Annotated in this window: 53 protein-coding genes and 1 tRNA gene (2 of these 54 cut by a window edge); 29 read left to right on the top strand and 25 right to left on the bottom strand. The window is 61.4% G+C overall.

Going from position 1 to position 55743, the window contains the following annotated elements:
• Nucleotides 1-474, bottom strand: the 5' end (the start) of a protein-coding gene (locus tag AB8A27_RS02430; RefSeq protein WP_441240521.1) for a site-specific DNA-methyltransferase. It extends 660 nt beyond the left edge of the window; 474 of the gene's 1134 nt are visible here — the first part of the coding sequence; the start codon lies at nucleotides 472-474; its stop codon lies off the left edge, out of view.
• A gap of 240 nt (nucleotides 475-714) precedes the next feature.
• Here AB8A27_RS02430 and ypfJ point away from each other — a divergent pair, with 240 nt between their 5' ends.
• Entirely contained in the window at nucleotides 715-1656 is a 942-nt protein-coding gene (gene ypfJ / locus AB8A27_RS02425; RefSeq protein ID WP_441240520.1) for a KPN_02809 family neutral zinc metallopeptidase, read from the top strand.
• 5 nt (nucleotides 1657-1661) lie between these two features.
• Nucleotides 1662-2222 carry a molybdenum cofactor biosynthesis protein B gene (moaB, locus tag AB8A27_RS02420; RefSeq protein WP_441240519.1) on the top strand — a complete coding sequence of 187 codons (561 nt, stop codon included), beginning with the start codon at nucleotides 1662-1664 and terminating at the stop codon, nucleotides 2220-2222.
• Here the strand turns inward: moaB and AB8A27_RS02415 are convergent.
• Together AB8A27_RS02415 and AB8A27_RS02410 are read right to left on the bottom strand one after the other, a co-directional pair.
• A complete protein-coding gene (locus AB8A27_RS02415) occupies nucleotides 2219-2725 on the bottom strand; it encodes a GNAT family N-acetyltransferase (protein ID WP_441240518.1) in 507 nt (168 codons plus the stop codon). The genes moaB and AB8A27_RS02415 overlap by 4 nt on opposite strands.
• 2 nt (nucleotides 2726-2727) lie before the next feature.
• Nucleotides 2728-3297 carry a glycosyl transferase gene (locus AB8A27_RS02410; protein ID WP_441240517.1) on the bottom strand — a complete coding sequence of 190 codons (570 nt, stop codon included), beginning with the start codon at nucleotides 3295-3297 and terminating at the stop codon, nucleotides 2728-2730.
• 161 nt (nucleotides 3298-3458) lie between these two features.
• Between AB8A27_RS02410 and AB8A27_RS02405 the strand changes: the two genes are divergently transcribed.
• The 4 genes from AB8A27_RS02405 to AB8A27_RS02390 all read left to right on the top strand — a co-directional run bounded on the left by AB8A27_RS02405 (nucleotide 3459) and on the right by AB8A27_RS02390 (nucleotide 7593).
• Nucleotides 3459-4619 (top strand): PA0069 family radical SAM protein, encoded by a 1161-nt coding sequence (locus AB8A27_RS02405; RefSeq protein ID WP_441240516.1) that lies wholly within the window; start codon nucleotides 3459-3461, stop codon nucleotides 4617-4619.
• 111 nt (nucleotides 4620-4730) lie between these two features.
• Nucleotides 4731-5189, top strand: coding sequence for a VOC family protein (locus tag AB8A27_RS02400; protein ID WP_441240515.1), 459 nt, complete (start codon nucleotides 4731-4733; stop codon nucleotides 5187-5189).
• Nucleotides 5190-5264: 75 nt separating this feature from the next.
• Nucleotides 5265-6002 carry a ribonuclease HII gene (locus AB8A27_RS02395; protein WP_441240514.1) on the top strand — a complete coding sequence of 246 codons (738 nt, stop codon included), beginning with the start codon at nucleotides 5265-5267 and terminating at the stop codon, nucleotides 6000-6002.
• An 82-nt stretch (nucleotides 6003-6084) separates the two neighbouring features.
• Nucleotides 6085-7593, top strand: a complete 1509-nt coding sequence (locus AB8A27_RS02390) for a glycosyltransferase family 39 protein (protein WP_441240513.1) — start codon at nucleotides 6085-6087, stop codon at nucleotides 7591-7593.
• A gap of 7 nt (nucleotides 7594-7600) precedes the next feature.
• On the opposite strand, the gene AB8A27_RS02385 is transcribed toward AB8A27_RS02390, so the two are convergent.
• On the bottom strand, nucleotides 7601-8428 hold the full coding sequence (locus tag AB8A27_RS02385) for a uracil-DNA glycosylase (protein ID WP_441240512.1): 828 nt from the start codon (nucleotides 8426-8428) through the stop codon (nucleotides 7601-7603).
• A gap of 155 nt (nucleotides 8429-8583) precedes the next feature.
• Here AB8A27_RS02385 and AB8A27_RS02380 point away from each other — a divergent pair, with 155 nt between their 5' ends.
• The 3 genes from AB8A27_RS02380 (at nucleotide 8584) to AB8A27_RS02370 (ending at nucleotide 13257) form a co-directional block, all read left to right on the top strand.
• A complete protein-coding gene (locus AB8A27_RS02380; RefSeq protein ID WP_441240511.1) occupies nucleotides 8584-10242 on the top strand; it encodes an electron transfer flavoprotein-ubiquinone oxidoreductase in 1659 nt (552 codons plus the stop codon).
• 311 nt (nucleotides 10243-10553) lie between these two features.
• Nucleotides 10554-12341: a tetratricopeptide repeat protein gene (locus AB8A27_RS02375; protein WP_441240510.1), complete on the top strand. Its 1788-nt coding sequence runs from the start codon at nucleotides 10554-10556 to the stop codon at nucleotides 12339-12341.
• Nucleotides 12342-12357: 16 nt separating this feature from the next.
• Nucleotides 12358-13257 (top strand): 4-(cytidine 5'-diphospho)-2-C-methyl-D-erythritol kinase, encoded by a 900-nt coding sequence (locus AB8A27_RS02370; RefSeq protein WP_441244806.1) that lies wholly within the window; start codon nucleotides 12358-12360, stop codon nucleotides 13255-13257.
• A gap of 16 nt (nucleotides 13258-13273) precedes the next feature.
• On the opposite strand, the gene AB8A27_RS02365 is transcribed toward AB8A27_RS02370, so the two are convergent.
• Nucleotides 13274-14053 carry an SDR family oxidoreductase gene (locus AB8A27_RS02365; RefSeq protein ID WP_092139520.1) on the bottom strand — a complete coding sequence of 260 codons (780 nt, stop codon included), beginning with the start codon at nucleotides 14051-14053 and terminating at the stop codon, nucleotides 13274-13276.
• Nucleotides 14054-14198: 145 nt separating this feature from the next.
• On the opposite strand from AB8A27_RS02365, the gene AB8A27_RS02360 reads away from it, so the two are divergent.
• On the top strand, nucleotides 14199-15275 hold the full coding sequence (locus AB8A27_RS02360; RefSeq protein WP_441240509.1) for a tartrate dehydrogenase: 1077 nt from the start codon (nucleotides 14199-14201) through the stop codon (nucleotides 15273-15275).
• A 70-nt stretch (nucleotides 15276-15345) separates the two neighbouring features.
• Here AB8A27_RS02360 and AB8A27_RS02355 read toward each other — a convergent pair whose 3' ends face one another.
• From AB8A27_RS02355 to AB8A27_RS02345, 3 genes are read right to left on the bottom strand one after another with little or no spacing between them, the layout of a single operon-like run.
• A complete protein-coding gene (locus tag AB8A27_RS02355; RefSeq protein ID WP_441240508.1) occupies nucleotides 15346-16254 on the bottom strand; it encodes an NAD(P)-dependent oxidoreductase in 909 nt (302 codons plus the stop codon).
• A gap of 19 nt (nucleotides 16255-16273) precedes the next feature.
• Nucleotides 16274-17521 (bottom strand): Zn-dependent hydrolase, encoded by a 1248-nt coding sequence (locus AB8A27_RS02350; protein ID WP_441240507.1) that lies wholly within the window; start codon nucleotides 17519-17521, stop codon nucleotides 16274-16276.
• A gap of 40 nt (nucleotides 17522-17561) precedes the next feature.
• On the bottom strand, nucleotides 17562-18479 hold the full coding sequence (locus AB8A27_RS02345) for a LysR family transcriptional regulator (RefSeq protein ID WP_092139512.1): 918 nt from the start codon (nucleotides 18477-18479) through the stop codon (nucleotides 17562-17564).
• A gap of 119 nt (nucleotides 18480-18598) precedes the next feature.
• Here AB8A27_RS02345 and AB8A27_RS02340 point away from each other — a divergent pair, with 119 nt between their 5' ends.
• From AB8A27_RS02340 to AB8A27_RS02315, 6 genes are all read left to right on the top strand, one after another.
• Complete coding sequence (locus tag AB8A27_RS02340; protein WP_441240506.1) at nucleotides 18599-19417, top strand: putative hydro-lyase; 819 nt, start codon at nucleotides 18599-18601, stop codon at nucleotides 19415-19417.
• Between the two features lie 81 nt (nucleotides 19418-19498).
• The gene (locus AB8A27_RS02335; protein ID WP_092139508.1) at nucleotides 19499-20749 is read left to right on the top strand and encodes an ABC transporter substrate-binding protein; all 1251 of its coding nucleotides are present in this window, start codon (nucleotides 19499-19501) and stop codon (nucleotides 20747-20749) included.
• A gap of 205 nt (nucleotides 20750-20954) precedes the next feature.
• Complete coding sequence (locus AB8A27_RS02330; RefSeq protein ID WP_441244805.1) at nucleotides 20955-21788, top strand: branched-chain amino acid ABC transporter permease; 834 nt, start codon at nucleotides 20955-20957, stop codon at nucleotides 21786-21788.
• Nucleotides 21788-22771: a branched-chain amino acid ABC transporter permease gene (locus tag AB8A27_RS02325; RefSeq protein ID WP_441240505.1), complete on the top strand. Its 984-nt coding sequence runs from the start codon at nucleotides 21788-21790 to the stop codon at nucleotides 22769-22771. The genes AB8A27_RS02330 and AB8A27_RS02325 overlap by 1 nt, the downstream gene beginning before the upstream one ends.
• Nucleotides 22768-23502, top strand: coding sequence for an ABC transporter ATP-binding protein (locus AB8A27_RS02320; protein WP_441240504.1), 735 nt, complete (start codon nucleotides 22768-22770; stop codon nucleotides 23500-23502). Before AB8A27_RS02325 ends, AB8A27_RS02320 begins: the two co-directional genes overlap by 4 nt.
• Complete coding sequence (locus tag AB8A27_RS02315) at nucleotides 23486-24190, top strand: ABC transporter ATP-binding protein (RefSeq protein ID WP_092139499.1); 705 nt, start codon at nucleotides 23486-23488, stop codon at nucleotides 24188-24190. Before AB8A27_RS02320 ends, AB8A27_RS02315 begins: the two co-directional genes overlap by 17 nt.
• A 110-nt stretch (nucleotides 24191-24300) precedes the next feature.
• Here AB8A27_RS02315 and AB8A27_RS02310 read toward each other — a convergent pair whose 3' ends face one another.
• A complete protein-coding gene (locus AB8A27_RS02310; RefSeq protein ID WP_441244804.1) occupies nucleotides 24301-24591 on the bottom strand; it encodes a GIY-YIG nuclease family protein in 291 nt (96 codons plus the stop codon).
• A 138-nt stretch (nucleotides 24592-24729) separates the two neighbouring features.
• A complete protein-coding gene (gene otnC / locus AB8A27_RS02305; protein WP_441240503.1) occupies nucleotides 24730-25395 on the bottom strand; it encodes a 3-oxo-tetronate 4-phosphate decarboxylase in 666 nt (221 codons plus the stop codon).
• A gap of 132 nt (nucleotides 25396-25527) precedes the next feature.
• Here otnC and ltnD point away from each other — a divergent pair, with 132 nt between their 5' ends.
• The 5 genes from ltnD (at nucleotide 25528) to AB8A27_RS02280 (ending at nucleotide 33383) form a co-directional block, all read left to right on the top strand.
• A complete protein-coding gene (gene ltnD, locus AB8A27_RS02300) occupies nucleotides 25528-26460 on the top strand; it encodes an L-threonate dehydrogenase (protein WP_441240502.1) in 933 nt (310 codons plus the stop codon).
• A 15-nt stretch (nucleotides 26461-26475) separates the two neighbouring features.
• Entirely contained in the window at nucleotides 26476-27258 is a 783-nt protein-coding gene (gene otnI / locus AB8A27_RS02295) for a 2-oxo-tetronate isomerase (protein ID WP_441240501.1), read from the top strand.
• Entirely contained in the window at nucleotides 27255-28532 is a 1278-nt protein-coding gene (gene otnK / locus AB8A27_RS02290; RefSeq protein ID WP_441240500.1) for a 3-oxo-tetronate kinase, read from the top strand. Before otnI ends, otnK begins: the two co-directional genes overlap by 4 nt.
• Before the next feature lie 458 nt (nucleotides 28533-28990).
• Entirely contained in the window at nucleotides 28991-32188 is a 3198-nt protein-coding gene (locus AB8A27_RS02285; RefSeq protein ID WP_441240499.1) for an efflux RND transporter permease subunit, read from the top strand.
• Complete coding sequence (locus tag AB8A27_RS02280; RefSeq protein WP_093759531.1) at nucleotides 32178-33383, top strand: efflux RND transporter periplasmic adaptor subunit; 1206 nt, start codon at nucleotides 32178-32180, stop codon at nucleotides 33381-33383. The genes AB8A27_RS02285 and AB8A27_RS02280 overlap by 11 nt, the downstream gene beginning before the upstream one ends.
• A 63-nt stretch (nucleotides 33384-33446) precedes the next feature.
• Here AB8A27_RS02280 and AB8A27_RS02275 read toward each other — a convergent pair whose 3' ends face one another.
• Genes AB8A27_RS02275 through AB8A27_RS02265 form a run of 3 tightly spaced genes read right to left on the bottom strand, consistent with a single transcriptional unit; the run spans nucleotide 33447 to nucleotide 36576 of the window.
• On the bottom strand, nucleotides 33447-33902 hold the full coding sequence (locus AB8A27_RS02275) for a PaaI family thioesterase (RefSeq protein WP_441240498.1): 456 nt from the start codon (nucleotides 33900-33902) through the stop codon (nucleotides 33447-33449).
• A 5-nt stretch (nucleotides 33903-33907) separates the two neighbouring features.
• Nucleotides 33908-35425 (bottom strand): acetyl-CoA acetyltransferase, encoded by a 1518-nt coding sequence (locus AB8A27_RS02270; protein WP_441240497.1) that lies wholly within the window; start codon nucleotides 35423-35425, stop codon nucleotides 33908-33910.
• Nucleotides 35426-35442: 17 nt separating this feature from the next.
• On the bottom strand, nucleotides 35443-36576 hold the full coding sequence (locus AB8A27_RS02265) for a nitronate monooxygenase (RefSeq protein WP_441240496.1): 1134 nt from the start codon (nucleotides 36574-36576) through the stop codon (nucleotides 35443-35445).
• A gap of 209 nt (nucleotides 36577-36785) precedes the next feature.
• Between AB8A27_RS02265 and AB8A27_RS02260 the strand changes: the two genes are divergently transcribed.
• Complete coding sequence (locus AB8A27_RS02260) at nucleotides 36786-38447, top strand: flavin-containing monooxygenase (RefSeq protein ID WP_441240495.1); 1662 nt, start codon at nucleotides 36786-36788, stop codon at nucleotides 38445-38447.
• Nucleotides 38448-38673: 226 nt separating this feature from the next.
• Here the strand turns inward: AB8A27_RS02260 and AB8A27_RS02255 are convergent, their stop codons facing one another.
• Nucleotides 38674-41073 carry a TonB family protein gene (locus AB8A27_RS02255; protein ID WP_441240494.1) on the bottom strand — a complete coding sequence of 800 codons (2400 nt, stop codon included), beginning with the start codon at nucleotides 41071-41073 and terminating at the stop codon, nucleotides 38674-38676.
• 211 nt (nucleotides 41074-41284) lie between these two features.
• Nucleotides 41285-42076 (bottom strand): SDR family NAD(P)-dependent oxidoreductase, encoded by a 792-nt coding sequence (locus AB8A27_RS02250; RefSeq protein ID WP_441240493.1) that lies wholly within the window; start codon nucleotides 42074-42076, stop codon nucleotides 41285-41287.
• A gap of 163 nt (nucleotides 42077-42239) precedes the next feature.
• Between AB8A27_RS02250 and AB8A27_RS02245 the strand changes: the two genes are divergently transcribed.
• Genes AB8A27_RS02245 through AB8A27_RS02235 form a run of 3 tightly spaced genes read left to right on the top strand, consistent with a single transcriptional unit; the run spans nucleotide 42240 to nucleotide 44418 of the window.
• The gene (locus AB8A27_RS02245; RefSeq protein ID WP_092139475.1) at nucleotides 42240-43034 is read left to right on the top strand and encodes an enoyl-CoA hydratase/isomerase; all 795 of its coding nucleotides are present in this window, start codon (nucleotides 42240-42242) and stop codon (nucleotides 43032-43034) included.
• Between the two features lie 3 nt (nucleotides 43035-43037).
• The gene (locus tag AB8A27_RS02240; protein ID WP_441240492.1) at nucleotides 43038-44036 is read left to right on the top strand and encodes a phosphotransferase family protein; all 999 of its coding nucleotides are present in this window, start codon (nucleotides 43038-43040) and stop codon (nucleotides 44034-44036) included.
• Nucleotides 44037-44040: 4 nt separating this feature from the next.
• Nucleotides 44041-44418, top strand: a complete 378-nt coding sequence (locus AB8A27_RS02235; protein WP_441240491.1) for a DUF6285 domain-containing protein — start codon at nucleotides 44041-44043, stop codon at nucleotides 44416-44418.
• A 74-nt stretch (nucleotides 44419-44492) separates the two neighbouring features.
• Here AB8A27_RS02235 and AB8A27_RS02230 read toward each other — a convergent pair whose 3' ends face one another.
• Nucleotides 44493-45272 carry an enoyl-CoA hydratase-related protein gene (locus AB8A27_RS02230; protein ID WP_441240490.1) on the bottom strand — a complete coding sequence of 260 codons (780 nt, stop codon included), beginning with the start codon at nucleotides 45270-45272 and terminating at the stop codon, nucleotides 44493-44495.
• Nucleotides 45273-45420: 148 nt separating this feature from the next.
• Between AB8A27_RS02230 and AB8A27_RS02225 the strand changes: the two genes are divergently transcribed.
• Nucleotides 45421-46695 (top strand): acyl-CoA dehydrogenase family protein, encoded by a 1275-nt coding sequence (locus tag AB8A27_RS02225; protein WP_441240489.1) that lies wholly within the window; start codon nucleotides 45421-45423, stop codon nucleotides 46693-46695.
• Between the two features lie 9 nt (nucleotides 46696-46704).
• Here AB8A27_RS02225 and AB8A27_RS02220 read toward each other — a convergent pair whose 3' ends face one another.
• From AB8A27_RS02220 to AB8A27_RS02205, 4 genes are all read right to left on the bottom strand, one after another.
• On the bottom strand, nucleotides 46705-47340 hold the full coding sequence (locus tag AB8A27_RS02220; protein ID WP_441244803.1) for an HAD family hydrolase: 636 nt from the start codon (nucleotides 47338-47340) through the stop codon (nucleotides 46705-46707).
• Between the two features lie 15 nt (nucleotides 47341-47355).
• The gene (locus AB8A27_RS02215) at nucleotides 47356-47730 is read right to left on the bottom strand and encodes a TIGR02301 family protein (protein WP_441240488.1); all 375 of its coding nucleotides are present in this window, start codon (nucleotides 47728-47730) and stop codon (nucleotides 47356-47358) included.
• 80 nt (nucleotides 47731-47810) lie between these two features.
• The gene (locus AB8A27_RS02210) at nucleotides 47811-48233 is read right to left on the bottom strand and encodes an NUDIX hydrolase (protein ID WP_441240487.1); all 423 of its coding nucleotides are present in this window, start codon (nucleotides 48231-48233) and stop codon (nucleotides 47811-47813) included.
• Between the two features lie 4 nt (nucleotides 48234-48237).
• Entirely contained in the window at nucleotides 48238-48753 is a 516-nt protein-coding gene (locus AB8A27_RS02205; protein ID WP_441240486.1) for a hypothetical protein, read from the bottom strand.
• Between the two features lie 61 nt (nucleotides 48754-48814).
• On the opposite strand from AB8A27_RS02205, the gene AB8A27_RS02200 reads away from it, so the two are divergent.
• The gene (locus AB8A27_RS02200; protein ID WP_441240485.1) at nucleotides 48815-49570 is read left to right on the top strand and encodes an SOS response-associated peptidase; all 756 of its coding nucleotides are present in this window, start codon (nucleotides 48815-48817) and stop codon (nucleotides 49568-49570) included.
• A gap of 134 nt (nucleotides 49571-49704) precedes the next feature.
• On the opposite strand, the gene AB8A27_RS02195 is transcribed toward AB8A27_RS02200, so the two are convergent.
• The 3 genes from AB8A27_RS02195 to AB8A27_RS02185 are packed head-to-tail and all read right to left on the bottom strand — an operon-like array spanning nucleotide 49705 to nucleotide 52621.
• The gene (locus AB8A27_RS02195; RefSeq protein WP_441240484.1) at nucleotides 49705-50133 is read right to left on the bottom strand and encodes a GNAT family acetyltransferase; all 429 of its coding nucleotides are present in this window, start codon (nucleotides 50131-50133) and stop codon (nucleotides 49705-49707) included.
• The gene (locus tag AB8A27_RS02190) at nucleotides 50130-51587 is read right to left on the bottom strand and encodes an FAD-binding oxidoreductase (protein WP_441240483.1); all 1458 of its coding nucleotides are present in this window, start codon (nucleotides 51585-51587) and stop codon (nucleotides 50130-50132) included. The genes AB8A27_RS02195 and AB8A27_RS02190 overlap by 4 nt, the downstream gene beginning before the upstream one ends.
• 50 nt (nucleotides 51588-51637) lie before the next feature.
• On the bottom strand, nucleotides 51638-52621 hold the full coding sequence (locus tag AB8A27_RS02185; RefSeq protein ID WP_441240482.1) for an L-threonylcarbamoyladenylate synthase: 984 nt from the start codon (nucleotides 52619-52621) through the stop codon (nucleotides 51638-51640).
• Nucleotides 52622-52715: 94 nt separating this feature from the next.
• Here AB8A27_RS02185 and AB8A27_RS02180 point away from each other — a divergent pair.
• Both AB8A27_RS02180 and AB8A27_RS02175 read left to right on the top strand, forming a co-directional pair.
• A tRNA-Pro gene (locus tag AB8A27_RS02180) sits at nucleotides 52716-52792 on the top strand.
• Nucleotides 52793-52904: 112 nt separating this feature from the next.
• Nucleotides 52905-54518: an AAA family ATPase gene (locus AB8A27_RS02175; protein WP_441240481.1), complete on the top strand. Its 1614-nt coding sequence runs from the start codon at nucleotides 52905-52907 to the stop codon at nucleotides 54516-54518.
• A gap of 138 nt (nucleotides 54519-54656) precedes the next feature.
• Here AB8A27_RS02175 and AB8A27_RS02170 read toward each other — a convergent pair whose 3' ends face one another.
• Both AB8A27_RS02170 and AB8A27_RS02165 read right to left on the bottom strand, forming a co-directional pair.
• A complete protein-coding gene (locus AB8A27_RS02170) occupies nucleotides 54657-55382 on the bottom strand; it encodes a FadR/GntR family transcriptional regulator (RefSeq protein ID WP_441240480.1) in 726 nt (241 codons plus the stop codon).
• Between the two features lie 134 nt (nucleotides 55383-55516).
• Nucleotides 55517-55743, bottom strand: partial view of a Gfo/Idh/MocA family protein gene (locus tag AB8A27_RS02165; protein ID WP_441240479.1) — the 3' portion only. It continues 784 nt past the right edge of the window; only the last 227 of its 1011 coding nucleotides appear in the window; the start codon falls outside the window, past its right edge; the stop codon is at nucleotides 55517-55519.

Here is a 55743-nt window from a genome sequence, read left to right as displayed (position 1 = left end):
CGCAGCCCAGATCATGGTCTCATGCGCATTGGTGAAACGACGGCCGCGGAAATTCGGCATCGGATTCGATTTGCGCCACACGATATCGTTGAGAACCCAGAAGCCGAGGTCCTGCATGATCGCGCCGACGCGGAAAATGTTGTGATACGAGCCGATAACCCACAGGGTCGCCGACGGCTTCATGATGCGGCGTGCAGCCAGGAGCCACGCGCGCGTGAAGTCGTCATAGGCGGCGAATGACGAGAACTTGTCCCAGTCATCGGTGACCGCATCGACATGGGATTCATCGGGGCGCTTGAGATCGCCCTTCAGCTGCAGATTGTACGGCGGATCTGCGAATACCAGATCGACCGACCCTGCCGGGAGTTTTGACATCTCTGCGACGCAATCGCCAATGACGATGCGGCTCGACGGAGAGGTTTCGAAGTGAGAGCGGGGCGCCCTTGCAGACGCCCCGCGACGCGAAACAACCATGACTCAATTACTCTGACTCAGGCGACGCTGTCGGCGACGCGGGACTAAACAACCGACAGGCAGACATTGACCGGGCAAAGTAAAAATCGACTTAATTGGTAACGAGTTCGAACTAGGCAAGTTTTGCCGGGCAGGTTAATGCTTAATGGAATGGAAATTTTGCGCCGCAATTGCGTTATGATGGGCGGATTGCGCCAAACCCGTCTAAAATACTGCGACTTGAAATGAAGGAATTGCCCCATGCGTTACGATGACTTCCGTCGCAGCGACAATATCGACGACCGTCGTGACGATAGCGGGGGCGGATATGGCGGCGGCGGAGGCGGTGGCTTCGGAATTCCGGGCGGCGGCGGTGGTCTTGGCATCGGCACGGTCATCGTGCTTGGCCTCGTCGGCTGGGCGTTCGGCATCGATCCGCGCATCCTGATCGGCGGCGCAGAAATTCTCACCGGCGGACAGCAGGCGCCGACCTATCAGACCGACCGTCGCTCGACACCGACGAAGTCAGGCGCACCCACCGACGAAATGGGCAGCATGATCTCCGGCGTGCTCGGCGAAATCGATGATCGCTGGGATGAAATCTTCAAGGAGAGCGGACAGAAATATACCGGACCGCAGATCGTCCTCTTCCGTAATGCGACCAATGGTGGACGTTGCGGCAATGCGCAGTCGGCGATGGGGCCGTTCTATTGCCCGCCCGACAAGAAGATCTATCTCGACACCAGTTTCTTCCGTCAGGTCGAAACGCGCTTCCGCGGTTGTTCGGGTAACGCCTGCAAATTTACGGCGGCCTATATCATCGCGCATGAAGCGGGCCATCACATCCAGAATCTGCTCGGCATCATTCCGCGCGTGACACGGCTGCAGCAGCAGGCGGGCAGCAAGGCGGAGGCCAATCTGCTGCAGGTTCGCGTAGAACTGCAGGCTGATTGCCTTTCCGGTGTCTGGGTCAATCGCGAATCGAAGAAGCGGCCCGGTTTCCTTGAGGCCGGCGACATCGATGCCGCGTTGCAGACCGCATCCGCGATCGGTGACGACACGCTGCAGCGTCAGGCGCAGGGCCGCGTGGTGCCGGACTCGTTCACACATGGCTCGGCCGAACAGCGCAAGCGCTGGTTCATGACCGGCTATCAGCAGGGCACCGTGCAGGCCTGCAATACATTTGCGACGGATCGGCTGTAACGACGATGGAGCCGGACACGACCAAGGCCTTCGTGCCGCTCAACATTGCGGTACTGACCATCTCCGATACGCGCTCGCTTGACGACGACAAGTCCGGCGCGACGCTGGCGGACCGGCTGACATCGGCCGGCCACAAGCTGGCGAAGCGAGATATTGTCACTGACGATGTCGAGGCGATCCGCACGATCGTGCGTGCATGGATCGCCGATCCCGGCGTCGACGCGATCATCACGACCGGCGGCACCGGGTTCACCGGCCGCGATGTCACGCCGGAAGCCATCGAGCCGCTGTTCGAGAAGCGGATGGATGGTTTCTCGATTGCGTTTCACATGCTGAGCCACGCCAAGATCGGTGCCTCGACGATCCAGAGCCGCGCGACTGCTGGTACCGCCGGCGCGACGTTTATCTTCTGCCTGCCGGGTTCGCCCGGCGCCTGCCGCGATGGCTGGGATGGCATCCTTGCGGCGCAACTGGATTACCGCACGCGGCCCTGCAATTTCGTGGAGATCATGCCGCGGCTCGATGAGCATCTGCGACGTCCGAAAGCGAAGGGCGCGTCGGCCTAGAGCACGAGCTCCCAGGTTTCGCCGATCAGATCCTGCCCGAAACTGTGATGCGGCTCGGTTGCGACCAGCGCGAAGCCGGCATCCTGATAGATTTTTCGTGCAGCGCCGAGATTGCTCTGGGTCCACAGCGTGATCCTGCGATAACCACATTGTCGCGCAAAGGCGATGGATTCCGTCACCATGCGCTGGCCGAGCTTTTGTCCGCGCGCCTTGGGATCGATCAGCAAGAGGCGAAACTTGGCGACGTCGTCGGATGCCCTCACGAGAAACAGCGAGCCTACGGGCGCGCCATCCATCTCGGCGATCCAGCAGCGTTCGCGCGTGGCATCGCATGACGCGACGAATTCTGCGGCGATGTCGGCTACCAGCGCCTTGAAGGATGCATCGAAGCCGTATTCGGTTGCGTAGAGCTCCCCGTGACTGCGGATCACCCAGTCGATATCGCCGGGCTGGAGATCGCGTAGCACTGCCGGCTGAACGGCATCGGGGGCTCGGGTGGCCATGATCAGGCGACGATGATCCGGCTGCGCAGCAATGTGCGTGAGGAGCGGCCGAGCTGGCGCAGCAGCCGCGCTTCGGAGCGCCGGGCATCGGGTGCGTAGCCTCCGAGGCGGTCGTAGTGCTCGCGTGCGATCAGCAAGCCCTGATCGGCCCGGGGGCCGGTGATCACGCGGACTAGGTGTTTCAGGCCATCGCGGAGGCCCGCTTCGTCATAGGGCGAGCGCGCATAACGGAAGATACCCGCCCGCGCGCGGTCGCTGGTCGAGACGCGCTGGATGAATTGCTGGGTTTCCTCGATCCAGCCGGCATCGAGCACGGCACCCGCATGCAAAAACATCAGCCAGGGCGAGCGTGCCTGTTTTGCGCCGGCAGCCATCGCCGCGGCGCGCGAGCCGGAAGATGTGAGGAAGCTGCAGCCTGCGACATCGGCAACGCGTTCGATGACATCGGTTCCGGCGCGATCGACCAGCAGCACTTCGCGGATCACTCCGGCAGCAGCGCCCGGCACCAGCGCCGCCAGAGTGGCGACCGCTGGCTGTTCGACGCCATCGGTGGGGATGATCACGCTCAGCATGGATGTGGATAATACCTCAAAGAGCAGTGCGGCAGCGTTATCATTTCGTCACACTGAAAGCAGCCGCCAATGCTAAACTCGATGAACGGGCAAATCACAGGTTGATTCATAGGCCTTGCGTTTGTTCTTGATTTGTTCCGTTTTGCTGATACCTTGGCTGCATGAATCGCAGCACAGCAGCCCTCAGGAAGCAGCCGGCCCCGATCCCCAGCCAAGCGGGAGCGCCTCCGTCGCCATTTCCGGAAATCGACGTCGCGATCGATCGCGAGCGTCGCCGGGGACGCGGCGCGCAGTCGAACGACAGCGGCCGATATGAAGCCGAGGCCCGGGTCGCCTTTGATGACGGCTGGCAGAGCCTCGATGAACTGCCGCCGTTCAAGACAACCGTTGCGACGGATACCGCGCGCAAGGTCATCACGCGCAACGAGTCGCCGGATATCGGCTTCGACCGTTCGATCAATCCCTATCGTGGCTGCGAGCATGGCTGCGTCTATTGTTTCGCACGGCCGACCCACGCCTATCTCGGTCTCTCGCCCGGGCTCGATTTCGAATCCAAGCTCTTCGTGAAGCCCGATGCGCCAGCTCTGCTCGAGAAGGAGCTTGCCGCCGCCGAGTACGAGCCGAAGATGATCGCGATCGGCACCAATACCGATCCGTATCAACCGATCGAGCGCGATCGCAAAGTGATGCGCGGCATTCTCGAAGTGCTGGAGAAGACCGGTCATCCCGTCGGCATCGTTACCAAGTCGGCCTTGGTGACGCGCGACATCGATATTCTGGCGCGGATGGCGAAGCGCAACCTCGCCAAGGTCGCACTATCGGTGACGTCGCTCGATCCGAAGCTCGCGCGTACCATGGAGCCGCGCGCCTCGACTCCGCCGAAACGACTGGAAGCGCTGCGGCAGCTATCAGAGGCCGGCATTCCGACCACGGTAATGGTGGCGCCGGTAATCCCTGCGCTGAACGACAGCGAGATCGAACGGATTCTCGATGCCGCCGCCCATGCCGGCGTCAAGGAAGCCAGTTATGTGTTGCTGCGGCTGCCGCTGGAAGTGCGTGATCTGTTTCGCGAATGGCTGATGGCCAATTATCCGGACCGCTATCGCCACGTCTTCACGCTGATCCGTGAAATGCGCGGTGGTCGCGATTACGACTCGCAATGGGGCACGCGCATGAAGGGTACCGGGCCGATGGCCTGGATGATTGGCCGGCGCTTCGAGATAGCCTGCGCCAAGCTCGGTCTCAACAAGCGTCGTTCGAAACTCACCCTTGATCATTTCGAGAAGCCGGCCGGTGCCGGTCAGCAATTGAATCTGTTCTAACTCCGCAGGTCTCGCAGCGTACGGAGTGGTGGAGAGGGGACGTTGGCAGGAAACCAGAGCCTGCCAACGTCCCTCTTTTCGATCTATAGAGTGAGTAAAGGAGTGACGCGCATGACAACGAAGAAGCCACCAGCGCCGATCGCGCGCATGACGGTGATCACGCTGGGTGTCGCTGATATGCGCAGGAGCATTGCCTTCTACGAAGCGTTGGGTTTTACGCGAAAAGCCCGCGCCTCTGGCGATGCCATCGCCTTTTTCGATACTGGCGCCAGCGTCCTCGCGCTCTTTCCGTGGGAGCAACTCGCGCAGGATGCGACATTGCCAGACCATCCAAGGCCGCAGGCGTTTCGCGGCAGCACGCTGGCATGGAATTGCCGCTCCGAAGACGAGGTCGATGCAGTCCTCGCTTTCGCCGTCGATTGCGGCGGATCGCTTTTGAAGCCGGCGCGCAGGACCGACTATGGTGGCTATTCCGGCTACTTTGCGGATCCGGACGGGCACGCCTGGGACGTGGTTACGGCACCGGGGATCGAGGTCGGTGATGACCGGCGGGTGCATCTGGACGATTGAAGGCCTGACCTGAATAGCGGGCATGATCTCGAGTTCCCGGTTGCGCTGCAGGGGCTGCTTCAGCACGATCCCCCGATGATTCGGGATGAGAAGAAGAGAGCGCCGGCAAAGCCGCGCAACACCGTCATCGTGGCCGGCCCGCCGAGCTTTAAGCGCGAGCGCGCGTTGCTGAAGCAGGGCATCTGGCCGGTGGCCGGATGTGACGAAGCGGGCCGTGGACCGCTGGCAGGCCCGGTCGTGGCGGCGGCCGTCGTTCTCGATCCCAAGCGGATTCCTAAAGGCCTCGACGATTCCAAGAAGCTGACCGAGGCGAAGCGCGAGGCGCTGTTCGAGGACATCTGCGCCACGTCGTCCTTTGCCGTCGCCTATGCATCACCGGGTCGCATCGACCGCGACAATATCCTGCGGGCATCGCTCTGGGCACTGGCGCGTGCGGTCGCGTCGCTGCCGGAAGCGCCGAAACATGTGTTTGTCGATGGCCGCGACAAGATCGACACGACGGCGGAATGCCAAGCGGTCATCGGCGGCGACGCGCTGGTGCTGTCCATCGCGGCGGCCTCGATCATCGCCAAGGTCTCACGCGACCGGCTGATGTGCCGCCTCGCCGAGAATTGCCCCGGCTATGGCTTCGAGGTCCATAAGGGCTATGGCGTCCCGCAGCATCTGGCTGCGCTGAATGAATTGGGACCCAGCATTCATCACCGCAGCCTGTTCGCGCCGGTGGCGGCGGCTCGTGCGCGGCACCAGGCAGTCGCTCGGGCGCCAGGCCTGATCGAGACTCAGACTATCCTCGATATCGGGATTTCCGCCTGAGCGCTCAGGCGGTTGCCTCTCCCGGCTCCGCGCCGTATCACCTGAGCACGCTTCATTCCTTGCTGGCCGGTTCAGACGTTCAATGCGTTTCACCTCCCTGATCGTCGAACTGATCCGCGCCCGGCCAAGGCTGGTGTTCTGGATCGTCGTGCTGTGTCAGGCGGCGATCTGGCTGGTTGTGCCGCTGCTGCTCTATCGCGGCCCGCCGGGCGATCTCGCCACTGTGCTGGCCTATGGCCGGGAATATCAGGTCGGTACCCATATGGGTCCGCCGCTCGCGTTCTGGCTCGCGGATATCGCCTTTCGGGCGGTCGGTAATCATGTCTTCGGCGTCTATTTGCTGGCACAAATCTGCGCTGTCCTGACCTTCCGCGCTGTCTATCACCTCGGCCGGACGATCGTCGGGGGGCCGCAGGCGGTCATCGCCGTGCTGCTGACCATGACTGTCACGGCCTTCAGCACGCCCGGCATCGAATTTGGCCCGCTGATCCTGGCGCGTCCGCTCTGGGCGATGTTCCTGCTGCACGCCTGGTTGGCCATCGGGCAGGGCCGTCGCAATGCCTGGTTCGCGCTGTCGATCGAGGCTGGCCTGCTGCTTCTGACGACGCCCCATGCGATGTGGTTGCTGCCACTACCACTCGTCTTCGGTCTCGCGACATCGCGCGGTCGAAGTAATCTTGCTTCGTTCGATCCGCTCTATGCGCTGCTGGTGATCGCCGTGCTGACATTGCCGTGGGCGATGTGGGTCATCCGGGCCGGCGCGCCCGTGCTGCCAGCGCTGCCGCATCTGGATGATCTTGCCGGCAAGGCGCGGCAGTGGGGCATTCTGATAGCCTGGCTGCTTGCGGCCATCACGGGCGTGATCGTGCTCACGGTGATGAATTGGGGCCGCATCGTTCCGAAGACCGAGGAAGCTCCGATCATCTTCCGTCCGCCGGTCGATCCGCTGGCGCGTGGCTATGTGTTTTTCTTCGCGCTCGTGCCGGGGCTGCTCGGCAGCCTGTTCGCTGCGCTCTATGGCCTCGATCGCGTGGTCGGCGGTGCCGGCATTGCTCTGGTCATGTCGGGTCTCGCCGTCGTCGTGGCGTCGGGCGACCTGATCGCGCTACGGCGCCAGCGCGTGCTGCGCAAGGTCTGGGCGTTCGCCATCATTGCGCCTGCGCTGGCAGCTTTCGCCAGTCTCGTGATTCTGCCTTGGGTCGACGGCCCCGAGGATGTCACAGCGCTTCCAGCGCGCGAGATCGGGCGCTTCTTCGGCGAGAGTTTCGAGCGTCGCACCAATCGTCCACTATCGGCGGTCGCAGGCGATGCGCAACTCGCCGCATTGATTGGCATGAGCGCGTCACGGCCGCATCTGCTGAACGACGCAGTGCCGTCGCGCACGCCATGGATCACGCCAGCGAAGTTTGCCGAGACCGGCGGCGTCGTGGTGTGGCGCGCAGCGGACACGGTGGGCACGCCGCCTGCCGAGATCATCCAGCGCTTTCCGGACCTCGTGCCGGAAGTGCCGCGTGCGTTTGAGCGTCTGGTGAACGGCCGGCTGCCGTTGCTGCGGGTCGGCTGGGCGATCGTGCGGCCGAAAGCGCCGTGACCTGACTTTATTTCCCCGATGGCGCTTCCAGCGCCTTCGCGATTGAGCGCAGATCCATCCAGGTCATCCGCTTGTAGGATGGCGAGCGCAGCAGATAGGCCGGGTGGAATGTTGCCAGCGCTTTGATCTTGCGGGTGCCGGTGTCGTAGTCGACCCAGCGGCCGCGCGACTTCATGATGCCGTCGCGGGTCTGCAGCAGCGTCTGCGTCGAGGGATTGCCCAGCGTGACGAGGATGTCCGGATTTACCAGCTCGATCTGGCGCTGGATGAACGGCAGGCAGATCTGCGTCTCCTGCGGCGTCGGCGTGCGGTTGCCCGGCGGCCGCCAGGGAATGACATTGGCGATATAGACCTCGGTGCGCTTCAGGCCGATGGCGCGCATCATCAGGTCGAGCAGTTTGCCGGAGCGGCCAACGAAAGGAAGGCCCTCGATATCCTCGTCGCGGCCGGGCGCCTCGCCGACGAACATGATCCGGGCCTGTGGATTGCCATCGGCGAACACGAGCTGGGTCGCGGTCGTTTTCAGCGCGCAGCCGTCGAATGTATTCAGCATGCCACGCAGCACCTCGAGCGAGGGCGCGGTGCGCGCGGCGTCCCGGGCGGCAGCGATGGCAACATCCGGGGCGACCTCGACGCGGGCAGGTGGGCGCGGGGCGGGTGGCGGCATGCCATTCAGCGGTGGTCGCTTCGGCGCGCTGTCGGACAGCTCCCGGCTAGGCGGCGGGAGGTCGTCCGACAGCCGGTTCACCGGCTCATCCATCAGCGCGCAATCGACCCCGGCCTCCAGGTAAAAGGCGAGCAGTTGCGCAACGGTGGGGTGGGGCTCAGGCGTCATGGCTGGGGGTCACAGGCATGCCAGCAATCTAGGCCGGATCGCCGCCCAGTGAAACGCCCCCTGTGCATTTAGGTGGTTGTTCTTCCGCCAAAAATCGGAAACAACAGCCCTTAGAAGCGTTCTGAACGGGTTGGAAACGGGTCCGAGACGAGATTATGAGCATTGAAGAACTTCCGCCGCGCGAGTCCATGGAATTCGACGTTGTCATCGTCGGTGCCGGGCCCTCCGGTCTGTCGGCCGCGATCCGGCTGAAACAGCTCAATGCGGACCTGTCCATCGTCGTGGTGGAAAAGGGTTCCGAAGTCGGTGCGCACATCCTGTCCGGTGCGGTGATCGATCCCGTCAATCTCGACAGACTGATCCCGGATTGGCGCGAGGATGCGGACTGCCCGCTGAAGACCCAGGTCAAGGACGACCAGTTTTATTTCATGACCAAGACCGGCGGCTTCAAGCTGCCGAACTTCCTGATGCCGCCGTTGATGAACAATCATCACTGCTACATCACCTCGCTCGGCATGGTGTGTCGCTGGCTGGGTGCGAAGGCGGAAGCGCTTGGCGTCGAAATTTATCCCGGCTTCGCGGCTGCCGAGACGCTGTATGACGAGAACGGCGCGGTGCGTGGCATCGCCACTGGTGACATGGGCATCGGCCGTGACGGCAAGCCGAAGGATTCGTTCACCCGCGGCATGGAGCTGCTCGGCAAATACACGCTGTTCGCTGAAGGTGCACGCGGTTCGCTGACCAAGCAGATCATCGCCAAATTCGCCCTCGACAAGGATTGCGAGCCCGGCAAGTTCGGTATCGGCATCAAGGAAGTCTGGCAGATCGATCCGGCCAAGCACAAGAAGGGCACGGTGAAGCACTCGTTCGGCTGGCCGCTCGACAACGACGTGGGCGGCGGCACGTTCCTGTATCACTACGACGACAACCTCGTGGCCGTCGGCTTCGTGCTGCATCTGAACTACGAAAATCCCTATCTCTACCCGTTCGAGGAATTTCAGCGTTTCAAGACCCATCCGCTGATCCGCGACACCTTCGAAGGCGGCAAGCGCCTGGCTTACGGTTCGCGCGCGATCACCGAGGGCGGCTATCAGTCGGTGCCGAAGCTGGTATTCCCGGGCGGCGCGCTGATCGGCTGCGCTGCGGGCTTCGTCAACGTGCCGCGCATCAAGGGCGTTCACAACGCCATGGCCAGCGGTATGCAGGCCGCCGAACATGTCTCCGCCGCGCTGGCCGCAGGCCGCGCCAATGACGAGCTGATGGAGTACGAGACCGGCTGGCGGTCGTCCTCGATCGGCAAGGATCTCTATCCGGTCCGCAACGCCAAGCCGCTTTGGTCGAAATTCGGCACCATCATCGGTAACGCGCTCGGCGGCTTCGACATGTGGTGCAACACGTTCGGCTTCTCGCTGTTCGGCACCCAGAAGCATGAGAAGCCCGACCGCAAGGCGCTCAAGCCCGCCAGGCAGTATCAGCCGATCGTCTATCCGAAGCCGGATGGCAAGATCACCTTCGATCGCCTGTCGTCGGTGTTTCTGTCGAACACCAATCACGAGGAAGACCAGCCGATCCATCTCAAGGTTGCCGACATGGCGCTGCAGAAGTCGTCCGAGCACGACGTCTTTGCCGGCCCGTCGAATCGGTATTGCCCGGCAGGCGTCTATGAGTGGGTGGAAGAGTCGAGCGGTGCGCGATTCCAGATCAATGCGCAGAATTGCGTCCACTGCAAAACCTGCGACGTGAAAGACCCTAACGGCAACATCACCTGGGTTCCGCCGGAAGGTGGCGGCGGCCCGAACTACGAGGCGATGTAACCGGTTCGCTGATTACGATTGTGTGAGCGGCCGCGCCTGTCGGCGGGCCGCTACACCGGCCGGATGTCACGATAACGCCACAGTGCGAGCGTTTTCAGGGACAGTGGCGCAATCCGGCGGCCCAATTGCTGACAGGCTTCAAGGTGCCACTGGTGTGATCGCGCCCCCGATCCTTGCGATTGACCGCCAAACGCGGCATTGTTGGCATGCGCACTATTGCCGGGTCGGCTGCGCATCCGAGCCTGTCTCGCAGTCCTGCTCGCGTTCTTGCTCGATATCCTGCCCGTAAATCCTGGAGCTAGGCGAACCCTATGTTGTCCATCCGTTTCAATCGTTTGACGCTCGCTGCCGCCACGGTCGCTGTCCTCGCGATGCCCGGTCAGCTGCTGGCGCAAACCCCGGATCATACCGGCGATAGCTCCGCTGCCCAGTTTCCCACTTCCCGCGATCTGAAGTCGCTTACCACCGCCGGCAGTTATCTGGCCGCCCGCCATGCCAGCGTCGAGCGCGACGCCAGTTCGGCTGCGGCGTTTTACCGCTCTGCTTTGCGCACCGATCCGAAGAACAATGAACTGCTCGATCGCGCTTTCATCTCCTCGCTCGCCGACGGCGATATCGAAGAGGCCGTGAAGCTCGCCGATCGCATCCTGATCATCGACAAGTCGAACCGCGTCGCCCGTCTCGTTGTGGGTGTGCGCGATCTCAAGCTGAAGAAATACGCTGCCGCGCAGACCAATATCAACCAGTCGGTCCGCGGCCCGATCACCGACCTCGTTGCGACGCTGCTGTCGGCCTGGGCCGGCTACGGCGCGGGCGAGAGCAAGACGGCGATTGCCAATATCGACAAGCTGGCCGGTCCGGAATGGTATCCGATCTTCAAGGATCTGCATGCCGGCCTGATCCTGGATCTCGCCAACAAGCAGAAGGACGCGGGTGCCCGTTTTGAGCGCGCCTACAAGCTCGACGATTCCGCACTGCGCGTGGTCGACGCCTATGGTCGCTGGACGTCGCGTAACAAGGACGACACTGCGGCGCTCGGCATCTATGAGACCTTCAACAAGAAGCTCGCCCGTCACCCGCTGGTGCTGGAAGGCATCCGCGAGACCAAGGCCGGTAAGAAGCTGGCACCGCTGGTCGACAGCCCGCAGGCCGGGGCTGCCGAAGCGCTTTATGGCATCGGCGCGTCGCTGACCCGCCGCGGCGGTGAAGACCTCGCGCTGGTCTATCTGCAGCTTTCGCTCTACCTCAAGCCGGATCACTCGCTGGCGCTGCTGTCGCTCGCCGACCTCTATGAGTCGGTGAAGAAGCCGCAGATGGCCATCAAGGTCTATGAGCGTGTCCCCGCCAATTCGGCGTTGAAGCGCAATGCGCAGATCCAGCAGGCGACCGATCTCGACGCCGCAGACCGCAGCGATGAAGGCATCAAGATCCTCAAGGGCGTCGTCGCTGACGATCCGAAGGATCTCGAAGCCATCATGGCGCTCGGCAATATCGAGCGCGGCCGCAAGAAATTCGCCGATTGCTCCGAGACCTATACCAAGGGCATCGACGTCATCTCCGCCAACCAGGACAAGCCGAACTGGGTGTATTTCTACTTCCGCGGAATCTGCCTTGAGCGTTCGAAGCAGTGGGCCAAGGCCGAAGTCGACATGCGCAAGGCGCTCGAATTGCAGCCCGAACAGCCGCATGTGCTGAACTATCTCGGCTATTCCTGGATCGATCAGGGCATCAACCTCGACGACGCCATGAAGATGATCAAGCGTGCCGTCGATCAGCGCCCGGATGACGGCTACATCGTCGACTCGCTCGGCTGGGCCTATTACCGGATCGGCAATTTCGACGATGCCGTGAAGCAGCTCGAACGCGCCATCGATCTGAAGCCGGAGGATCCGACCATCAACGACCATCTCGGCGATGCCTATTGGCGGGTCGGCCGCAAGCTGGAAGCCAAGTTCCAGTGGCAGCACGCCAAGGATCTGAAGCCGGAAGCCGAAGAGCTTCCGAAGATCGAAGCCAAAATGGAGAACGGTCTGTCGGACGAACCATCGTCGTCGGCTGCATCCAACGACAAGAAAAAAGAAGACGGCAAGGGCGGCTAATCTGATGACGGGGGATATGGCCGGCTCCGTGAAGCCGGTTCTCGAAGAAGAGGCGCGCGCCAAGGTCAATCTGACGCTGCGCGTAATTGGCCGTCGGCCCGATGGCTATCATGATCTTGTAAGCGTCGTGGCCTTTGCCGATTGCGCGGACAGATTGACGCTGGATGCTGGCGGCGACCTGTCGCTGATCGCGACCGGCCCGCGCGCGCAGGAATGCGGCGACACTGCCGACAATCTCGTCATCAAGGCAGCTCGCCTGCTGGGTGAGCGCGTCGAGGGATTGACCTTCGGCACCTTCGCGCTCGACAAGCAGTTGCCCGTGGCTGCGGGCATCGGCGGTGGCTCGGCGGATGCTGCTGCCGCTCTGCGCCTGCTGGTACGCGCCAATAATCTCGAAATGGACGATCCGCGCGTGCTCGAAGTGGCACGCCTGACCGGTGCCGATGTGCCGGTCTGCGTGCAGTCGCGCGCCTGTGTGATGACCGGCGTGGGCGAAAACCTGCTGCCGCTCAGCCTGCCGCGTTTGCCCTGCGTGATGGTCAATCCGCGCGTGCCGGTGGCGACCAAGGACGTCTTCAAGGAACTCGGTCTGAAGAATGGCGAACTGCGCGCCGGTGTGAAAGATGTGCTGAAGGGGCCAACCTGGCCAAACGAGGGGGCTTCTCTCGATGCCTACATCGATGCTCTGCATGCCGGTACCAACGACCTCGAAGCCCCCGCGCTGAAGATCGAGCCGGTCATCGGCGAAGTTCTGTCAGTGCTTGGTGCGGCCGAAGGTGTCAGACTGGCGCGGATGTCCGGTTCCGGCGCGACCTGCTTTGCGCTGTTCGGCAACGACACTGATGCGCAGCGCGCGGCCGGCGTCATCCAGCTCGCCCACCCATTGTGGTGGGTGCATGCCGGCGCGCTGAGCTAGCGCGCCGATCGCGGCACTAGTTGCCCCAGCCGGCGCTGTAACCGCCATCCACCGTATAGATCACGCCGGTCGTATAGCCTGCGCGGTCGGACGCCAGAAACGTCATCATGTCTGCGATCTCGCGGGGCTTGGCGGCGCGGCCGAGTGGCAGGCCCTGCTGCAATTCCCGGAAGCGGTTCTCGTCGCCCAACTGGGTCTTGGCGCGCGTCTTCATCAGCGTGATGTGGCGCTCCGTCTCCACCGGGCCGGGATTGATGCCGACAACGCGGATATTGTCCTTCAGACTCTTGCCGCCCAGCGCACGGGTAAACGCCATCAGCGCGGCGTTGCCGGCGCTGCCGCAGATATAATTGGCATCGAACTTTTCGCCGGCAGCCCCGATGTCGTTGACGATCACGCCATGGCCGCGGGCCTTCATCTGCGCATAGACCAGCCGTGTCAGATTGATGAAGCCGAACACCTTGAGATCCCAGGCATGACGCCATGTCGGCTCGTCGATCTTGTCGAGCGATCCGCCGGGAATATCGCCGGCATTGTTGACGAGAATGTCGATATCGCCGGCGGCCGCCGCCAGTGCGGCGAGGTCATCCGGCTTGCGCAGATCCACGCCATGCACGGCGACGTCGATCTGGTGGCTGGACCGTAGCCGGTCCGCCAGCGCCTGCATCTGCTCCACATTGCGGGCGGCGAGGCGGAGATCGCAGCCTTCTTCCGCAAAGGCTTCCGCGGCCGCCGCGCCGATGCCCTTGGATGCGCCTGTAATCAAGACACGTTTGCCGCGCAGATGAAGATCCATGGAATGCCTCTGGATTGCAGGGAGGAGTGGCTCGGACAGAATTAGGCCCCCGCGGCAAAAGCGGTCAACATTGCAGTGCAGCGTTGATCGCGGGCCTGGATTGGTCCACATCTGCAAGGAGAATTACCGGCGAAGGAAACCTCACGTGAGCGCACAAAAAGAATACCGGATCGCGGTCATCCCCGGCGACGGCATCGGCAAGGAAGTCATGCCGGAAGGCCTGCGCGTCCTTGAAGCGGCAGCGAAAAAGCATCGCGTGAAGGTGCATTTCGATCACTACGACTTCTCGTCCTACGACTATTACGAGAAGCACGGCCAGATGATGCCCGACGACTGGAAGGCGCAGATCGGCAAGCACGACGCGATCTATTTCGGCGCCGTCGGCCTGCCGGCGAAAATTCCAGATCACATTTCGTTGTGGGGCTCGCTGATCAAGTTCCGCCGCGAATTCGATCAATACGTCAATCTGCGCCCGGTGCGCCTGATGCCCGGCGTGCCGTGTCCGCTGGCGGGCCGCAAGCCCGGTGACATCGACTTCTGGGTGGTCCGTGAAAACACCGAGGGTGAATATTCATCCGTGGGCGGCCGCATGTTCCCGGACACCGACCGGGAATTCGTCACCCAGCAGACGGTGATGACCCGCACCGGCGTCGACCGCATCTTGAAATTCGCGTTCGATCTTGCCCAGTCGCGGCCGAAGAAGCACCTGACCTCGGCAACCAAGTCTAACGGCATCTCGATCACGATGCCCTATTGGGACGAACGCGTGAAGGCGATGGGCCAGAACTATCCCGACGTGAAGTGGGATCAGTATCACATCGACATTCTCACCGCGAATTTCGTGATGCATCCGGACTGGTTCGACGTCGTGGTGGCGTCCAATCTGTTCGGCGACATCCTGTCCGATCTAGGCCCGGCCTGCACGGGCACGATCGGCATTGCGCCCTCCGGCAATATCAATCCGACCGGCGATTTCCCGTCGGTGTTCGAGCCCGTGCATGGCTCGGCGCCGGATATCGCGGGGCAGGGCATCGCCAATCCGATCGGCATGATCTGGTCTGGCGCGATGATGCTGGAGCATCTCGGCGAGAAGCAAGCTGCGGATTCCATCGTCAAGGCGATCGAACGCACGCTTGGCGAAAGGACGCTGCGCACGCGTGATCTCGGTGGTCAGGCCGATACGGGCGCGTGCGGCAAGGCCGTCGCGGAGATGATCGAATAAGTTTGCGCCACCGACGCGCAAAAATGCCCGGCTTCATGCCGGGCATTTTCGTTTCAGGACGGCTCGAAGGTTAGGCAGCAATCCGTCGGCAATGCTTCCACGCCGCGGCGATCAGATTGATGCTCGCCTCCGGCGTCCGGAAGGCAGAATGCGCCGATAGCGTCACGTTCGGGATCGTCGTCAGCACATGGCCTGCCGGCAACGGCTCGATATCGAAAACGTCGAGACCGGCATGGCGCAGATGGCCGGAGCGCAGCGCATCGATCATCGCCGCTTCATCGACCACAGCGCCGCGCGCGGTGTTGACGAGGATGGCGCCCTTCTTCATCTGGCCGATGCGCTCGCGGGTGATCATGCCGCGGGTCTCGTCGTTCAGCAACAGATGGATCGAGATGACGTCGCTCTTGGCCAGCACTGTCTCCATGTCTGTGAATTCCACACCAGGATGGGACTTCGGCGAGCGATTCCAGGCCAGCACCTTCATGCCCGAGCCGAGCGTGATGCGTGCGACCTCCGCGGCGATGCCGCCGAAGCCGATCAGGCCGATGGTCTTGCCCGTCAGTTCCATGCTTTCATCGCGCAGCCAGTTGCCGGCCCGCATCTCACGGTCTTGCTGAGCAAGGCCACGCGCTGCAGCCCACATATGTGCGACGGCGCATTCGGCGACGGCGGTGTCGCCGTAGCCGCGGATCAGATGCACCTCGATCCCCAGCGCAGCAAGCTCCTCGATATGCATATAGCTGCGCGCGCCGGTACCGAGAAACACGACATGCTTCAGGCCGATGCACTGTTTGGCCACGTCGGTCGGCAGATAGGTGTGGTCGACGATAGCGATCTCGGCCCCATCCAGCACGCCGGGCAGGTCGGCGGGCTTGATGTCTTCATCGCGATTGATCTTGATCGCGATGTCACCCGGCTGTGTCAGCCGTTCCAGGATCTTCGCTAGTTCTTCACTGGCATCGACGAATACGCCCCGCATTCTTGTCCCCTGTCTCTCGTTACTTCGATGCGACGCCGGCGAGCGCCAGCACCGTATGCATCAATACATTGGCGCCTGCGGCGCAGTCATCCTGCGTCGAGCTCTCGAGCTCGTTATGGCTGATGCCGTCCTTGCTCGGGATAAACACCATCGCGGTCGGCATGATGTTGTTGAGATTGCAGGCATCATGGCCGGCGCCCGAGGTGATGCGGCGATGCGAGTAGCCAAGCGACGTCGCCGCCGTTTCGACCGCACTGACGAAGTCCTTGTTGAAATGCGTCGGCGGCTTGTGCCAGACCTTGTCGAAGGCGACGTCGACCTTGCGATGCGCGGCGATTTCCTTGATGGCATCGCGCACGCCCTTTTCGATGGCCTCGAGCTTGCCGGCATCGGCACTGCGCAGATCCATGGTGAAGGCGATCTCGCCGGGGATCACGTTGCGCGATGGATTGGCGATCACGGCTTCGCCGATGGTGCCAAGCGCACCGATGTTGCTGACGACGCGCTCGGTGGCGAGCACGATTTCGGACAGCGTCGCCAGCGCATCCTTGCGCAGCGGCATCGGGGTTGAGCCGGCATGGCTCTCGAAGCCGGTGATCTTGCCGTCGAACCACAGCACGCCCTGGCCGGAATCAACCACGCCGATGGTCTTGCTTTCAGCTTCGAGTATCGGTCCCTGCTCGATATGCAGTTCGACGAAGCCGGAGAATTTCTGCGTGCCGACAGCGACGTCGCCGCGATAGCCGATGGAGTCGAGCGCTTCGCCGACGGTTACGCCATCATGGTCCCTGCGCGAGAGAATATCGTCGGTGGTGAAGTCGCCGACATAGGCGGCGGAGGCCATCATCGCCGGCGCAAAGCGCGAACCCTCTTCATTGGTCCAGTTGGCGATGCAGATCGGCATCTCGGTTTCAATGCCGGCATCGTTCAGCGTACGCACAACTTCAAGCGCGCCGAGTACGCCGAGAATGCCGTCGAACTTGCCGCCGGTCGGCTGGGTGTCGAGATGAGAGCCGATGCCGATCGGGGCCTTCGACATGTCGCGGCCCTTGCGCAACGCGAACATGGAGCCAAGGGCATCGATTTGCACTTCCAGGCCGGCGTCCTCGCAGGCTTTGCGAAACCAGTTGCGCACCAGCTTGTCTTCCGGCCCGAGTGTGAGACGTCTCACACCACCTTTCGGTGTGCCGCCGAACTCCGCCGTCTCATTGATGGTGTCCCAGAGCCGCGCGGAATCGATTTTGAGGTTGTCACCAAGCTTGGTCATGCGGTCTGTCCCGAAAGTTTGTGTTGAAGAGGTCTGTTTTTCAATGACCCGACGATGCCGGCACGTCAACCAATGGGCTGTTCTGCGCCAGTTGCGCAGCAATGCCTGCGACGAGTTCGATCGCGGCCGTGTCAGGTGAGGCGAGCCAGCTTGCCGAAAACGTCAGCGGCTGGAGCTGCAGGTCGGTATTGAGCAATTGCAGGCGTCCGTCCGCGAGTTCGTTCTCGATGATGGCTGTCGGGATCAGTGCGATGCCTAAGCCATCAATTGCCATGTGCATCACGGTAGACAGGGACGCGCTGGCGTGCAGCCGGATCGGTGGCAGGTCGGGCCGGTTGAACAACGAGCGCGCGATCTCGTAGGGCCGGGTCTTGCGCGAGAAGGTGATGATGGGAAATTTCGCGAGATCGTGGATCGAGAGCAGATCGTTGCCGAGCCCGAGTGAGGGGCTGGCGAGAAAACCGACCGGGTAGTCGCACAGCACGCGGTTGCGAATGTTGGATGTTGAAAGCGGTCCGAGCACGAAAGCGAGATCGATCTCCTGTGCCTGCAGGCGCGCGTTCAGGTTCGGCGTGATATCGACCTCGATTTCGAGCGACAAGTTCGGATACGAGATGTTGACGTGCTTGATCAGCCGCGTCAGCAAAGTGTGGACGATGGTTTCGGCGACGCCGAGCCGCAGCACGCCGCGCATCGCCGAGCGATCGCCAACTGCCGCCATCATCTCCGAGCGCAGGCCGATCAGCTTTTCGGCGTAAACGAGCATCTGCCGTCCGGCCGGCGTCGGCGAGGCGATACGGCGGTCACGCTGCAGAAGCCGGACGCCCATCTCGTGCTCGAGTTGCGCGATGCGTTGGGAGATCGCCGGCTGAGTGGTGTTGAGCTTCTGGGCGGCGCCGCGGAAGCTTCCGAGATTGACCACCCAGAGAAAAGTCTCCAGCGCCTTAAAGTCCGCCATGGATACGACCCGGCTTTCGATAAGTAAGATTTATGTACGGTGATTAAAAACAACGATTAGACATTATACTAGCCCTGAGTTTCAGTGCGTGTCGAGGCAGAATTAGGCAGGACAGCGAGATGGCTATTTCTTCGGCAGCGCAGCAAAGCGGTGATCGTTCCTCGGATTTGCCCAGCGTGGTTGCCCGCCGCGAATATCGCGCGGGCAAATATGGCAGCACCGCCGGCGTCGCTCCCGGATACGTCCAGGGCAATCTGGTGATCCTGCCCCAGGAGCAGGCCGCGGCCTTCCATCGCTTCTGCCAGCTCAATCCGAAGCCGTGCCCGATCATCGGCATGTCGGATGTGGGCAATCCCAGCATTCCCGCCCTCGGTCTCGATCTCGATATCCGGACTGACATTCCGCAATATGTCGTCTGGAAGGACGGCGAGGCGATCGATCGACCTTACGAGGTGACCAAGTACTGGCGCGACGATCTCGTGTCCTTCGTCATCGGATGTTCGTATTCGTTCGAAGAAGCCATGATGGCCGATGACCTGCCAATCCGTCATATCGAGCAGGATGTGCTGGTGCCGATGTATCGCACCAACATCGCCTGCAAATCCGCAGGCCCGTTTGCCGGCCCGATGGTGGTGTCGATGCGACCGCTGAAGCCGGCTGATGCGATCCGCGCCGTCCAGATCACCTCGCGTTTTCCCGCGGTGCATGGTGCGCCGGTACATCTGGGTCTGCCGCAGTCGATCGGCATCAAGGATATCAATAAGCCTGATTACGGCGATGCAGTGCGTATCAACGACGATGAAATCCCGGTGTTCTGGGCCTGTGGCGTGACGCCGCAAGCCGTCATTGCTGCAGCGCGCGTGCCATTTGCGATTACGCATGCGCCGGGTGTCATGCTCGTCACTGACCTGAAGAATAAGCATCTGGCTGTTTTATAAGAAGCAGCTTGCCGATCTTTCGGGCTTTACCGTAACCTTGATTAGTTTCATCGATAGCCGCCGGTCACAAAGGACAAAGACATGACGATTTCTCGCCGAAACGTATTGCTCGGTGGTGCTGCTTCCGCAGCGCTGCTGCCTCTCGCCAAGCCTGCGCGCGCGCAGGTCAAGGAAGTCGTGATCGGCGTGATCTATCCACTGTCGGGCGCCAGTGCGCAAATCGGCGTCGACGCGCAGAAGGCTTTCGAAACGGCTGCCGACATCATCAACAAGGATTATGATTTCGCGCTGCCGATGGCGAAGGGCGAAGGCTTCACCGGTCTCGGCGGCGCCAAGGTGCGTCTCGTATTCGCCGACCATCAGGCTGATCCGCAGAAGGGCCGCGCCGAAGCCGAGCGCCTCATCACCCAGGAGAAGGTTTCGGCCATCGTCGGTACCTATCAGAGCGCCGTTGCCGTCACCGTCAGCCAGATCTGTGAGCGCTACCAGATCCCGTTCCTGTCGGCCGACAATTCGTCGCCGAGCCTGCATCGCCGCGGTTTGAAGTATTACTTCCGCGCTGCGCCGCATGACGAAATGTTCTCGACGGCGATGTTCGACTTCTTTGATGCGATGAAGAAGAAGGGCCAGAAGATCGAGACCCTGGCGCTGTTCCACGAAGACACCATCTTCGGCACTGACTCGGCCAATGCGCAGCTCAAGCTCGCGGCCGATCGCGGTTACAAGATCGTCGCCGACATCAAGTATCGCGCCAATTCGCCGTCGCTCACTGCGGAAGTGCAGCAGCTCAAGGCCGCCAATGCCGACGTGCTGATGCCGTCGAGCTATACCACCGATGGCATCCTGCTCATCAAGACCATGGGTGAACTCGGCTACAAGGCCAAGAACATCGTCGCCCAGGACGCAGGCTTCTCCGAGAAGGCGCTGTATGACGCGGTCGGTGACAAGATCCCGGGCGTCATCTCGCGTGGTTCGTTCTCGCTCGATCTCGCTGCCAAGCGCCCGATGGTCGGAAAGATCAACGAGATGTTCAAGGAGAAGTCCGGCAAGGACTTCAACGACTATTCGTCGCGCCAGTTCATGGGCCTGATCGTGATGGCTGACGCCATCAATCGCGCCAAGTCGACCGATGGCGAGAAGATCCGCGAGGCGTTGGTCGCCACCGACATGCCGGGCGAAAGCACGATCATGCCGTGGGCGAAGGTCAAGTTCGACGAGATGGGCCAGAACAACAACGCCGACCCGGTGCTGCTGCAGTATAATGGTGGCAAATTCGTCACCATCTTCCCGCCGCAGGCTGCGGTGGCGGATGCGATCTGGCCGATGCCGTAAGGCACCTATCGTCACACACGCCATGTCGTCCCCGCGAAGGCGGGGACCCATACGCTCCGACGACATGGTCTGACACCGGCCCCACCGTCTGCACTTTATCGCGACGACGGTGGCTATGGGTCCCCGCCTTCGCGGGGACGACATCCGAAAGGGACAGCCTTTGACCGCCGCGACCATCATCCAGAGCCTTGCCAGCGGATTGCTGATGGGGCTGCTCTACGGCCTGCTTGCGGTCGGCCTCGCGCTGATCTTCGGGCTGATGGACGTCACCAACTTCGCCCATGGCGAATTTCTGATGTTGGCGATGTACCTCACCTTCTTCCTGTTCATGTTCTGGGCGGTCGACCCTCTACTGTCGATCCCGATCGTCGCAGCGGGCATGTTCGTGTTCGGCGCGGTGATCTATCTCGTGATCATACGCTTCGCCATGCGGGCCAAGGCCAATATCGGCATGGTACAGATCTTCGCGACTTTTGGTCTCGCGATCCTGATGCGCGGTCTCGCGCAGTTCTTCTTCACCCCGGATTATCGCAGCATCCCTGCGTCGCTGCTCGGCGGCAAGACCATCTCGATCTTCGGTGTGTTCCTGCCGGTGCCGCAGCTCGTTGGCGCATTGATCTCCATAGCCGCTTTCGGCGCACTGTATTTCTTCATGAAGAAGACCGACTTCGGTCGTGCGCTGGAAGCGACCCGTGAAGATGCCGGTGCCGTGGCGTTGGTCGGCATCGACAAGAATAAGGTGTTCGCGCTCGGCTGGGGCCTTGGCTCGGCGTTGATCGGTCTGGCCGGCGGCGTGATGGCGATCTTCTTCTACATCTATCCCGATGTGGGCGCGTCCTTTGCGCTGATCGCTTACGTCACCGTCGCGCTGGGCGGCTTCGGCAGCGTGTTCGGCGCCTTTGCCGGCGGCATCATCGTCGGCCTGGTCGAGGCGACGACCGCGATGATCCTGCCGCCGTCGCTGAAATCGGTCGGCATCTACGCCGTCTATCTCCTCGTTGTCTTTGTCCGGCCACGCGGCCTGTTCGGATCGATCTGATGGACAGCTTTACCCAGCGTCGCCGCCGCGACCTCATCCTCGCCGCCGTGCTCGCGGTCATCGCCGCCTGCGTGCCGTTCTTCGTCAAGGACGTCTATGTCCAGAACATTATGGTACTAACCCTGATGTATGCGGCGCTGTCGCAAGCCTGGAACATCCTTGGCGGCTATTGCGGCCAGATATCGCTCGGCCACGCGCTCTATTTCGGCCTCGGCGCCTATACAACGGCGCTGCTGTTCACCAAGTTCGGCGTGCTGCCGTGGTTTGGCATGCTCGGCGGCGGTATCATCTCCGCGTTGATCGCGCTAGCGCTGGGCTATCCGACCTTCCGTCTGCGCGGTCATTACTTCGTCATCGCCACCATCGTCATCGCCGAAATTGGCTTCCTGCTGTTCCACAATTGGGACTATGCCGGTGCGGCGCTCGGCATCGACATCCCGGTGCGCGGCGATAGCTGGGCCAAGTTCCAGTTCACGCGCAGCAAGCTGCCCTTCTACTACTTCGCCCTCGTGTTCTGCTGCGTCGCCTGGTTCATCACCTGGTGGCTGGAAGATTCCAAATGGGGTTTCTGGTGGCGTGCGGTGAAGGACAATCCCGATGCGGCCGAGAGCCTCGGCGTCGTGGTGTTCAATTCCAAGATGGGCGCCGCTGCCGTCTCCGCTTTCCTCACTGCGATCGGTGGCGCTTTCTATGCGCAGTTCGTCTCCTATATCGATCCTGAAAGCGTCATGACCTTCCAGTTCTCGTTGCTGATGGCACTGCCCGCGGTGCTGGGCGGCATCGGCACGCTATGGGGACCGGTGCTAGGCGCCGTCATCCTGATCCCGATGACTGAGCTCACGCGTTCCTTCATCGGCGGCTCCGGCCGCGGCGTCGATCTCATCCTCTATGGTGCGGTCATCGTGTTGATCTCGCTGGCGCGACCGGATGGTCTGCTCGGCCTGTTCTCCCGCCGCCCGGCCTCGAAAGGAGTGCCGCAATGAGCGCGCCTTTGCTTGAAACACGCGGCGTCTGGCAGCGCTTCGGCGGTCTGATCGCCAACAGCGACGTCTCGATTTCCGTCGGTGCCGGCGAGATCGTCGGCCTGATCGGCCCGAATGGCGCCGGCAAGTCGACGCTGTTCAACCTGATCGCCGGCGTGCTGCCGCCGACCCAGGGCTCGATCTGGTTCGATGGCAAGGACGTCACCCACATGCCCGCCGCCGAACGCTGCGCGCTCGGCATTGCACGCACGTTCCAGGTCGTGAAGAGCTTCGAGACCATGACTGTCATCGACAATGTCATTGTCGGTGCGCTGATCCGGAACGATAAGATGCGCGACGCCCGGCGCAAGGCGCATGAGGTGCTTGAGTTCTGCGGCCTCGCCCCGCGAGCCGACAAGCTCGCCCGCGATCTCATTCCGTCGGAGAAGCGTCGGCTTGAAGTCGCTCGCGCGCTCGCCACTGAGCCAAAACTGCTGATGCTCGACGAATGCCTCACCGGCCTTACACCGCTAGAAGCGCAGTCCGGCGTGGCATTGGTACGCAAGGTCCGCGAGACCGGTGTTACCGTGCTGATGGTCGAGCACGTCATGGAAATCGTGATGCCGCTGGTCGACCGCGCCATCGTGCTCAATCTCGGCAAGAAGCTTGTCGAGGGCAAACCCGCCGATGTCGTGCGACATCCGGAAGTCATCAGCGCTTATCTCGGGGATCGTCATGCTGTCGGTGCGTGAAGCCACCACCGCCTATCAGGGGCTGGTCGCCATTTCGGACGTCACCATCGACGTCGCCAAGGGCGAGATCGTCGCTGTCTGCGGCGCCAATGGCGCCGGCAAGTCGACGCTGATCAAGACCATCGCCGGCGCAGAGCGTCCGCGTTCGGGCACCGTCACCTTCGACGGCGAGCAGATCAACGGCATCGCGCAGCATCTCATCACGGCGCGGGGCATCGCTTATGTGCCGGAAAACCGTCGGCTGTTTCCACGGCTGTCGGTGCACGACAATCTTCGGCTTGGTAGCTACATGTATCGCGGCAAGGCCGACCGTGACGAGCCGTTGAAGCTGGTGTTCGAACTGTTCCCGCGTCTGTCGGAGCGGCTCGAGCAGCGCGCCGAGACGTTGTCCGGCGGCGAGCAGCAGATGCTGGCCATTGGCCGCGCGCTGATGACCCGGCCGCGGCTGCTGATGCTGGATGAACCCTCTCAGGGCATCATGCCGAAGCTCGTGGATGAGATCTTCCAGGCGGTCGTCAAGATCCGCAACACCGGCATGACCGTGCTGATCGTCGAGCAGCGCATGGCCGAAGTGCTGGAGATCGCTGACCGCGCCTATATCCTGCAGACCGGCCGCGTCCAGATGCAGGGTAAGGCGTCGGAAATCGCGACCAATCCGGATGTGCGCAAGGCGTATCTGGGGCTTTAATTCTCAGCCGTCATTGCGAGGAGCGCAGCGACGAAGCAATCCAGTGTTTTCTTCGCTTGCCGCTTCTGGATTGCTTCGCTGCGCTCGCAATGACGGGGATAGGCCGGTGGTTATTCGAAGAGACTGCCGTAAAGGTCTTTCCATTTCGGATTGACTGCTTCGATCAGCGCCAATTTCTTGGACCGGCTGCCGGCTTTGATCTGCTTTTCGCGCACAATCGCCGATTCCATTGTCTCATGGACCTCAAACCAGACGAGCAGCTTGCACCCGTAGGACTTGGAAAAGCCGGACACCAAGCCTTCGCGATGCTCATAGACTCGCTTCGGCAGGTTGCTGGTGACGCCTGCATAGAGCGTTCCGTTGCGCTTGTTGGCCATCAGGTAAACGCAGGGCTCCTTCATCGTCCCTCCACGTTGGTCAATCACTGTCTTCTTCACGTCATTACGAGGAGCGAAGCGACGCGGCAATCCAGAAGCTACAGGCGATGCAAAGACTGGATTGCTTCGTCGCAAGCGCTCCTCGCAATGACGGCTGAGGAGTCAGTGCCCATGTCCGTCGTGTTCCGGCAGCACCAGCCCGAACGTCGCCACCAGGTCCTTCACTTGCGCTGGTGACAGATGCCGCGGGTTGAGACCGCGCAGCAGCAGATAGAGTTTCGCGGTTTCTTCGAGTTCCTCGATGGCATAGACCGCGGCCTCTAGGCTGCCGCCTGACACCACCGGCCCGTGATTGGCCAGCAGCACCGATGAATATTTACCGGCGAGGCCCTTGATGGCGCCAGCGACGGCAGGATCACCCGGCCGATAATATGGCACCAGAGCCGTCGCGCCGCACTTCATCAGATAATAGGGCGTCATCGGCGGCAGCGCGGCACGCGGATCGATCTCCGGCAACATCGACACCGCCACCGAGTGGGTCGAATGCAGATGCACCACGGCGCGGGCGGCGCTGCGGGTCTCATACAGCGCCGTATGCAGCGGAACCTCTTTGGTCGGCGCGTCGCCGGACATGAGGCGGCCGGTGCTGTCGAGGCGCGACAGCCGGGCCGGATCGAGTGAGCCCAGTGACGCATTGGTTGGGCTCACCAGCCAGCCGCCGTCATCGCAGCGCACACTGATATTGCCGGATGAACCCGGCGTCAGCCCACGGTCGAACAGCGAGCGGCCGAGCCGGCAGATCTCTTCACGCAGCTTTGTGTCAGTCACCGGATGTCCTCGGTCTTTCCTGGCATTTCCTCGTGATGCTTTTTCCCACGCTTTGGCATGATGGCCAAGGCGTGTTACCGAGAGGCAAGGCCGCCTCAAGCTGGCCATCGAGGACTCCTAGGGAATTGCCGCATGTCACCTGCATCTGAAAAACCAAGCTCCGAGAAACCTCGCGTCGCCGTTATTGGTCTGGGGTCGATGGGCTATGGCATGGCCTTGTCGCTGAAGAAGGCCGGCTTCACGGTGACCGGCTGCGACGTTTCGGCGGATGCGGTGAAGCGCTTCGTGACTGACGGAGGGCTGGGTGCGGATACGCCGGCGGGTGCCGCGCAGGGCGCGGATATCGTCGTGAGCGTCGTCGTCAATGCCGCGCAGACGGCGACCATCCTGTTCGGGACGGATGGCGTTGCCGAAACGCTGCCGAAAGGTGCGGTATTCGTATCGTCCGCGACGATGGATCCCGATGTCGCCCGCCGCCTTGCTCGGGATCTCGAAGCCACCGGCCGGCACTATCTCGATGCCCCGATTTCCGGCGGTGCACAGCGCGCAGCGCAGGGCGAACTCACCATTCTTGCATCCGGCGGCGAGGCTGCCTTTGCCAGGGCGCGGCCGGCGCTCGATGCAATGGCCGCCAAGCTCTACGAACTCGGTGATGCCGCCGGGCAGGGCGCTGCTTTCAAGATGATCAACCAGCTCCTCGCAGGCGTACATATCGCCGCCGCCTCGGAAGCCATCGCCTTCGCGGCCAAACAGGGTCTCGATATCCGCAAGGTCTATGAGGTGATCACGGCCTCGGCCGGCAATTCCTGGATGTTCGAGAACCGCATGCCGCATGTGCTCGACGGCGATTACACACCACGCAGCGCGGTCGATATTTTCGTCAAGGATCTTGGCATCATTCAGGACATGGCGCGTACTGCCAAATTCCCTGTGCCGGTCTCCGCGGCTGCGCTGCAGATGTTCCTGATGACGTCGGCCGCCGGCATGGGCCGCGATGATGACGCGTCGGTGGCGCGGATGTATGCGCAGGTCACCGGGACGAAGCTTCCGGGTGAGAAGAAGTAAAAGAGGACGACTGGAATGCCCCGCTTCGCCGCCAATCTCAGCATGATGTTCAACGAACATGCATTCCTTGATCGCTTTGATGCCGCGGCGAAAGCCGGCTTCACGGCGGTGGAATTCCTGTTCCCCTATGAGCATCCGCCTGAGGCGATTGCCGAACGGCTCGAGCGCAACGGCTTGAAACAGGTGCTGTTCAATCTGCCGCCGGGCGACTGGAATGCCGGTGAAAAGGGCTTTGCCGCACGCCCCGACAAGTTCGATGAGCTCAGGCAGAGCATTCACACGGCACTGCCTTATGCCCTGGCCACCAATGTCCGCCGCCTGCACATGATGGCGGGTCTCGCCGACCGCCGCGATCCGACGGCCGTGGCGGCCTTCCGCAAATCCGTTGAATGGGCCGCGAATTTCCTTGGCGAACATGGCATCGACGTGGTGATTGAGCCGATCAACCCGCGCGACGTGCCCGGCTATTTTCTCAACGACTTCACGTTCGCGCGCGACATCATCGCTGACATGAAGATTCCCAATCTCGGGCTGCAATTCGATATCTATCATTGCCAGATCATTCACGGTGACGTCACCATGCGGCTGCGCGAGATGCTGCCGTGGATTGGGCATATCCAGATCGCCAGCGTGCCGTCGCGCAACGAGCCGTCCGGCGAGGAGCTGAACTATCCGTTCCTGTTCGATGAACTCGACCGGATCGGCTACGACAATTATGTCGGCTGCGAATATCGCCCGGCCGGCGACACTGTCGCAGGGCTCGGTTGGTTCAAGCCCTATGCCGGAGTGAAAGCATGACGCTGGCGCTGGGCTGTATCGCTGACGACTACACGGGAGCCTCCGATCTCGCCAATACGCTGACCCGCTGCGGTCTGCGCACGGTGCAGACCATTGGCATTCCCGCCGATGATCTGCAGCTGCCGGATGTCGATGCCGTCGTAGTGTCGTTAAAGAGCCGCTCGATCGCGGCCAGCAAGGCGGTCGAGAAGTCGCGCGCCGCCGAAAAATGGATGCGCAGCCGCGGTGCGGATCATGTGCTGTTCAAGATCTGCTCGACATTCGACTCTACGGATGCCGGCAATATCGGCCCGGTGATGGATGCGCTCCGGATCGATTCCGGTGACAATATCGTGCTGGTGACGCCGGCATTCCCCGAGACCGGCCGTACCGTCTATCAGGGCAACCTGTTCGTTGGCTCCGTGCCGCTGAACGAGAGCCCGTTGAAGGATCACCCGCTCAATCCGATGCACGACTCCAATCTCGTCCGTGTGTTGGCGCGGCAGAGCGCGACAAATATCGGGCTGGTCGATCTCGGCGTGGTCGCCTGCGGCGCCGACGTGGTGCGGACGCATCTCGATGGACTGTCGGAGAGTGGTTTTGGCGCGGCGATCATCGACGCCGTGTTTGCCAGCGATCTGGAAACCATCGGTGCGGTTGCCCTGGGTCATCGCGTCTCTGTCGGTGCATCCGGCATGGGGCTTGGTCTCGCGCGTGCACTGGTCGCGTCCGGCCGCGTCAAGGCGAATGCGGCGACCTCGATCAAGGAGACGCCGGTGGGTGGCGCTGCAGCCTGTCTGGCTGGCAGTTGTTCGCAGGCGACGCTGCAGCAGATCGCGCGGGCCGAACAGATGATGCCGGTGCTACACCTCGATCCCGAGCAGGTGATTGCCGGCGGTGCGGAAGTGCAGCGCGCGCTCGGTTGGGCGAAGGAGCGGTTGGCCAGGGGGCCGGTCCTGATCGCCAGCAGCTCGACGCCGGATCAGGTGACGGCGCTGCAAAAGCGCCATGGCCGCGATGCTGCGGGGCATGCCATCGAGCAGGCGATGGCCGATCTCGCTGAAGGTCTTGTCCGGGCCGGCGTGCAACGGCTCGTCGTGGCTGGCGGCGAAACATCCGGTGCGGTCGTGGATCGTTTGGGCATTCCAGGTTTTCTGGTCGGTGCGGAAATCGCCGCCGGTGTGCCGGTGTTGCGCGCGGTCGGTACGGCAGAGCACCAGATGCTGCTGGCGCTGAAGTCCGGCAATTTCGGTGGGCCGGCTTTTTTTGAAGATGCGCTTGCCCTGATGACGTGATGGGTGTCGCCCAATCCAGGGGCGACAGGCTGCCCGAATGGGCAGGGCGTTGCTCGCGCCGCGCGCATTACAGATAGTTCATCTTGACCGGCCCGTGACATCTTCGGCGTTGTGGGCAGTAACAGCGTCTCTTTAAGCCTAAAACTGTTGTGCAGACGCCACGGCGGCCCGGAAACAATTAACAATACCGGCGAAGTGAATTGCCGTGAGGCTTCGCGCGTTAGCTATTTTGTCGCAGGTCGGGTAAATCTGCTGGCGTGAGCAGGCGCGAGGACCGCCGGTTCGCAGCCCTTCATGCAAAGAGGATTGCCCGTTCATTCATGAACCGAGCCGATAGGCTTATGCCGGCCCGGCTCACTAATCGGATGTGGGCGATCTCTCTAAACAGGTGAATTCGATCGTGGGCGGGCGGGTTTCCGCAGCGCCCCTCTCGTCAATGTATCGAGGACTACCCGTTCATGATCTCGTTGGTGCGCATTGCTCTGACCCGGCCTTACACTTTCGTGGTGTTGGCGTTGCTGCTGCTGATCGTCGGCCCGTTGGCCGCTCTGCGCACACCGACCGACATTTTCCCGGATATTCGAATCCCGGTCATTGGCGTAGTCTGGCAGTATACGGGTCTCCCGCCGGACCAGATGTCCGGTCGTATCACCACGCCGTTCCAGCGCGCACTGACCACCACGGTCAATGACATCGAGCACATCACCGCCAATTCCTATGCCGGTTTCGGCATCATCAAGATCTTCTTCCAGCCCAATGTGGATATCCGCACTGCCAATGCGCAGGTCACCGCGATCTCGCAGACGCTGATCAAGCAGTTGCCGCCGGGCGCCACGCCGCCGCTGATTCTGAATTACTCGGCCTCGACGGTTCCGATCATCAATGTTGCTCTGTCGGGCGATGGTCTCACCGAGCAGAACCTCGCCGACATCGGCATCAACCAGCTTCGTACGCCGCTGGTCACCGTGCCCGGTGCTGCGATTCCGTATCCGTTCGGCGGCAAGCAGCGTCAAATCCAGATCGATCTCAATCCCGGCGCGCTGCAGGCGCGCGGTCTCTCGGGTCAGGACGTCGCCAATGCGCTGGCGGCGCAGAACCTGATCACGCCGGTCGGCACGCAAAAGATCGGTGAGTTCGAATACACGATCAATCTCAACAATTCGCCGCTGAAGATCGAAGAGCTTGGCCGGTTGCCGATCAAGAGTGTCAACGGTGCCATGGTCTATGTGGACGACGTCGCCACCGTGCGCGACGGCAACCCGCCGCAGACCAATATCGTGCATGTGGATGGCAATCGCTCGGTGCTGATGCAGGTGCTGAAGGCCGGCTCGGTTTCGACGCTCGATATCATCTCCGGCATCAAGCAGAAGGTGATCGATTATCGCGCCGCGCTGCCGGACGCATTGAAGATCAGCTATATCGGCGACCAATCCGGCTTCGTGCGCGGCGCCATCGAAGGTGTGGCCGTGGAAGGCGTCATCGCGGCCTTGCTGACCTCGGTGATGATCCTGTTGTTCCTGGGCAGCTGGCGTTCCACCGTCATCATCGCGGTGTCGATCCCGCTGGCGGTGCTCGGTGCCATCATCATGCTGTCCATGATCGGCGAAACGCTGAACATCATGACGCTAGGCGGTCTGGCGCTCGCGGTCGGCATTCTCGTCGACGACGCCACGGTGACTATCGAGAACATCAATTACCATCTGGAGCAGGGCAAGGACGTCGAGACCTCGATCATGGACGGTGCCGCGCAGATTGTGACGCCGGCATTCGTGTCGCTGCTGTGTATCTGTATCGTCTTCGTGCCGATGTTCTTTCTCAACGGCATCGCGCGATTCCTGTTCGTGCCGATGGCCGAAGCGGTGATGTTCGCGATGGTCTGGTCGTTCCTGCTGTCGCGCACGCTGGTGCCGACCATGGCCAAGTATCTGCTGCAGCCGCATGTCCATCATGACGGCGAGAAGCCGCCGACCCGCAATCCGCTGGTCCGTTTTCAGCGTGGCTTCGAAGCCGGCTTCGAGCGTATCCGTGGCGGCTATCATGGCCTTCTGGATATGGCGCTCGCGCGGCGCCCCGCTTTCGTGATCGGCTTCCTCGGCGTCGTCGCCCTGTCGTTTCTGCTAGTGCCGTTCCTTGGTCGTAACTTCTTCCCGTCGGTCGACGGTGGCGCGATCCTGATGCATGTCCGTGCCCAGGTCGGCACCCGTATCGAGGAAACCGCGAACCAGTTCGCGGACATTACCAAGGCGGTACGCAAGATCATTCCGCCGGATCAGATCGAGACCATGACCGACAATATCGGCATGCCCGTCTCCGGTATCAATCTGACCTATAACAACACGGGCGTGATCGGCCCGCAGGATGGCGACTTCCAGATCAAGCTGAAGGAAGGCCACAAACCGACCGAGGAATATGTCCGGCAATTGCGCGAGCAGCTGCCGCGGCAGTTCCCCGGCGTCAGCTTCGCCTTCCTGCCTGCCGACATCGTCAGCCAGATTTTGAACTTCGGCGCGCCGGCTCCGATCGACCTGCAGATCCGCGGCGCTAACCTGGCGGCGAATTTCGAATATGCCAACAAGCTGCTCGGCAAGATCCGCCGCATCCCCGGCATTGCCGATGCGCGCATCCAGCAGTCGCCGAACAATCCCGGCTTCAACATCGACGTGGATCGTACCCGTGCGCAATATGTCGGCCTGACCGAACGCGACGTTACCAATAGCCTTGTGGTCAATCTCGCTGGGTCATCGCAGGTCGCCCCGACCTATTATCTCAATCCCGATAACGGCGTGTCCTATTCGATCGTGATGCAGACGCCGCAATACAAGCTGGATTCGCTGGGTGCGCTGGAAACACTGCCGATCACGGCGGTCAATGCCAGCAACAATACGCCGATGCTCGGCGGTATTGCGAACATCAACCGCTCGGCCTCGAATGCAGTGGTGTCGCAATATGACATCCAGTCCATGGTGCAGATCTATGCCACCACGCAGGGCCGCGATCTTGGTTCCGTATCCAACGATATCTACAAGGCGCTGGAAGAAACCAAAGCGGATGTGCCGAAGGGCAGCAATGTGGCGCTGCTCGGTCAGGTGCAGACGATGAACAGTGCCTTTGCCGGCCTGTTGTTCGGCCTGCTCGGCGCCATCGTGTTGATCTATCTGCTGATCGTGGTGAACTTTCAGTCCTGGTCCGATCCGTTCGTGATCATCACTGCGCTGCCAGCGGCATTGGCCGGCATCGTCTGGATGCTGTTCACGACGCAGACGACGCTGTCGGTTCCGGCACTGACCGGCGCCATCATGTGTATGGGTGTCGCAACGGCCAATTCGGTGCTGGTGATTTCCTTCGCCCGCGAGCGCTACGCCATCCTCGGCGACCCCATCAAGGCCGCGTCCGAAGCCGGTTTCGTCCGGTTCCGCCCGGTGCTGATGACCGCCCTGGCCATGATCATCGGCATGGCGCCGATGGCGCTGGGGCTGGGCGAAGGCGGCGAGCAGAATGCGCCACTTGGCCGCGCTGTGATCGGCGGCCTGATTTTTGCTACCATCGCCACGCTGATGTTCGTGCCGGTGGTGTTCAGCATGGTTCACAAGAAACAGCAGCCGGAAAATCAGCCTGTGGCTGACGTGGCTACCTCGGAGACTTTGCATGCCCACTGAGCAGACCCCCCCGGTATCTCGCCGCAAGCTCGGCCTGGTCGGAGTGATTGGCCTGTGCGCCGCCGGTGCCATCGTCGTCACCGGCATCATGGCTCGGGCCAAGACCGAGACTGAGCTGAAGGCCTGGACCGACGATCAGGCGATCCCGACCGTCGCGGTGGCTCCGCCGGATGCCCGGGTCCTCAACGCGACGCTCGATCTCCCCGGCCGGCTCGAGGCCTATTACCGCGCGCCAATTTTCGCCCGCGTCTCGGGCTATCTGAAGAGCTGGAGCGCCGATATTGGCGCACAGGTCAAATCCGGCCAGGTGATCGCCGAGATCGAAGCCCCGGACCTCGATCAGCAGTTGTTGCAGGCTCGCGCTGACCTCGTCAGCCAGCAGTCCAGCGCCAAACTGTCGGAAGCGACGCTGAACCGCCGCAAGACGCTGGTCGCGTCGAATTTCGTCTCGGCGCAGGAAATCGACGAACGCACCGCCGATCTGAACAACAAACGTGCGGCCGTGAATTCCGGTCAGGCGAATGTCGAACGTCTGGAAGCGCTGGCCGGTTACAAGAAGATCACCGCACCGTTCGATGGCGTCGTGACCCAGCGCAACACCGACGTCGGCGCGCTGATCTCGGGCGGCACCGGCACCGGCGCCGCGATGTTCGTGGTGTCCGATATCAAGAAGCTGCGCGTTTATGTGGACGTGCCGCAGAACTATGTGCCGGCGATCAGGGTTGGTGCCAAGGCGATCATCAGCGTGCCCGATCATCCGAACAAGACATTCCCGGCCACGGTGGAAGCCTCGTCGCAGGCTGTCGACGTGGCGTCGGGTGCCACGCGCATGCAGCTCGTGCTCGACAATCCAAATGGCGAGTTGCTGCCGGGTGGCTATGCGAATGTGAAGATGAGCCTGTCGCGCGACTCCGCGCCGCTCCATGTTCCGGCCTCGGCGTTGATCTTCAACAAGAGCGGCATGCGCGTTGCGACCGTTGGACCGGACGACAAGATCCTGTTCAAGACCGTGACGATCGCCCGCGATCTTGGCCGCGACATCGAACTCGCGTCGGGCATCACCGCAGACGATCGTATTGTCATCGCGCCGCCGGATGGTCTCAGCGACGGCGACAAGGTTCGCATCACCGGCGGCAACGCGCCGAAAGCCGGCAAACCAACGGCAGAGTCCGAGAAGAAGGAAGTGAAGGGCTAGGGCGCAGATGCGTCGCTATGCCGGCTCGCATGGCCGGCATAGCGCTTGCTCATCTACTATCGCCTAGTGCGCGATGCCTTCACGGTCGAACAGCGCCATCAAGGTGCAGCTCATCGTCGCGATCAGCTTCTCCTCGCCTTGATCCACGGCAAAAGCTTGCCCATCGCAAACTGTAATGGTTCTGCCGGGCTTGAGAACATGAGCCCGGAACAGGAAGTGCTCGCCGCGCGCCGGGGCCAGAAAATTGGTCTTGAATTCGACGGTCAGCACGGCGGCGTTGTCAGGCATCAGCGAGAAGGCGGCATATCCGCAGGCCGTATCCAGCGCTGTCGTGATGATGCCGGCGTGAATGAACCCGTGCTGCTGCGTATAAGCAATATTATACGGCATTTTGAGCTCGACTTCGCCGGCTGCCTGGCGCGCAACTTCGATGCCCAGCGTCGCCATTGCGGTCTGGCGTGCGAAACTCGCCTGGACGCGAGCCTCGAAATTTTGATCCTTTGGAATGAATTTGGTCATTCGGCCTATGATGCCTTTCGCCACTCCAGCACGCCGTCAGCCGCCGTGCTGATCGCGCCTGAAGATCCCACGGGCGTCTTGTCCTGATCCATCAGAAACGCCAGCGTTGCCTGGTCTTGCACCGGCACGCGCGCCAGCGCGCGTTCGTTCGCCGCGGTGCGCAGGATTACCACGCCGTGTTCGATCTCGCCGCCACGGCCATAGATCACGGTGAAGCTCTCGACGGCGCCGTTGCCCGAAGCCTCGGTCACATAGGCCGGGACCGGCTTGCGATTGCGGTCGGCTTCCTCCTGCACATTGGTATCCTGTGCGATCGGCGCCGATGGCACATCCTTCGAGACCACTAAAGCGTGGTGCTTGGTAACGAAGCCGCCTTGCGCGTAGAGCAATCCAGTCTTGGTGCCGGCGCGGATTTTGCGGACCATCGCGCAGGCGGCATGCGCCATATAGTCGTTCAGCGGCGCGCCAAAGAAGGTGAGACCGCCGGTCACAGTCGGCTGCACGTCGCTGCCGAGACCGAGGGTGCGGCGGGCCATCTTCGGCACGCAAGGGAAGCAGCTATACAGCTCGATGGCGCCAAAGTTCTTGCCCGAGCCGCCGACCAGATCCATCGCGACTTTCAGCACGGCATTCTGCGCATGGCTTTCGACATACTGGTCACGTTCCAGATAATCGCGTGGCTCTTCGGCCGAGGCGCCGCCCTGAATATGCACAATGCGATCTTCGGGCACGCCGGCCGCGCGTGCTTTCGCAAGGCTGGTGACGAGGATCGCCGCCGATTGGTTGACCATCGGATTGGCGACCATCAGCTTGGTATAGGGCCAGGCGATCAGCCGGTTATCCGGCGTCGGTGTGGTGATCTCATCAGGTGTGAAAGCCTTCTTGTTCCACGCTTCCGGATTGGTCGCAGCGACGCTCGCATAGCGTGACCACAACTCGCCGGATTCGCGATGGGCCTCGCGCGGCGTCTGTCCCCAATGCGCGGCAGAGGCGGCCTCGTAGAACGGATAGACCGTGACGGGCTTGTTCACGCCGAGCTTCACCGCTATCGGCTTCTGATAGGCGGCGCCACGCAGCGGTTCCGGTGCATCCTTGGCAAATGGCGTCCATGGCAGGTCCACTTTCGCGCGTTCGGCCTTGGTGGCCGTGCCCTGCGATTCCGCGCCGGTGATTGCTGAGACCTGAGATTCGCCGCGCGCGATACGCTTGGCTGCTTCATGAATGTAACGGATCGGGCTCTCGCCGCCGACCGGGCCGTAATAGGCGTGCTTCGGATTGATGCCGAGCTGCTCGCTGAGCTGCTTCTCCGGGGCGGTGTAGCGCCAGCTCAGGAAGTTCACGATGTCGAGCGAGTCGATGTCCTTGAGCAGTCTTGCGCCTGAATCCTGCTCCGCGCGCTTCAGCGCCTCGATCATCAGTGCGAGCGGCTCGAGCCCCGCAGTGAGCTCCTTCGGGTGATCCGAGAATTCGCCGACGCCGACGATGACGGGAATGCGGTCTTCAGGTTGGTTCGACACTGCCATTGTTCTTGCTCTTGCCTTTATTCGGAAACCAGCATGGTGAGGTGCTCTGCCGCTTCGGCAAAGTCCTCCTTGAATTCCTGCACAACTGCGCCCGCCGACTTGACGCTGTCAATCAGGCCGACGCCCTGCCCGACGAAATAGCTGACCAGATCCCGCGCCTGCGCATTGCCGGCTGCGGCGGAGCGGTCGATGGAGGCGAAAGCGTCGCGGCTGATCAGGCTCTGCAGCGGCATCGGCAGCGCGCCGGGACTGTCCTCGCCGCGATCCCAGGCGTCGGTCCAGACCGAGCGCAGCTGCCGCGCGGGCTTGCCTGTGCGTCCCTTCGAGCGGATCGCATCCCGCGACGAGGCGGCAATCATCTTCTCGCGAAAGATTTCGGACGTTTCGGATTCCGTTGTCGCTAGCCACACCGAACCGGTCCAGACGCCGGCAGCGCCCATCGCCATGCAGCCGGCCATCTGCCGCCCGGTCATGATGCCGCCGGCGGCCAATACCGGGACCTCGCGCATCGGCTTGATGGCCTTGATCACCTCCGGTACCAGCACCATGGTCGAGACTTCGCCGCAATGGCCGCCGGCTTCGGTGCCCTGCGCCACAAGAATATCGACGCCCGCCGCAACCTGCCGGATTGCATGTTCCTTGGCGCCGACAAGTGCAGCTACCGGCACGCCATGGGCTTTGCCCATCTCGATCATCGCCTTCGGCGGCACGCCGAGGGCATTCGCGATCAGCCGGATCGGATGGTTGAAGGAGACGTCGAGCAGTCGCAGTGCAGTCTCGCCGTCGAAGGGCTGCGGCTGATCGGGGGACACTTCGGTGATCTTGAGATCGACGCCGTATTTCTTCAGCAGGCTCCTGGTGAAGTCGCGATGTTCCGGCGTGATGCGCCGCTCGAGCGACTTCCAGGTGACGTCCCTCTCACCGGCGGTGGAGATATTCTCCGGAATCAGCACGTCGATGCCGTAAGGCTTGCCGTCAACGTGATCGTCGATCCATTTAAGTTCCTGCTCCAGCGTCTGCGGCGAATGCGCGGTGGCACCGAGCACACCGAAGCCGCCGGCTCGGCTGACAGCGGCAACCACGTCGCGGCAATGACTGAAAGCGAGCAGCGGGAAGTCGACACCTAACATGTCGCAGACTGGCGATTTCATCGGCGCATCTCCCCAATGTCTTGTGACCCGCTTCATGTGGCGGGTTCGTGATGAACGCTAGCGCATAGGGAAGGATGATGCCAAGCGGACGAATATCATTCCGTCCGACAAAATACCGCGGCCACGATGCCGGATTCCTGCTTGCGCTTTCGCGCCACGCGGGAAATGCTGTCGGCAACAAGCAAAGCAATAAATACGGGAGGGAACGCATGGCCGCTGCACAGCCGCAATCTGCCTCACATCAAAACGAGCGCATCGATGTCGTGGTCGTCGGCGCCGGATTCTCGGGGCTTTATTTGTTGCACAAATTGCGTGGCCTCGGTCTTGCCGTGAAGGTGTTCGAGCAGGGCGGGGACGTCGGCGGCACCTGGTACTGGAACCGCTATCCCGGTGCGCGCTGCGACGTCGAGAGCATGCAGTACTCCTTTTCGTTCGATGAGAATCTGCAGCAGGAATGGGACTGGAGCGAGCGATATGCACCGCAACCGGAAATCCTGCGCTATGCCGGCCATGTCGCCGATCGTTTCGATCTGCGGAAGGACATCCAGTTTAACACAACGGTTAAATCTGCTGTCTTCGACGAGCGAGCCCATCGATGGACGGTGACAACCTCCGACGGTCAGGCGACCACAGCGCAGTATGTCGTGCTCGCGACAGGTTGCCTTTCCAACGCGCGTACGCCCGAATTCAGGGGCATGAAGGATTTCAGAGGCAAGGTCTATCACACCGGCAACTGGCCGCATGAGAAGGTCGATTTCACCGGCCTGCGCGTCGGCGTCATTGGCACCGGCTCGTCAGCTATCCAGTCGATCCCGCTGATCGCCGAGCAGGCGAGCCAGCTCACGGTGTTCCAGCGCACTGCGAACTTCAGCGTGCCGGCGCGCAACGCCATGCTTACGGATGACGAGCGAAAATCGTTCCGCGACAATTATCCGGAAATCCGCCGGAGCGCGCGTGAGGATTTCAAGAACGGCATCGTGCAGCCCATTCCGGACCGCGGCGCGCTCGACGATCCGGAGCATGAAAGACGTGAGAAGTATCACGCGCGATGGACATCGGGCGGGCTTACCTTCATGGGCGTCTACAATAATCTGGTCCTGGATCAGCGCGCCAACGATACCGCCGCCGATTTTATCCGCGAGAGAATTTCAGAGATCGTCAGAGATCCCGAAACGGCAAGGCTGCTGCAGCCGACCGATCATCCGGTCGGGTCAAAGCGGATCTGCGTCGACACAGATTACTATGCGACCTTCAATCGCTCGAATGTGACGCTGGTGGATATCAAGGCTCACCCGATCGAGCAGATTCTGCCGCATGCCGTGCGCACCGGTGGCAAGGATTACGACGTCGATGCGCTGGTGCTTGCCACCGGCTTCGATGCCATGACCGGCTCGGTCGCCAAGATCGACATTCGTGGCCGCGGCGGCCGGACGCTGAACGACAAGTGGGCAGAAGGCCCGCGAACCTATCTCGGCCTGATGAGTGCGGGCTTCCCGAATTTGTTCATCGTCACCGGTCCCGGCTCGCCCTCGGTGCTGTCCAACATGATCGTGTCCATCGAGCAGCATGTCGACTGGATCACCGACTGCGTCGCTTACATGCGTGACCGTGGCGCAGGGGTGATCGAGGCAACGCGTTCCGCGGAGGACAAGTGGGTCGCGCATGTCAATGAGGTCGCGGCCGGCACGCTCTATCCGCAGGCCAATTCCTGGTACATGGGCGCGAACATTCCCGGCAAGCCGCAGATATTCATGCCCTATATCGGCGGCGTCGGCGTCTACCGGCAGATTTGCAACGATGTGGCCGCGAAGGACTATGAGGGGTTTGCGATGACGGTAGGGGCGGAGGCGGAGGCGGCGGCTAGCGTGTAATCCGGAACTGCATTCTTATCTACCCTCTCCCCTTGTGGAAGAGGGGGATCGACCGCGTAGCGGTCGAGATGAGTGAGGGGAAGCCACAAGCTCGGAGCCATAGTGCCCTTTGTCCGCCTCCGCTGGGCGGACGTGCCTTCTCTTACAAGGGCATGAGGTCCTGGGTCGCTCAGAACGCTGCATATCCGCCATCGAATACAGCTTCGAGTCTAATCACAAGCATGGGTCACTGCGAGCAAGAAAAGCCTGGCTTGGGAACAAAAGTCAGAGGAACGAGCAGTGGTGTATTATCGACTCCCTGTGGGCGTCGAGGATAAGCCTGAGCGTGGTAGATCGCTTGCATGGCAGCCCGATCAACCGATGTGTCTCCGCTCGACTGTCGCACCATTGCCGACGTCACATTCCCGGAATCATTCAACTCAAACTGAACGATTGTCGTCCTCGTCGTGCAATCGTTCGTGTCGCGTTCTGGATAGACCAGGACCGAACTAATCCTCTGCCAGACTTCCTTTTCATAGGAGAACTTGTTAGCCGGAGTTGAATTAATAAGCCGGTGCGTCTGGCTCGAATTGCTCTGCTGCTGCTGCGCAAAAAACGAAACTGCGCCACGAATGATCGCAATCAATACGACTGCAGTCACTATCACTGAGGCCTTGCGGGGTAATAGCCACCAGAGAGAGCTCTTTAACGGCTTGATAACGTCTCGCCGTTCCTTGGCTGCGATCTGGATCACGTTTCGGCCGATCACGTCCGTAAGTTCGCCGTAGTCAGAACATTCGGCCGCAGTGAGCGATGCCGAATCGACGGACAGACTCCGGGAAATGATTAGGCTCCTTCTACCCTCAAGCACCGCTCGCACCGAGTAGGAGAGACAAGAGAGCTCTTTGCTGAATTGAAAGTTGTTCCAGTGCCAGTCCTTTGGAAGTACGATCTCAAATCGTTGTGTTAGCTTTCTCGGACGGCCGAGATAGATGTCGCTCTTGCGGCCGTGTGTGGCCCGCAAGGGCGCAATTTCGTCGAGAAAGCGGAAGTCTGGTACTTTGAGCGAAATATCGCCGCCCTCTCCATTTCGAATCCAGAGATCGTTTACTTTATATAATGCGGTGATCCGCACCGCGTTTCTTTCCGGTTCGTCCTCTAACTGGAGAGGGAGGACCTCCGAGACATTTCCCCAATGCCTCTTGGCATCTTCCAGCATGAACCGAGATAATGCTGCGGAGCCCGAACTTGCCGCCAAGTGTCTGATCCTGTCGGCGAACAAATTGCTGAACTCAATATCGCGCGTCCAGACAGCCGGCGATCCAAACCTGGGTCCGACCTCTAGCTTGTCCTCAGTATGCAAAATATGCGGTGCCGGACGATCGGCGATGCGTTCCAGGCCACGGGCTTCTTTGCTGAGAGGCAGTCCCCAGCCTGTAACGGGGGGATAAGAAGAGGAAAGAGTGCCGCCTTGATCGGGTATCGTTGGGTCCAGCCAATACGAGACGCCGTCCACTCGAAGGCGGACGATGCAGTGGTCGAAGGCGCCGAGCGAGGGAAGGATATCATTCAATCCGAGGCCATTGGTGGTCGAAACAAGTGCGGCGCATACGTCGAGGCCGAGTTCGCGAGCGCCGGCCAAATAGAAGCGGGTCGCATCTTTGCAATCGCCAAAGCGCGACGCTAATATTGTTTGCAGTGGGCGAGGGATTACTCCGCCATTGATCATCGCTGCTGCCGAGTAGCGTAAATTCTTCTGCACAAAGCGCAGCCATGCCGTGGCTTGATCGCCGGGAGTTCTGAAAGTCTCCGCGATCCGACAGACTTCGTCCTTTATTTCGTTCGGAATCTTTGTGTCTTGATAGTAGCCCGAGAGAAATTCAGCAATGTCGCCCCAGCTCGGAATTTCGGATAATTGGACGCAAGGGTGCAGGATTTGCCAGGGGACGCATAGGTCTTCCGGATAGACCCGCGCTCGGGCCGACCACGTCCAGATCCATTCCTTGTTGCTGTCGAGTGTTCTTTCGGTCGGCTGAGGCGCAGCGTTGAACGCGCGCAACTTAATGCCTGTTGTTGGCGGACTCAGAAGTCGGAAATGGGTTGTCGCCCACGGAAAGTATGGATCGAACTCAAACCAACCTGACCATCTGCTGCAGAGTATGGGGTTTTCATTTCGTATTGTGAAACTCACATCGACAATATCGCCTTCCCGAACATCGGGAATTAGAAACGACGCGGTCAGTCGGCCGTCGAAAATCAGACGATCGAAGTTCTTCTCTCTGCGAAGGAGTTGAATCGAGTCCGCGTTGGCGTGCTCGATTTCCTGGCCATCGCGAACGATCTTCAGCGAGTGGATTTGAACCGTTTCAAAGTGAGCATCGAACTCAAGTGTGAAATGAGCGGCGTGTTCAGCGCCAGCCCGGGAGATGATGCGGCTAACTCTGCGGTGGTAATTCTGGGTCTCATCCGCGGTTAAAAGAATCTGGTTGTCCGACAAAATGCGAATGACACCATTCCAGGCATGAATGTCTGCATCTGAAATGATATCCGTCGAATTGACTGTTTCGGTCCAAGATGGGGTAGCGGCGACAGTTGGACGGCGGTCTGCCTCCCCAGTCACCACATTAGACGCAATTGTTTCGGCCATAGCACGCTCGGTGACCCACTATTCCATCCGGTATCATCGTAGCGTGCTGAATGAAAGCCCTTCAAAAGGTTGAGGTAAAATTTCCCTGCGGTCTTCAAGGCTGCGCGGACAGTCGCCGGCTTTTTCGCTGTTGTCTGCCGACAGCTCAAATTAGGAGGGGGCTCTGAGTCAGCGCGGAAGGTTGTTGCGGGACATCGACGGCTCGCGGCAACTAAAACGCCGTATACCCGCCGTCGATCACGAATGTATCCGCCGTGTGATATGATGACGCCTTGCTCATCAGATAGACAGCGATGCCGCCGAAGTCCGACGGTTCGCCGAAGCGGCGCACCGGGATGCGCGGCATGACATTGGCGACGAATTTCTCGTTGCCCATGATCCCTGCCGTCATGTCGCTCTTGATCCAGCCCGGCAGGATTGCATTCGCCGTCACACCCTGCCGCGCCAGTTCGACGGCGAGGGCACGCACCAGCGCGTTGATGGCAGCCTTGGTCGCCGCATAGTGCTCGTTGCGCGCAGTGCCGAAGATCGAGGCGAGGCTCGAAGTCGCGACCAGCCGGCCGAACTTGTCACCGGCTTCGGCGCGTTCGGTCATGTGGCGCGCGGCGACCTGGAAGGCATGGAAGACACCGTCGAGATTGGTGGCGAACATGGAGCGCCACTGCTCTTCGGTGCGGTCGATGAAATTGTGCCGGCCGCCGCCGCCGATGCCGGCATTGGCGAAACAGCCGTCGACGCGGCCGAATTTCTTCAGCGTGGCATCCATCGCCGATTTTACCGAGGCGGTGTCGGTCACGTCGCAGACCAGGGTATCGACCTTGCCACTGCAGTCCGCCATGGTGGCGGCCGCGGCCTTGTTCTTCTCGGCGTTGCGGCCCCAGATCGAGACGTTGCAGCCGGCGGTGGCGAGCGCCTGCGCGATGCCGAGGCCGATACCGCCATTGCCGCCGGTGATGACGGCCACGCGGCCGCTGAGGTCGAATATCTGTGTAGGCGTTGCCATGTCAGCGTTTCCATGTTTGGCGCGCGTTATGCCGTGCGTCCGTTGGTGGGCTGGTGTTCCCCAGGAAGCATGGACAAGCGCGTCTGAAAAATCAAATATGCTGCCTGACATACAATGCTTCCACACCGCGGAATAAACACGCGGACCATCCCGTGAGGAAACCATGCAGTTCAAACACGTCACGCTCGATTTCGACGGTAATGTCGCCATCCTGAAGCTCGATCATCAGGAGGTGATGAATGCGGTATCGGTCGATATGCTTGGCGGCCTCACCGAGGCGCTGGAAGAAATCGATGAGCGCCGCGACAACGTGCGCTGTCTGGTGATCACCGGCGCCGGCCGCGCCTTCTGCACCGGCGCAAATCTTCAGGGCCGCAACAATCAGGTGACCAAGTCGCGCAGCAGCGCTGGCGCGACGCTGGAGACCGCTTTCCATCCGTTCCTGCGCCGGTTGCAGAACCTGCATTGTCCGATCGTCACCGCAGTGAACGGCCCGGCGGCCGGCGCGGGCATGAGCTTCGCGCTGATGGGTGATCTCATTCTCTGCGCGAAGTCGTCCTACTTTCTGCAGGCGTTCCGTCGTATCGGCCTTGTGCCGGATTGTGGTTCGACCTGGATTCTGCCCCGCCTGATCGGCAAGGCGCGCTCGGTGGAGCTGTCGCTGCTCGGCGAAAAGTTGCCGGCCGAGAAGGCGCTGGAATGGGGTCTCGTCAATCGTGTCTATGACGACGCCGCGCTGATGGACGAGGCCATGAAGCTCGCCCACGATCTCGCCAATGGCCCGACTGTGGCGCTGTCGTTGATCCGCAAGCTCTATTGGGACAGCCCGGAAAATTCCTTCGAGGACCAGATCAATCTCGAAGTGCAGTCCCAGCGGATTGCCGGTGCATCGCCGGATTTCAAGGAAGGCGTCGCCGCATTCCTCGAGAAGCGCCCGGCCAAGTTCACGGGCAAGTAAGCCTTGAGCTCAGCTTCCGTCGCGGAGCTGCTCGCACGCAGCGTCACGTCGTGGTGCAATGGCGCCACCGGCGTGACGGATGCAAAGCGTTTGTCCGGTGGCGCCAGCCAGGAGACGTGGTCGTTCGACATCACGCATCCCGATAGTGCCATCGGCGCAATCCTGCGTCGCGCACCGTCGGGCTATGGCGCTGCGCCCGGCCGTGCCGCAGGGCTCGATGCCGAAGCGGTGCTGATGCAGCTGGCCTTTGATGCCGGCGTACCGTCGCCGAAGGTGCTGCATGTTCTCAAACCGGATGATGGATTGGGAACCGGCTTCGTCATGCAGCGCGTCGCTGGCGAAACCATCCCGCGCAAGATCTTGCGCGATGATGAATTCGCCGACGCGCGACCCAAGCTCGCGCGGCAATGCGGTGAGATCCTCGCCGGTATCCATGGGCTGTCCGCTGCAAGCCTGCCGCAACTCCGTTGCATGAATGCCGCAGCGGAAATCGCCGAATTGCAGTGCGAGATCGACGGTTTTGGCTGGCCGCGCCCGGTGTTCCAGCTGGCGCTGCGCTGGTTGCGCGACAATGATCCCGGCCCATCAGAACGCATCACCTTGGTGCATGGTGATTTTCGTCATGGCAATCTGATGATTGGTCCTGATGGCGTGCGCGCCGTGCTGGACTGGGAACTCGCGCATCTCGGCGATCCCATGGAGGATCTCGGCTGGATCTGCGTCAATTCCTGGCGCTTCGGTGTCATCGATAAGCCGGTTGGCGGGTTTGGCGCCTATGAGGAGTTGTTCTCGGGTTATGAGGCGGCCAGCGGCACCGCGGTCGATGTGGCGCGCGTCAAATTCTGGGAAGTGATGGGGACGCTGCGCTGGGGCGTGATGTGCGTCGGCATGATGCAGCGGTTTCGTCTCGGCCCGGATCATTCGATGGAGCGTGCGATGATCGGGCGTCGATCGTCGGAGACCGAGATCGATCTGTTACGATTACTGGCACCGCGAGGTTGAGATCATGCAGGACGAACCGAGGCCCGATGAACTCGTGAAGGCGGTTGCGGATTTCCTGCGCAACGACATCATGCCGCAGATTTCGGGGCACGCCGCTTTCAAACTGCGTGTCGCGATCAACGCGCTCGATCTGGTGACGCGGCAGCTGACGCTCACCGGCGACAGCGATGATGCCGAGCTGCATGGATTGACGATGCTGCTTGGCGTGCACGGTTCGCTGGAGGGACTGAACCAGGATCTCGCCGATTGTATCGCGCAAGGTGATGTCGACCTCACGACGCCCGGTGTGAAGGAGCATCTGTGGCAGACGACACTGGCGAAACTCGCCGTCGATCAGCCAAATTACGCGGCGTATAAGCGGGAGATGGAGCGGAAGTCATAACCGCAAACGCCAATGTCATCCCCGCCGTGGACACCTTCGGCGTGCTAGGAGGGGACGACACGAGTGTAACGCTGCTATTTCCCCTTCCAGTTCGGTTTGCGCTTCTCGGAAAATGCCTTCGGCCCTTCCACATAATCCTCCGACGCCGCCATGGCCTTCACCGCCGGATAGTCGCGCTGTTCGGTGATTGCCTGTTCCAGCGACACCGCCATGCCCTTCTGGATCGCGTGCTTGGACGCGCGGATCGACATCGGCGAGTTCTGGCAGATGGTCTCGGCCCAGCGCAGCGCGGCATTCAGGGCTTCGCCCTGCGGCACCACTTCATTGACGAAGCCGAGCTCATAGCCCTCCTGCGGTTTCACATGACGTGCGGTGAGGATCATGCCCATGGCGCGCTTCATGCCGATCTGGCGCGGCAGCCGCTGCAGGCCGCCGGCGAGTGCGGCGAGGCCGACGCGGGGCTCTGGCAGGGCGAAGGTCGCATTCTCTGCGGCAATGATGAGGTCGCAGGCCAGCGCGATCTCGAAGCCGCCGCCCATGGCGACGCCGTTCACCGCAGCGATGATCGGCTTGTCGCAATCGAAACGCGCGGTGAGGCCGGCGAAGCCCGATGTGTTCCAGCCGCGCTTGCCGCCGGCCGCCTGCCACTTCAGGTCATTACCCGCACAGAACGCCTTGTCGCCGGCGCCGGTGACGATCGCGACCCACTGTTCGGGATCGGCAGCGAACTCGTTGAACACCTCGTGAAGCTCATTGTGCGCATCGGTGTGCAGTGCGTTGTAAACTTCCGGGCGCGACAGCGTCACGATAGTGATCGGTCCCTTGCGGGTCACAGTGGAGAATTGCAGAGCCATCGCGGCCTCCCGTTTTTGCTTTGCAGTGTTTTTCGTTGCGCAGAATAAGCGTGGTGCAGCCGCGCTTGACTTGATCGGACGATGCCATCTTAATCGCCCGATTAACAAGAGCAACAAAGCTCGCACAAAAAACAATCGGGAGAGCGTCTTGGATTTTTCTCTGCCGGCCGATCTGGTCGCCTATCTCGCCGAGCTCGATTCATTCATCCTGCGCGAGATCAAGCCGCTCGAAGACAGGGATGACAATATCCGCTTCTTCGATCACCGCCGCGAATGGGCCCGCACCGATTTCGACAATGGCGGATTGCCGCGGCATGACTGGGAAAAGTTGTTGCGTGAGGCGAAGAACCTCGCCGACAGCGCAGGCCATCTGCGTTTTGCGATCCCGAAACGTTATGGTGGCAAGGATGGCAGTAATCTCTGGATGGCCATCATTCGTGAACATTTCGCGACCAAGGGTCTCGGTCTGCACAACGATCTGCAGAACGAACATTCCATCGTCGGCAATCTGCCGCTGGTGACCATGCTGGATCGTTACGGCCGCGACGACCAGAAGGAGATGATCGAGGGATCAATCACCGGAAAATATCGCATCACCTTTGGTCTGACCGAACCCGAGCATGGTTCCGACGCCACGCATATGGAGACGACCGCAATCGAGGCGACGCGCGATGGCGTCAAGGGCTGGGTGATCAACGGCGAGAAAATGTGGACCACCGGCATGCATGTGGCCACGCATTGTGCGCTGTTCGCACGCACGTCGGGGAATGACGGCGATGCCCGCGGCATCACCTGTTTCCTCGTGCCGGCCAAGGCTGATGGGGTGAAGGTCGAGGAGTATATGTGGACCTTCAACATGCCGACCGATCATCCGCGCGTGTCGTTCACCGACGTGTTCGTGCCGGACGATGCGCTGTTCGGCGAGATCGGCCGCGGCCTGTCGCTGGCGCAGTGCTTCGTGCACGAGAACCGCATCCGTCAGGCGGCCAGTTCGCTGGGGGCTGCGGTCTATTGCATCAACGAAAGCGTGAAATATGCGCGCGAGCGCAAGCCGTTCGGCGAGGAATTGGCGCGCAACCAGGGCATCCAGTTTCCATTGGTCGAACTCGCCACGCAGGCCGAGATGCTGCGGCTTCTGATCCGCAAGACCGCGTGGGAGATGGATCAGCTCACCCAGGCGCAGGTCGAGCACACGCTGTCCGACAAGGTCTCGATGTGTAACTACTGGGCCAACCGCCTGTGTTGTGAAGCCGCCGATCGTGCGATGCAGGTGCATGGCGGCATGGGCTATTCACGCCACAAACCGTTCGAGCACATCTATCGCCACCACCGCCGCTATCGCATCACCGAGGGCAGCGAGGAAATCCAGAAGCGCAAGGTCGCTGGCTTCCTGTTCGGCTATATGGGCGCCAACAAGCACTGACGTGCTGCGTCAGTCGATGTAGCTCGGAATTTCTGCGGGCGAAGCCACCAGATGCTTCGCCCCGGCGCTCGTCAGTTCCTCGCGGCCGCCATAACCATAGAGCACGCCGATCGCCGGAATGCCGTTGTTTGCGGCACCGATGATGTCGTGCTTGCGGTCGCCGATCATGATCGTGCGTGCCGGATCGACTGAGGCTTCATCGAGCGCATAGCGCAGCAGGTCGCTCTTGTCGACGCGGGTGCCGTCGAGTTCCGAGCCGAACACGCGGGTGAAGTATTTACGCAGGCCGAAGTGGTCGATGATGCGATCGGCGAAGACATGCGGCTTGCTGGTTGCAACGAACAGCCGTCGTCCCGGCGCGGTCACCGCCGTCAGTGTGTCTGCGATGCCGGGATAGTGCGTGTTCTCGAACAGGCCGATGGTGCCGAAGCGTTCGCGATAGAGTTCGACACCGCGATCGGCATCCTTCTCGCCGCCGAGCAGCGCCACGAAGCTGGCGCGCAGCGGTGGGCCGATGCACCAGGTCAGGTCGTCCTGTGTCGGGACGGGAAGGCCCAGCTTGCCGAGCGCATACTGGATCGAGCCAGTGATGCCGATCTTGGGATCGGTGAGCGTTCCGTCGAGATCGAAAAAGACCGTGTCGATCGCATGTGGCTTCATCTAGTTCGCATACCTCGCGGTGAGATCCCGCGAGATCCGCGAGCCTTCGTCGATATAGCGGCGGATCGCGATGGTGGCGGCAGGCGTGCAGGTCCGGTAGGTCTGCTGGAAGCCGTTATAACCACGATTGAAACCGGCGATCATGCGGGCGCGGCGCTCGCCGGACGGCGTTTCGGCATCGACCAGCGCCTGCATTTCGTTGCGCCACTTGTTGCCTTCGTTGTTGCCACAGATGCCGCGCAGGTAATGCAGCGCGCCGAGAATCTCCGACATCCGCTGCAGGTCGTTGTCGAAAGGCGCAGCCGCGTCCTGCGCCCGCGCAGGGCCTGCGCAGAACGTCACAACAGTCAGAATGATGAGCAGGTGCTTCAACATGAATGGTCCCGGAACCCGGCTGATATGCCTTTTCAAGGCGCCTGAAGCAAGGCAGCGCTGCCGGTGCGACAAGGAGCTATCTATGGTCCGACCAGATCCTCCGCCATGGCGAGGATCGGACCAAGGCCATCAGTGGTCTTGAAGGCGCCGAGATCGTCCGGCGCGACCCACTGGAAATCGTCGAGTTCGTCGTTCAGCTCGGGCTCGCCAGCCACCCAGCGTGCAGCAAAGGACATGATCAGGTAATGGCCCGCCACCTTGTCGTTCGGCAGCACTTCGCGGAAGCCGGACAGGCCGACAATATCGATGGTCAGTCCGGTTTCTTCCATGACCTCGCGGGCAAGCGCGCTGGCGAGGGATTCGCCGAATTCCACGCGTCCGCCGGGGAGCGAATAGAAGCCCTTGCCGGGCGAGCGGGCGCGGCGGACCAGCAGCACTTTGCCGTCCCGGAAGATGGCGGCGCTGGTGGCGAGTTGTGGATGGACGGGAGGTGTGTCAGTCACGAGGTCATTGCGCCATAATGCTGTCGACGTCGGATTCCTGATCGCGGCCGTTGATGATGCCGCCGGCGGTGCCGACCATCGGCTTGACCCAGCCAGCGGCCTGTTCGGCCAGCATGGCACGGGTTCGATCCTGTTGCACGGTGCGCATGGCTTCACCGACCGTGGTCAGGATCTGGGTCATGTTTGCAACCAGCGCATCGAATTCGGCGCGGATATCGGGGCGCGCAGCCTCGTAGGACGCAATGGCGAGGTCGCGGGCCTTGAAGTTGGATTTGATGAAGTGCTCGGCATAGCTGAGCGGCTGCCATTCCAGAAACAGCTCATAGCAGTCCGGCATGTCCGGGATCAGCTCGAGCAACATGATGGCTTCGTTGAAGTGATTCAGATAGTCGGTCGCCAGACCCGTGCGCGGATTGATATTGGCGGCCATCAGGTCGGCGGCGGACGCAACGGGACTTGCACCGGCGCCGGCCAGATCGTGATGGTCATGCTGCGCCGGTTGTATGGCCGTCAGGGTCATATGTCGCACTGTTGGTGTTTTGGGTTAAAACCGCCTGAAGAGGCAGGATTGCGGATCGAGAATGTGCGGGCGGTTTGTCATTACATCAGCGCCGGAAGCGTTACGGCAGGTATTCAGTTATATCGAGCAACCGAATCTTCCTGCGAGGTACAATGTTGCGCCGACGCAGCCGGTTCCTGTTGTCATCGTTGAAAACGGATCCCGGCATTTCCGTCTGATGCGATGGGGCTTTTTACCCTCCTGGGTCAAGGACCCGCGGAAGTTTACGCTTCTGATTAATGCACGTGCCGAGACGGTACAAGAAAAGCCGGCCTTCAAAAATGCGATTCGCCGCCGCCGTTGCCTGATTCCGGCCGATGGCTATTACGAATGGCAAAACCGCGGTGAACGAAAACAACCGTATTTTATCCACCCACGTGCAGGCGGGCCGATGGGATTTGCAGGTCTTGCCGAGACCTGGATGGGACCGAACGGCGAAGAAGTCGATACGGTTGCGATCATCACTGCAGAAGCCAGCACGGGCATGTCGGTGCTGCACCATCGCGTACCGGTGACGATCGCGCCCGATCATTTCGGTCAGTGGCTCGATTGCAGTTCGGATAGTGCATCCGATGTGATGACAATGCTCGCTGCGCCAGCAGATGGCATCTTCGCCTGGCATCCGGTGGCGATGGCGGTCAACAAGGTGGCCAATGACGATGCGCAACTGATCCTGCCGATTTCGGCGGAAGAGGCTGCCGTGGAGCACGTCAAACCGACACGGACGCCGCGCAAGGTCGCGGTGGCTGAGGACAACGGTCAAGGATCGTTGTTCTGATAAATCGAACTCTGATCCCTCATTCTGAGGAACGGCATCTTCGCCGCGTCTCGAAGGATGAGCGTCGTAAGCTCATGGTTCGAGACGCGCGCAAGTGCGCGCTCCTCACCATGAGGGACTGAGATTAGTGCGGCTCACGGTGTCAGCGGCCGTCCGTCGAGCCACTTGGCATAGATCACGCGCTTCTGTTCGCCATAGCCGAGCGACTCATAAAACGCCTGCACCTTGGTATTATCCGAGCGCACCATGAGCTGCATCTTCTCGATGCCGCGCTCGCGCAGCCAGTTTTCGGCGGCACTCATGATGCCGCGGCCGAAATCCTGGCGCTGATGGTCGGGATCGACCGAGACGTAATAGACCCAGCCGCGATGGCCATCATGGCCAACCAGCACGGAGGCGACGATGGTCTTCCCCTTGCGACCGACCAGGACATCGGCATTGGTGCCTGCGCGCGCCAGCCTGATATCGGCCTCCGGATCGTTCCAGGGCCGGACCAGTCCGCAGCGCAGCCAGAGCTGGACGACCGCCTGAATGTCGGTGTCGACGAGCCGGGCAACTTTCAATGTTGCACCGGCAGCAGCACCTTGCCCGGATTGAGGATGTTCAGCGGATCCAGCATCGCCTTCAGGCTGCGCATCAGTTCGATGGCGACGGGGTCCTTCACCGAGGGCAGCTCGGCCGCCTTCATCTGGCCGATGCCATGTTCGGCGGAGATCGAACCGCCCATGCGCAGTACGACGTCGAACACGACTTCGTTGACGTCGTGCCAGCGCGCCAGGAATTTTTCGCGGCCGTCGCTGTCGCCGAGCGTCTCCTTGGGCTGCGTGACATTGTAGTGGATGTTGCCGTCGCCGAGATGGCCGAATGGCACCGGGCGTGCGCCAGGCAGCAGCTTCACGACGGCAGCATTGGCTTCGGCGATGAAAGCGGGGACGGAAGCGACCGGCACCGAGATATCGTGCTTGATCGATCCGCCTTCCGGCTTCTGCGCCGGCGAGATTTCCTCGCGCAGTTTCCAGAACGCCTGGCGATGGGCGATGTTCTCGGCGATCACGGCATCATCCACGATGCCGTCTTCAAAGCCGCGTTCGAGGATCGCCTCCAATGTCGCGCGGGCATCGTCGCGTCCCGACGACAATTCCATCAGGACATACCAGGCGTGCTTGCTGGAGAGCGGGTCGCGAATGCCGATGCCGTGGCGGACGCTGAAGTCGACGGCAATCTCGGCGACCAGTTCGAAACTGGTGAGGTTGCCGCCAGCCTCGGAGCGGGAGATGCTGAGCAGCTTCAATGCATCGTCCGGCGACTTCAGGCCGACAAAGGCGGTCTCGACCGCGCGCGGCTTCGGAAACAGCTTGAGCGTCGCCGCAGTGATGATGCCAAGCGAGCCTTCGGCGCCGATGAAGATGTTACGCAGGTCGTAACCCGTGTTGTCTTTCTTCAGCTTGGACAGGCCATTGAGAATACGGCCGTCGGCCAGCACCACTTCGAGGCCGAGCGCCATTTCGCGCGCCACGCCGTAAGCCAGCGCAGTGGTGCCGCCGGCATTGCTGGAAAGATTGCCGCCGATGGTGCAGCTGCCTTCGGAGCCCAGCGACAGTGGAAACAGCCGGTCGGCTTCCGCGGCGCGCTGCTGGGCGAGTTGCAGCACAAGGCCGGCTTCCACCGTCATCGTATTGGACGAGGTGTCCAGATCGCGCACCTTGTCCATCCGGCGCATCGACAGCACGACCTCACCGCCATAAGGCGTCTGGCCACCGACGAGGCCGGTGTTGCCGCCCTGCGGCACCAGCGCGGTGCGCGTCTCGGTGGCGAGTTTGCAGATCGCGGCGACTTCGGCGGTCGAGCCTGGGCGCAGCACCAGCGGCGAGGTGCCGAAAAACAGGTTGCGATCCTCGGTGACGTATTGATGCACGTCGGCCTGATCGGTGATCGCGTATTTGTCGCCGACGATGGCCCGGAAGCGCGCGATGGTTTCGGGGGAGAGCGTGGGCGGCTTCGGCTGGACGATATTCATAACTATTCCCTTGGATATTTTCTTGGCGCGTTTCTTGGTCTTGCATCCGGTTACACGGCGGCGCGGCGCAACCGGTCGTTGATGGCTTCGCCGAGCCCGTGGTTCGGCACCGGCATCACCGCGATGCCGCTCGCGCCTTTCGCGTCGAGCGCGCGAAGATAGCCGAAAAGATTGGTGGCGGCTTCCCCGAGATCGCCCTGTTCAGACAAATTCAGGACGGCCGCGGCGGCCTCTATCCCGGGCAGCGGGGCCGATCCGAAGGCCAGTAGCGCCTCGCCGGGATTCACGGCCTCGGCCAGCAGCCGCACCCGTGTCCGCGGCGCATAATGCGAGGCCAGCATGCCCGGCGCCAGCGGCTGGTTTGTCTCGCTTGCGGGGGCGTCCGGCGGGCTTGCCAGCGCTTGGCCGAGCACCCGCTCGATCGCCTCGCGCGGCAGGCCACCGGGGCGGAGCAGCATCGGCGTGTCGAAACAACCGACGATGGTGGATTCAACGCCCACTTCAACCGGTCCGCCATCGAGAATCATGTCGATCCGGCCGTCGAGATCGCTCAGCACATGGGCTGCGGTGGTCGGCGAGACGTGCCCGGAGATATTGGCCGACGGCGCCACCACGGCACCGCCAAAGGCCTGCAGCAGCGCGTGGGCCACGGGATGGGCCGGCACACGCATGGCAATGGTATCGAGGCCGGCGGTGGCCAGATCGGCCACCGGGCAGTCCAGGGCCTTGGGCAGCACCAGCGTCAGCGGGCCCGGCCAGAACGCCTCGGCAAGCGCCAGCGCGCGCGCATCGAATTGGGCAATGCGCCGGGCAGCGGCGAGATCGGCCACATGGGCGATCAGGGGATTGAACGACGGCCGGCCCTTGGCCTCATAGATCCTCGCCACGGCCCGCGGATTGGCCGCATCGGCGCCGAGCCCGTAGACCGTCTCGGTCGGGAACGCCAGCAGCCCGCCCGCGCGCAGGCAACGCGCCGCCTCAGCAATATGGGCGGCGTCGGCAGGGCTCATCCGGGTGGTCAGGCCTACGGCCATGCGGGGCAGATCCTTGGTCTCGAAAATTGGTCAGGCTTCTTTACCGGGGTTCTTGCAGGATGCGAAACCCAAGGTTATAAGCCGCGCTCTTAGTCGGAGTGTGGCTCAGCCCGGTAGAGCACTGCGTTCGGGACGCAGGGGTCGCAGGTTCGAATCCTGCCACTCCGACCATGATTTCAATGACTTAGCGAAAATTTCTGCAAGTTGCGCGGCGAAATGGCTCGCTTCAGTAGTCGCGCGCACGCGCAGGCATGCTGCCTTTCTGGCATTCGATGGGGTGAGGATGAATTTTTCACTTTCGATCCCTCGGCAGCTCGGGGCGGCGCAGCAAATTGAATTAGCGACAGGTTCTTCGGTAATTTTCGTTGGCGCAAACGGCGGCGGAAAAACTCGCCTCGCAGTTCATCTTGAAGAGTCGCAGGGTATTTCTGCGCACCGTATCTCGGCCCATCGGTCGCTGATACTGCAGCCGACAGTCGCAAAAGTGACGGAGGCGGAGGCGCTCCAACAATTGAGGTTTGGCGTTGCATACTCAGAAGCTGGAGTAGGGCATCGACTCGGTTCGCGATGGCAGGGTAAGCAGGCAGTTCATCTGCTCAGCGACTTTGATGCGGTTATACAAGGCTTGTTCGCCGAACAGACAAATAGAGCTCAAAAAACGCATAGGAACGTTCGAGCAGGAAACTATGGTCCAGCGGAGCCCACGAAGCTTGAAGTATTGAGTGATATTTGGGGGCGGTTGCTGCCGCATAGGCAACTCCATATCACGGGCGACGATATCCAAGTTTCGATCACCGGGTCTTCCGCAACATACTCGGCTTCGCAGATGAGCGACGGCGAGCGTGCTATTTTTTACATGATCGGCCAAACGCTGCTCGCAAAAGAGAACTCACTTCTCATCATCGACGAGCCTGAACTGCATGTTCACCGATCGATCATGTCAAAGCTCTGGGACGAGCTTGAGGCAGCGCGTATCGATTGCGCTTTTGCATTTATCACCCATGATCTTGAATTTGCAGCTTCTCGTGTCGCGCAGAAGTTCGTCATCATGGACTATAACCCTGTGCCGGCTTGGACGATTATCTCTGTGCCGGACGATACGGGTTTTAGCGAGGAGCTCACCACTCTTATTTTGGGCAGTCGGCGGCCAATTCTTTTTGTTGAGGGAGATGGTTCGAGCCTCGATATTGCCATCTATCGCAGCTGTTTTCCGGAATGGACTGTTCTCGCACGAGGATCATGCGAGAATGTTATTCATGCAGTCGTTACTCTGCGACGCAACGCCGATCTGACGCGCGTGAGTTGTTCTGGGATCGTCGATGCAGATGATTACGATGCAGCAGACCGAGCGTATCTCGCTGAGCTGGGCATTAGCACACTGCCGGTTTCGGAAATAGAGAACGTTTTACTGCTGCCGGCTGTGGCGTCGGAAATATGCGCGGCGGATGGCCATCTACCTGCAGAAACTGCAAAGGTTGTTGGAAAGCTGCACGAAGAAGTCTTTGCTCTACTCACGCCAGCAGAAATAGAGACAGTCATTACGCGCTATTGCAGGCGGCGTATTGATCGCGCGTTGAAGAAAATCGACCTTTCCGATTCGGCAACGCCGCAAGACCTAGCGAAAGATCTTGCAAATCAGGCCGCAAATCTGGACGTTCTAGCGATTGCTAAAAATGCTCGGCGGCGGTTGGAGAAAGCCGTGGCAGACCGAGACATTAATGAGCTGCTTGCGCTTTACGATAACAAACAGATGTTGGTCCCAGCTTCGAAATATCTGAAGCAGACCACCAAAGCTAAGTTTGAGGCTTGGATTGTCCGCATACTGCGAAGCAATTTGTCTCCGAAGATCGTTACAGCCATCAAATCCGTACTGCCCGCCATCAGCGCCGCCCGCTGAACGCCTCTGTGGCCTTTTCCTGGAAGTCCGGGTGATGTCCCGTAGTTGTCCTGCAACTGCTCCAGTGTTATTCCTAGCCATCCTGCGGCCTGCCACAGGTCGGTGCCCGCCCGAGCGCGTAAGCCATGCTGCGCGCAGCTATCCGCCTTCAAAAACGCGCTTGCGGGCGTTCTCGATATGCGACCGCATGGCTTCGCGAGCTCCGGCTTCGTCTCTGGCGGCGATCGCATCGAGCACGGCCCGGTGCTCTTCTTGCCCACGCAGAAGTCGGTCGCGAGGCTGGATCAGGGAGAGGTTTCGATTAAGCGTGATGCCCACGCTCACCTGAGACTGGATCGCGGCGAGAGTCGCGGCGAAGAAGCGATTGCCGGTGGCCTCTGCGACCGAACGGTGGAACGCAATGTCTTCCTCTACGCCCAGCGCGGCATCTGCGATCACTTGATCAAGTGCCGCGATTGCGTCGCGGATCCGGCGCAGACCTTCCGGGTCGTGATCACGCGCGGCAAGCGCGGCAGCTTCTCCTTCGATGCCGATCCGAAATACGAAGCAGCGCTGGATATCGGCAATGCTTCCCACGGGCGCGTAGTTGTAAACATCTGCCGCGGGACGTCGCGTCACGAAGGAGCCGGCGCCCTGCCGCGATGCGACGACGCCGTCATCGCGCAGCCGCATCAGCGCTTCACGGACGACCGGGCGTGAAACGCCAAGCTGATCTGCCAGGCGTGTCTCGGGAGGAAGCCGCGAATTGACCGGGTAGATTCCGACCGTGATCTGGCTGAGGACATGATCATAGACGCGGTCGCTGAGCTTTCCCGTCACGGCCGGGCGCTCCGGAATGTCGTCCCGTTTGACCGTTGAGCCCATGTTCACCCGTCCTTGCTCCGAACATGCTCCAGTCTTTGGCAACATTACATCTTTTTGACAAGTCGGTGCGCTGTTGCTTGCCGGTTTCGCGCTCGGCGATCGGCCAGCGCGCAGCCGTTCCGTGAGGGCGTCGGTCAGTCGCGGGCAGCAGCGTCCGACAACCACGCTTCGATCAGCCGTTGCACGTGAAGGGCGGAGCGCACGCTGTTGGACGGCTCACGTCGTTGTTCGATTGCGTCCAGCATCTCAGTGATCAGGCTCCGATGCGGCCCGTGATCGAATGCCATCGGATCGGCACCTCCGCCACCCGATTGCGCGGCCCCAACCATCTCTGGCGCGCCTTCGTGGCGATGGATGACCA

The sequence above is a fragment of the Tardiphaga sp. 768_D3_N2_1 genome (genome assembly GCF_052076105.1).
Taxonomy (GTDB): Bacteria; Pseudomonadota; Alphaproteobacteria; order Rhizobiales; family Xanthobacteraceae; genus Tardiphaga.
This window is presented reverse-complemented; position numbering and strand designations above follow the sequence as displayed.

What these genes read in the sequence shown, in the direction of transcription:
- ypfJ (WP_441240520.1), top strand. Translation starts at nt 715, where the DNA reads ATGCGTTACGATGACTTCCGTCGCAGCGACAATATCGACGACCGTCGT.
- moaB (WP_441240519.1), top strand. Translation starts at nt 1,662, where the DNA reads ATGGAGCCGGACACGACCAAGGCCTTCGTGCCGCTCAACATTGCGGTA.
- AB8A27_RS02415 (WP_441240518.1), bottom strand. Translation starts at nt 2,725, where the DNA reads ATGGCCACCCGAGCCCCCGATGCCGTTCAGCCGGCAGTGCTACGCGAT.
- AB8A27_RS02410 (WP_441240517.1), bottom strand. Translation starts at nt 3,297, where the DNA reads ATGCTGAGCGTGATCATCCCCACCGATGGCGTCGAACAGCCAGCGGTC.
- AB8A27_RS02405 (WP_441240516.1), top strand. Translation starts at nt 3,459, where the DNA reads ATGAATCGCAGCACAGCAGCCCTCAGGAAGCAGCCGGCCCCGATCCCC.
- AB8A27_RS02400 (WP_441240515.1), top strand. Translation starts at nt 4,731, where the DNA reads ATGACAACGAAGAAGCCACCAGCGCCGATCGCGCGCATGACGGTGATC.
- AB8A27_RS02395 (WP_441240514.1), top strand. Translation starts at nt 5,265, where the DNA reads ATGATTCGGGATGAGAAGAAGAGAGCGCCGGCAAAGCCGCGCAACACC.
- AB8A27_RS02390 (WP_441240513.1), top strand. Translation starts at nt 6,085, where the DNA reads ATGCGTTTCACCTCCCTGATCGTCGAACTGATCCGCGCCCGGCCAAGG.
- AB8A27_RS02385 (WP_441240512.1), bottom strand. Translation starts at nt 8,428, where the DNA reads ATGACGCCTGAGCCCCACCCCACCGTTGCGCAACTGCTCGCCTTTTAC.
- AB8A27_RS02380 (WP_441240511.1), top strand. Translation starts at nt 8,584, where the DNA reads ATGAGCATTGAAGAACTTCCGCCGCGCGAGTCCATGGAATTCGACGTT.
- AB8A27_RS02375 (WP_441240510.1), top strand. Translation starts at nt 10,554, where the DNA reads ATGTTGTCCATCCGTTTCAATCGTTTGACGCTCGCTGCCGCCACGGTC.
- AB8A27_RS02370 (WP_441244806.1), top strand. Translation starts at nt 12,358, where the DNA reads ATGGCCGGCTCCGTGAAGCCGGTTCTCGAAGAAGAGGCGCGCGCCAAG.
- AB8A27_RS02365 (WP_092139520.1), bottom strand. Translation starts at nt 14,053, where the DNA reads ATGGATCTTCATCTGCGCGGCAAACGTGTCTTGATTACAGGCGCATCC.
- AB8A27_RS02355 (WP_441240508.1), bottom strand. Translation starts at nt 16,254, where the DNA reads ATGCGGGGCGTATTCGTCGATGCCAGTGAAGAACTAGCGAAGATCCTG.
- AB8A27_RS02350 (WP_441240507.1), bottom strand. Translation starts at nt 17,521, where the DNA reads ATGACCAAGCTTGGTGACAACCTCAAAATCGATTCCGCGCGGCTCTGG.
- AB8A27_RS02345 (WP_092139512.1), bottom strand. Translation starts at nt 18,479, where the DNA reads ATGGCGGACTTTAAGGCGCTGGAGACTTTTCTCTGGGTGGTCAATCTC.
- AB8A27_RS02340 (WP_441240506.1), top strand. Translation starts at nt 18,599, where the DNA reads ATGGCTATTTCTTCGGCAGCGCAGCAAAGCGGTGATCGTTCCTCGGAT.
- AB8A27_RS02335 (WP_092139508.1), top strand. Translation starts at nt 19,499, where the DNA reads ATGACGATTTCTCGCCGAAACGTATTGCTCGGTGGTGCTGCTTCCGCA.
- AB8A27_RS02330 (WP_441244805.1), top strand. Translation starts at nt 20,955, where the DNA reads ATGGGGCTGCTCTACGGCCTGCTTGCGGTCGGCCTCGCGCTGATCTTC.
- AB8A27_RS02325 (WP_441240505.1), top strand. Translation starts at nt 21,788, where the DNA reads ATGGACAGCTTTACCCAGCGTCGCCGCCGCGACCTCATCCTCGCCGCC.
- AB8A27_RS02320 (WP_441240504.1), top strand. Translation starts at nt 22,768, where the DNA reads ATGAGCGCGCCTTTGCTTGAAACACGCGGCGTCTGGCAGCGCTTCGGC.
- AB8A27_RS02315 (WP_092139499.1), top strand. Translation starts at nt 23,486, where the DNA reads ATGCTGTCGGTGCGTGAAGCCACCACCGCCTATCAGGGGCTGGTCGCC.
- AB8A27_RS02310 (WP_441244804.1), bottom strand. Translation starts at nt 24,591, where the DNA reads ATGAAGGAGCCCTGCGTTTACCTGATGGCCAACAAGCGCAACGGAACG.
- ltnD (WP_441240502.1), top strand. Translation starts at nt 25,528, where the DNA reads ATGTCACCTGCATCTGAAAAACCAAGCTCCGAGAAACCTCGCGTCGCC.
- otnI (WP_441240501.1), top strand. Translation starts at nt 26,476, where the DNA reads ATGCCCCGCTTCGCCGCCAATCTCAGCATGATGTTCAACGAACATGCA.
- otnK (WP_441240500.1), top strand. Translation starts at nt 27,255, where the DNA reads ATGACGCTGGCGCTGGGCTGTATCGCTGACGACTACACGGGAGCCTCC.
- AB8A27_RS02285 (WP_441240499.1), top strand. Translation starts at nt 28,991, where the DNA reads ATGATCTCGTTGGTGCGCATTGCTCTGACCCGGCCTTACACTTTCGTG.
- AB8A27_RS02280 (WP_093759531.1), top strand. Translation starts at nt 32,178, where the DNA reads ATGCCCACTGAGCAGACCCCCCCGGTATCTCGCCGCAAGCTCGGCCTG.
- AB8A27_RS02275 (WP_441240498.1), bottom strand. Translation starts at nt 33,902, where the DNA reads ATGACCAAATTCATTCCAAAGGATCAAAATTTCGAGGCTCGCGTCCAG.
- AB8A27_RS02270 (WP_441240497.1), bottom strand. Translation starts at nt 35,425, where the DNA reads ATGGCAGTGTCGAACCAACCTGAAGACCGCATTCCCGTCATCGTCGGC.
- AB8A27_RS02265 (WP_441240496.1), bottom strand. Translation starts at nt 36,576, where the DNA reads ATGAAATCGCCAGTCTGCGACATGTTAGGTGTCGACTTCCCGCTGCTC.
- AB8A27_RS02260 (WP_441240495.1), top strand. Translation starts at nt 36,786, where the DNA reads ATGGCCGCTGCACAGCCGCAATCTGCCTCACATCAAAACGAGCGCATC.
- AB8A27_RS02255 (WP_441240494.1), bottom strand. Translation starts at nt 41,073, where the DNA reads ATGGCCGAAACAATTGCGTCTAATGTGGTGACTGGGGAGGCAGACCGC.
- AB8A27_RS02250 (WP_441240493.1), bottom strand. Translation starts at nt 42,076, where the DNA reads ATGGCAACGCCTACACAGATATTCGACCTCAGCGGCCGCGTGGCCGTC.
- AB8A27_RS02245 (WP_092139475.1), top strand. Translation starts at nt 42,240, where the DNA reads ATGCAGTTCAAACACGTCACGCTCGATTTCGACGGTAATGTCGCCATC.
- AB8A27_RS02235 (WP_441240491.1), top strand. Translation starts at nt 44,041, where the DNA reads ATGCAGGACGAACCGAGGCCCGATGAACTCGTGAAGGCGGTTGCGGAT.
- AB8A27_RS02230 (WP_441240490.1), bottom strand. Translation starts at nt 45,272, where the DNA reads ATGGCTCTGCAATTCTCCACTGTGACCCGCAAGGGACCGATCACTATC.
- AB8A27_RS02215 (WP_441240488.1), bottom strand. Translation starts at nt 47,730, where the DNA reads ATGTTGAAGCACCTGCTCATCATTCTGACTGTTGTGACGTTCTGCGCA.
- AB8A27_RS02205 (WP_441240486.1), bottom strand. Translation starts at nt 48,753, where the DNA reads ATGACCCTGACGGCCATACAACCGGCGCAGCATGACCATCACGATCTG.
- AB8A27_RS02200 (WP_441240485.1), top strand. Translation starts at nt 48,815, where the DNA reads ATGTGCGGGCGGTTTGTCATTACATCAGCGCCGGAAGCGTTACGGCAG.
- AB8A27_RS02190 (WP_441240483.1), bottom strand. Translation starts at nt 51,587, where the DNA reads ATGAATATCGTCCAGCCGAAGCCGCCCACGCTCTCCCCCGAAACCATC.
- AB8A27_RS02185 (WP_441240482.1), bottom strand. Translation starts at nt 52,621, where the DNA reads ATGGCCGTAGGCCTGACCACCCGGATGAGCCCTGCCGACGCCGCCCAT.
- AB8A27_RS02175 (WP_441240481.1), top strand. Translation starts at nt 52,905, where the DNA reads ATGAATTTTTCACTTTCGATCCCTCGGCAGCTCGGGGCGGCGCAGCAA.
- AB8A27_RS02170 (WP_441240480.1), bottom strand. Translation starts at nt 55,382, where the DNA reads ATGGGCTCAACGGTCAAACGGGACGACATTCCGGAGCGCCCGGCCGTG.